Source organism: Winogradskyella aurantiaca (genome assembly GCF_003362725.1).
GTDB classification, from domain to species: domain Bacteria; phylum Bacteroidota; class Bacteroidia; order Flavobacteriales; family Flavobacteriaceae; genus Winogradskyella_A; species Winogradskyella_A aurantiaca.
On record NZ_QKTV01000003.1, the window covers coordinates 115343 to 173013 of the forward strand.

Sequence of the window (57671 nt, forward strand, 5' to 3'; positions counted from 1 at the left end):
GAATGGGGCATAGAACATGCCCCAAATGTTGATCTAACATCGGCAAGCCAAATTACAGTGATTAAAGGTGCTGGAGCCTTGGCCTATGGTGGGGACGCCATTGGTGGTGTTGTTGTTGTAAATCCAAAAAGAGTGATTCCTACAGACACACTATTTGGCCAAACTACCGTAGGTGGTCAATCCAATGGCTGGGGTGGTTTCGTTAATTCATCACTAAACAAAGGATTTGACTCCGGATGGTTCATTAATGCTCAAGGATCCTTCAGAAAGCACGGTGATTTAAGAGCACCCGATTATAATCTTTCAAACACAGGCCTTGAAGCTGGTGGTTTTACAATCAATACAGGGTTGAGCAAATTTGAGTATGGTTTTAAAGTTTATTACAGTTATTTAAGAAATGAAATAGGAATATTAAGGGCCTCACATACTGGAAATGTATCAGATCTAGTAAGAGCCATAAATTCAGATATTCCTCTAGTTATTGAACCGTTTACCTATGATATCAATCCTCCAAAACAAGATGTCACACATCAAATCTTTAAAGCTAATTTTTATAAGCGCCTTCAGAATTTTGGAAAGTTGGATTTAAATTATAATTACCAAAAGAATGATCGTCTGGAGTTTGATATTCGAAGAGGTGACAGATCTGATATCCCAGCTGTAGATTTAGAGTTACAAACACACACTTTAAATGTTGATGTGGATTATGACGCGGCAGATGCGTATGCATTAAAATTTGGAATTCTAGGGCGTTATCAGGAAAATTTTCCAAATCCTGACACAGGAGTTAAGCGGCTTATCCCGGATTACAATAAGTATGACTTTGGCGCCTATATCACCTCTGAGTTGGAATATGGCAGCGGCCACATCCTTGAAGCCGGGTTAAGATATGACCTGAATCATATTGATGCTCTTAAGTTCTATGATAAATCAAGATGGGTAGAACGAGGTTACGATGTTGATTTTCCTCAATTTGTTGTTGAAGATAGGGGCACACAAATCTTAACAAATCCAGTGTTTACCTATAATAACCTTTCGTTATCATTAGGTACCAGGTTAGATTTAGGTGAATACTTTGAGTTACTATTAAATTTTTCAAGGGCGATGAGAGCCCCGAACCCAGCGGAGTTGTTTAGCGACGGATTACACCACTCGGCAGCACGAATTGAACTAGGAGATCTTAGGATTGGTCAGGAAACCTCAAACCGTTTTGCCTCGACCTTATTTTTCAACAAATTAGGTTTTGATGTGCAATTAGATCTCTATGTAAATGCCATCAGTGATTTTATATACATAGAGCCGTCAGGGCAAGAGACGACTAATCGTGGGCCATTTCCTGTATGGGAGTATCAAAGTAACGATGCCGTCTTAGCTGGTTTCGATTTTAACTTTTCATATCAATTCAATTCATCATGGGATTTTAGAAATCAAACCTCCTATGTGTATGGCCAGAATACAGACTTAATGCTTCCATTAATTAGCATGCCGCCGTTTCAAACCAGAAATATAGTAGGATATACTAAAACCGATTGGTTTGGATTTAACCTTCAAGTAGAGCATCAGTTTGTAGCTGAACAAAAACGTTTTCCTGATAATAATTTTGAAGCGTTTATTCCGGAACTTGGAGAAACCGTTTTGGTGGATATTAGTACCCCACCACCAGCCTTTAATTTATTTAATGCTAACGTTAACTGGAACTTTAAAGTAAATACTACAAGTAATTTAAAACTAGCTGTTATTGTCAATAATATATTTGACACGACCTATAGAAATTACTTAAATCAATTGAGATACTTTGCTGATGAAATGGGACGCAATGTATTAGTACAATTACAACTCAATTATTAAATTTTTTAAACAAAAAAACATGAAAACAATTAAATTATTATTTCTAACACTTTTAACATCAACCTTTATAGTAAGCTGTTCAGATGATGACACTCCGCAACAGATTAACGAAGAAGAGGTGATTACTACCATGACAGTAACTCTTATACCTCAAGGTGGAGGAACAACAGTGACACTTCAAACTAGAGATTTGGATGGCGACGGACCAACACAACCAGTGATTACCGTTTCTGGACCATTTGCCGCAGGCGTAATTTACAATGGATCAATTGAATTATTAAATGAATTAGAAAATCCAGCTGAGGACATTACGGAAGAAGTTGCTGAAGAAGACGACGAACACCAATTCTTCTTTACTGTTGGAGCTGGACTTGGAACAGTGGCTTACTCTGATATGGATGATGATGGTAACCCAATTGGCTTAGCATTTGAGTTTACCGCAGGAGGTGCGGCAGCACAAGGCTTATTTGCGGTTACTCTAAGACACGAACCAGACAAGTTTGCACCTGGAGTAAGCGATGGTGTTATCAATAATGCTGGTGGTGAAACTGATATTGAAACTGCATTCCAGGTATCAGTACAATAACATACAAAACAGCATAATTTATTTTAAAAAAGCGCCTTTAAAGGCGCTTTTTTATACTTCTTTTTTAAGGTAATAGGTATAAATCCACATTAATGTAAATGATGGAATTATATCTACTGCTGGTAAGGCTTCTTCAATAAAGGAAACTACTGCAGCCACTTTTCCTTCCTTTCCAGGAAACATACGCGTCATGATATAGGCGGACAACGGTGCCCAGACAAAATCAAATGGTGGAAACACCATAGAAACCATCCCCAATAGGTCACAGAGCAACCCGAATATGAGACGTTTTGTTTTTATATTCATACCTTATCTGTAGTTAATTTGATAAAATTGTAACGTTGCATTCGTTAAATTTTCACCTTTTTACAACACTTTTTAACGTTTAATTAGTAATGCTTACTGAAGACTAGCAGTAGTTTTGGGCAACCAAAAAAGCCTGACTAACATTTACCTAACTGGCCGCAATACTGAGGAGTTCTTAAGAGTCTGTGTAACACTACTATTAGTATGTTTTTGTGTTAGTCTAAATGGTCAGTCTCAAGATAAGAAGGTTCTTAATATTCAAAGGATTTCTTCACCTCCCAAGATAGACGGAAAATTTGATGAAGAGATTTGGCAGAATGCAGAAATAGCTACAGATTTCGTACAGTTTAGACCTGAAATTGGCAACATAAGAGAAGAATCCCAACGCACCGAAGTAAAGGTGGCCTTCGATGACAAAGCGATTTATGTGGCAGCTTATTTGTATGATGATCCCGAATTGATTATGAAACAATTGACTGCAAGAGACAACTTTGGGCAAACTGACTTCTTTATGGTAGTCTTAAATCCTAACAACGATTCTCAAAACGATACTAATTTTATTGTTTTCAGTTCAGGACAGCAGGCAGATGCTATTGCTAATCCTTCCATTGGAGAAGATTTTAGTTGGTCTGATGTCTGGGATTCTGCCGTACAAATCAATGAAGATGGTTGGACAGTAGAAATGAAAATACCGTATCGCACTTTACGCTTTGCGAATCAAGAAAATCCAACCTGGGGGTTACAATTTCATCGGCAGTTCAGAAGAGAGCGTGCACAATATACCTGGAATCCCATTGACCCGACAAAGGGCAATGTAGGACTTTATCATGGACAAATGACTGGTCTGGACAATATAGAACCACCTGTAAGACTCAACCTCTACCCCTTTGCAACTGGTGTTATAGACACTTTTGATGGAGAATCTGATAATTCATTAAATTTTGGAATGGATCTAAAATATGGGATTACGGATAACTTCACTTTAGACTTGACACTAATTCCAGATTTTAGTCAGGTTGGATTTGATAGAATCGTTTTAAACCTGGGCCCCTTTGAACAAACCTTTGCGGAACAGCGACAATTTTTTACCGAAGGGGTCGACCTTTTTAATAAAGGCAATCTATTTTTCTCCAGACGTGTTGGCGGACCACCCAGCGGGAGTGTGGATCTTGACGAAAATGAAGTTGCGGATGTTCCCGATGAAGTAAAAGTTTTGAACGCCCTTAAAGTGTCGGGAAGAACGAGAAAGGGTCTTGGTCTAGGGTTCTTTAATGGCATTACAGACAAGACCTATACTACGGTAACTAACACAGAGACTGGAGAATCACGACGCGAATTAGTTGAACCACTGGCGAATTATAATATTATGGTTATTGACCAACAATTCAACGGTAACTCATCTGTAAGTCTTATTAACACCAATGTGACCAGAGAAGGTGACTTTAGAAATGCAAACGCCACAGCATTAGTAGCAAATTTGGTGGATCGAAAAAACATTTGGGGTTTTGATTCTGAGATTCGCATGAGTTATGTTGATTATCAGGATGCAGCCTCAGAAACAGGCTGGAGTACATTTTTGAGAGCTGGAAAAGTTGGAGGTAATTGGCGCTATAGTATTGACCACCGTTATATGGATACCAAGTTTAATATTAACGACTTGGGGTTGAACTTTAGAAACAATCGAAACGATTTTGGAGCTGATGCTTCCTACGAAACGTTTGAGCCATCGGGAAATTTAAATAGTTATAGAATAAATGTATTTGTCAACTACCGTCGTCTTGTTGACCCAAATACCTATTCAAGATCCAATTTTGGCGGAGGCTACCGAGCGACTACAAGAAAACTGGATGCCTATGGTTTCAGGTTTAATATGGATCCAGGAAAGCAATATGATTACTTTGAATCGAGAGATGGGCGTCCATTTATCTTTGAAAATCGCGTGAGTACTGGTGGTTGGATCTCTACCAACTACAATAGAATCTTCGCAATTGATGTTCGTGCCAACATAGCAACACTCTTTGAAGAGGGTCGGGATTTTTTAGGTTATAATTTTAATATAGGACCGAGAGTTCGTGTTAATGACAAATTACTTCTTGTTTATCGATTTAATTATGATAAAAGAAATGGAGATCGAGGTTATGCCCTCGAGGAAGATAATCAGCCCATTTTTGGTCAACGAGACCGACAAATAATCACCAATACTCTATCCGCTAATTATACGTTTAACCCTTTCCACATTATCGGTATTAACTTGAGACATTATTGGGATACGGTGCTCTATGATTATGAGCTTTATACCTTGCTTGATAATGGTCGACTTACCACAGAGTCAGGTTATAACCTAGATAACGTAAGTTCTGATCCCAATATTAATTTTAGCACCTGGAATTTTGATCTTAACTACTCCTGGCAGTTTGCACCAGGTAGCTTTTTAACGGCACTTTACAGGAATCAAATCTTCAATGTTGATGATTTCTCGGACGATGAATTTGGAGAAAGTTTCCAACGTCTGTTCGATCAACCCATTAACCATGTCTTTTCATTACGGGTTCAATACTTCATAGATTGGAATGGTTTGAAGTCTGTTTTCAAAAAAAATAATGACAATTCCTAATTGTAGAATTAGCTATTTAAGCTTATTTTCACATTCATGGAACCGATTATTAGTGCAAGCGCTATTTACAAATCCTTTGGTGACCTTCAGGTTTTAAAGGGTGTTGATATAAATATTTCTAAAGGTGAAATCGTCTCAATTGTTGGACCGTCTGGTGCCGGCAAGACAACTTTACTTCACATATTAAGCACTCTGGATAATCCTGATGTTCGTGAGGCAACTAAAATATTAATGGATAGTGAGAACATCACAGAGCTTTCAGATAAACAATTAGCCAAGTTTAGGAATCTTAATATTGGTTTCATATTTCAGTTTCACCAGTTACTACCGGAGTTCACAGCTCTTGAGAATGTTTGTATTCCTGCATTTATAAATAATCAATCAAAATCTAAAGCTGAAGCTAAGGCCAAAGAATTACTCGATTATTTAGGCCTATCTAATCGCTACCATCACAAGCCAAATGAGTTATCGGGTGGTGAACAACAACGTGTAGCTGTTGCCAGAGCTTTAATTAATGAACCTAAGATTATTTTTGCCGATGAACCATCCGGTAATCTGGATAGTGAATCCGCTGATCAACTTCATCAATTATTTTTAGATTTAAGAGATAAATTTGATCAAACCTTTGTTATTGTTACCCACAACAAAGAATTGGCTGATCTTGCAGATAAAAAACTCACCATGATTGATGGGCAAATAAAATAACAGCGAAATTGGGAAGGTCAGGGTTAAATAGGATTAATAAGAATTTCTTTTTTTCAGGATTAATAATGTTTGTGGTGTTATGGTCCTACAGCCAGGAAATGCGCCCTTATGATCTTGAAATGCAGGCCAAGCATGCTGAAAAGAAAGGTTATGATCCCACCTACCGCGTCAATTACTTTGAGAACATCATCATTAGAGCTACATATACTAACAATCTAAATAATCTTCAGTTTTTGGATACTGCAAATGGAAATGCCGTTGATCTTAGACCTGCCGCTGAGAATCTCCTTGGAGTATCAGTAGATTATAAATGGATTGCAATCGGTGTATCTTATGCACCGCAATTTCTAATAACTACCGCAGACCAGGAATTACAGAATTCAAGTGAAAGCTTAAAGTTAAATCTTAACTTTTTCTATTCAGATCAATGGCGTCAAGAATTAAATTACACCTACAACAGAGGATTTAAAGTATCATCAAATTTTGACCTAAGAGAACAAGATATAATTAGATTACAAAATATTGAACTTCAAGTAATACAAGGAAGTACTTATTTTATAGCTAATAAAAACTACTCTTTTAGAGCACATTATGCTCAGACAGAACGACAGTTACGCTCCGCTGGCAGCTTAATACCAAAAATTTACTACGGCTATAGTATTTTTAGGCCTACCATAGGTAATTTTTCAGAAACTGATCAAACAACTGAAGTTGAGAGTTTTGATTTTATTGGTAGTGTTGGATATTTATATACGTTTGTGCACAATCAAAAGTGGATTGCTACTGGGGGGCTTCACCCGGGGATTGGTTATAATAACTCCAGCTATGAGTACAATAATGACAAAGAAGATATTTTTAATAGTGTCTCCTTTACATTTAAAGGAGAAGTTACACTAGGCTATAACAGTTATCGATGGTTCTGGGGGGTCAATGGTTTCTGGCAAAACTTTAACAACAGTAATAATCAGAACATCCAACTCAATCGTGACACCTTATTTGTAATGGCCTATATGGGTTATCGATTTAATGATAATAAGCCAATGCGTAAGTTCTTTGGATGGTTTGAAGATACTTTTGGATTCTAATTGGAAACAACCATAGTGTAGATACTTGCAATATTAAATTGAATAAGGCATGCAAAAAGCATCCCTCTTATGTACTATAATAATTTCATTTTTTGCATCTTCTCAGGAGGTGCCGGAATATTATCAAGAGATGCAAGCCAGACATGCCAAAGCCTTTGGCTATGATCCTGAGTACCGCGTCAACTATATTGAAAATATTGCTGTTAGAGGTATTCTCTATACAGATATCGCCAATTATCAATTTAGAAATTTTGATACTGGTGAAACTTACAATTTAAGTCCAGTATCGGAGAGTCTCATAGGTTTTTCCATGGATTATAAATGGTTTGCCATCGGATTTTCGTTTGGCCCACGCTTTTTAATGACTTCTGGCGATAAAGAATTAGAGCAGGATAGTGAGTCCTTGAAACTAGATTTGAACTTATTTTATTCGGATCAATGGGGTCAAAATTTGTTTTTCTTATACAATAGAGGTTTTAATGTAAAAACCAACAATGAACTCGTTAATGAAGATCTCGAGGCATTAAAAGATACTAGAATACAGCTAATTGGCGGAAGTACTTATTACATTCTTAATCCTGATTTTTCATATCGGGCCTATTTAAATCAAACTGAACGGCAATTAAAATCCGCAGGAAGTTTAGTACCCAAAATCAGCTATTCATTTAGTTCTACTGATCCCAACTTACCATCTGATGATTCAGAAATTGAAGTTGATAAAATAAAGAGTTTCGACGTTATTGCAGATGTTGGTTATTATTACACTTTTGTACTAAATACTAAATGGTATGCGACACTCGGGGCTCAACCTGGGGTTGGCTACAACAACTCTAATTATAGAATTCAAAATGCATCATCCATCAACTTCAACAGTATCATATTTACATTTAACGGAGAAGTTGCTCTAGGTTACAATAGTTATAGGTGGTTTTTTGGTGCCGTTGGTTATTGGAGAAATTACAACAATACCAACAATGAAAACGATCAGGTTAACAGAGATTCTTCCTATATAAAAGTGCACTTTGGCTATCGTTTTAATGATAATAGGCCTATGCGAAAGTTTTTTGGTTGGTTTGAAAAAATCTTAGGTCTGGATTATTAGAAATTCCACCCTGTTCATGATAAAAATCATCTTGAAGCCTTCCATTTTCCTTAAATTTGTGCTTCAAAATAAAATTGATAAATCATGTCCTATAGAATAGAAAAAGACACCATGGGGGAAGTTAAGGTACCAGCAGATAAACTGTGGGGTGCACAAACCGAACGTTCACGTAATAATTTTAAAATTGGACCAGCGGCCTCAATGCCACTAGAAATAGTTTATGGATTCGCTTATTTAAAGAAAGCGGCTGCCTATGCTAATGAAGAATTAGGTGTTTTAACTACCGATAAGAGAGATTTTATAGCTAAGGTCTGTGATGAGATTCTTGAAGGAAAACATGACGATCAGTTTCCATTAGTTATTTGGCAAACCGGATCTGGTACTCAAAGCAATATGAATGTTAATGAGGTTATTGCTAATAGAGCCCACCAAATAGCAGGAAAGACTATTGGGGAAGGTGAAAAAACGATTCAGCCAAATGATGATGTTAATAAGTCGCAGTCTTCTAATGACACATTTCCCACTGGAATGCACATCGCAGCATATAAAAAAATAGTTGAGACTACCATTCCTGGTGTCATCCAATTACGCAATACACTGCACAAAAAATCCATTGCCTTTAAAGATGTAGTTAAGATTGGACGCACCCACCTTATGGATGCGACTCCTCTTACTTTAGGACAAGAATTTTCTGGCTATGTTTCACAATTAGATCATGGTCTTAAAGCTTTAGAAAATACTTTAGCACATTTAAGCGAGTTAGCCTTAGGTGGAACAGCAGTTGGAACTGGTCTAAATACTCCTCAGGGCTATGATATCCTCGTGGCTAAGTACATTGCTGAATTCACAGGACATCCATTTGTTACCGCAGAAAATAAGTTTGAAGCGCTTGCGGCTCACGACGCAATTGTTGAAACACATGGTGCCTTAAAACAGCTTGCAGTGTCGCTTAATAAAATTGCCAATGACATTAGAATGATGGCTTCTGGACCGAGATCAGGGATTGGAGAGATTATTATTCCAGCCAATGAACCTGGAAGTTCCATTATGCCAGGAAAAGTAAATCCAACACAATGTGAGGCCCTAACCATGGTCTGCGTTCAGGTGATGGGTAACGATGTGGCAATCACTGTAGGTGGTACTCAAGGGCATTACGAATTAAATGTGTTTAAACCTGTTATGGCTTATAATCTCTTACAATCGGCACAACTTATTGGGGATGCTTGTGTGAGTTTTGAAGAGCATTGCGCTGCAGGAATTGAACCTAACACAAAAGTTATCAAGAACTTATTAAATAATTCACTCATGTTGGTAACGGCTCTTAACACTAAAATAGGTTATTACAAAGCCGCTGAAATCGCCAATACAGCTCATAAAAATGGCACTACCCTAAAAGAAGAAGCAATCAATTTAGGATATGTTAATGAAGAAGATTATGATAATTGGGTTAAACCAGAGGAGATGATAGGTAGTCTCAAGTAATTTTATGTCTAGAAATTCAATATTTTAGTGATAACTAATATTGAATTACATGAAAAAAATTACCTTACTGCTGCTCTGTTTCACAACCACTTATCTTACATCACAAACAGAATTTGGGGCCAAATCTTTAATTTCTGGGACAGGAACTCAACCTTATCGAATTGATTCAGGTTTTATAGATGAAGATGAATACCCAGATTTTGTCGTCGGTACCTTTGGAAGTAGCACTATCGAAGTTTTTCTAAATGATGGTATAGGTGGTTTTGAACCCAAGACTCTAGTAACTAATTCCTTGGCTGGTATTGCAGATATGAAGCTAGTGGATTTAAATGATGATATTTTTCTAGATATCCTCGTCTGTGGTGGTACCAAGTTAGTTTGGTTTGCCAATAACGGAGATGGTACTTTTTCTTCTGAAAACACCATTTCAAGTTCTTTAAATGACGCCTTCTACGTATCACCAGGGCAAATAGATGGTAATACAACAATTGATGTAATGGTTTGCTCTACAGGGGCGAATGAGGTGCTGTGGTTTTCTAATGATGGTACTGGTACTTTTACGCAAGCATCTGAAGTAGTAGATAACACGATATCAAGACCTTCAGTTATCAGTTTAAAAGATGTTGATAATGATGGTGACCTAGACGCTTTGGTTTCAAGCTCAATAGTACCTTCAGGTGGTAGTCCTACACCAAATGGTATTGAGTTATTTATAAATAATTTGGTTGGCTCTGGAACAGTTTCATTCACTAAAGAGACTGACCCTGTAAGTGAGAATAAGATTTATATGTTTGATACAATATTTGAAGACCCCAACGATTTTCAAAATACGGTAATTTTTGCTGCAGATTTTGGGTTTGGGAATCAAGGCTCTTTATATCGAATTGAAGAAGGGGGTTCAGGATATTCAGAAGAGGCTATTTCTACTTCACTATTAAATCCTGCCACGATTAAACTTGTAGACATGGATAATGATGATTTGAGTGATCTTGTGGTGTCTAGTGGAAGTGGTGGTAGTTCTGTAAAACTGGCTTGGTTAAAAAATAATGGAGATGGCTCCTACGCATCAGACGACACTATTGACACAGCACAAAATGTGGTTTATTCCTTTACCTCTCAGGATTTTGACCTAGATGGTGATATGGATATTGTATCTATTGCATTTAGCCAAAATGAAGTAAACTTCATAGAAAACTTACTGGAAAGTTTGAGTATACCCGAGTTGGAATCCAATTCATTTAGGCTCTACCCAAATCCAGTAGAACATCATTTAAATTTTTCTTCAACAGATCTCGTTTCTGCAGATGTTAGAATTGTAGATGTTACAGGTAAAATTGTTTTTCATAATGAGATTGAATTGTCTAACGGAATAAACACCTCACAATTGCAAAATGGTGTTTATATTTTGACAGTTAATAATTCGGCTAATTATAGATTCATCAAGAATTAATTAATAGCAATCTATCAAATTTAAAAGCGTCCATTTTAAGTGGACGTTTTTTTTTAGTTTAGAGTTTTCCTAATAAGTAGTCGCATGTCCATTTTAATAACCAATATCCATCAGCTGGTTCAAGTCCACCCTAATAATGTAATGCTCGTAAAAGGCAACGACATGAAAGTCCTTCCTATTATGGAAAATGCTTATGTATACATTGAACACGATACAATTATCGAATATGGTCCTATGACTGAGTGTGAAGGCTTTGACCCTGAAACTACAATCGATGCAACGAATAAGTTAGTCATACCTTCTTGGTGCGATTCTCACACACATCTGGTATTTGCAGGCAACAGGTCTAAAGAATTTGTAGATAAAATAAATGGTCTAAGCTATGAAGAAATTGCAGCAAGAGGTGGTGGAATTTTAAATTCGGCAGATCAAATTGCTAATACCAGTTTAGATGACCTTTATACCCAATCACTTATTCGTCTTAACCAGGTGATCGCTTTGGGTACTGGTGCTATTGAAATAAAAACAGGTTACGGCCTTGAAACTGAAGCGGAATTGAAAATGCTTAAAGTCATTGGAAAGCTAAAAAAAGATTCTCAAGCTTTTATTCTTCCTACCCTCTTAGCAGCTCATGCCATTCCAGACATGTATAAGTCGGATAAAACGTCTTATGTCAATCAAATCATTAATAATTTAATTCCAAAAGCTGCTGCATTAAAAATTGCAAAGTATATTGATGTATTTTGCGAGAAGGGATATTTTAGTGTTGAAGACATGGACAAGATACTCGCTGCCGGAAAGAACTACCAACTCCAACCAAAGGTTCATGTTAATCAATTTAATATTTTGGGAGGAGTACCTGCAGCTACGGGTCATAATGCGCTTTCTGTTGACCATCTGGAGTTGCTAGATGAAAACGACATCAATGCCTTAGCACAATCTAACACTATTCCAGTTGCCTTACCAGGCTGTTCATTTTATCTTGGAATTCCTTATACTCCGGCCCGTAGAATCATAGAAGCTGGATTACCACTGGCCCTTGCCAGTGATTATAATCCGGGGTCTGCACCAAGTGGAAATATGAACTTTGTTGTAAGTCTTGCTTGCGTGAAAATGAAATTAAGTCCGGAGGAAGCTATTAATGCAGCTACTATTAACGGGGCATATGCCATGGGTATCAGTAGCATGTATGGTAGTATTACCCGAGGAAAAAAGGCTAATTTAATAATTACAAAACCTATGGGTCACTATCGTGAAATTGCCTATAATTTTGGTGATAATCCGGTTGATCAAGTGATTATTAATGGCAAGTTATGGGCATAAAAAAACCGAAACATACGTTCCGGCTTTTTCTAGTCTAAGATTAGTTTGCTTACTTCATAGTAAATTCAGAAGATGAAACAAGCGTTTTATTATTAAAAACGTTAACGATGTAGCGTCCTTTAATAAACTTGTCATCTTCAGATTTATTGATGAATTCACAAACATTTAAATTTCTGTTTTCATAGTTAAATCTACTGATCAGACTGTAATTTAAAATCTGATCTTCAAATTGAATTTGATCATTTGACCCTAACACATTGTTTTCAGGATCAATAACCTGTACATATAATTCTTTATCGCCTGCTTCAGCAATAGTATTCTTAGCTACTGTAAAGCAAACTTTTATCTTGTCACTTCTTCTAGCACGTTCAGTTGGAATTTGTTTACCGCTATTTCTTTCAATAATACCCATTCCTTTTAAGCCAACAGTCTGGAGAGCAGAAGCATCTTCAACTGCAGTTGCTAATTCCGAATTTTGAACCAATAAGGAATCTGTAAACATAGCACGTTCTGCAAGTTGAACCTGTGTACTATCCAATGAAGTGGCCAATAACTCATTTTCTACGCGCAGACTATCATTCTGTGCTAAAAGTACATCCATTTCCTCTTGTAAGGCCATATACTTCTTCTTGTATCGCCATAAGCTGTTAACACTGTTTTGAGATACCTTTAAAGAATCCATTAGGCCTTGAATACGTTCTCTAGCCTCAACTAAGTTTTCATTGGCTACTTCGTTCTCCTGAATGGCCAAATCATATTGTTTTGCCATACTGTTAAGATCATTCATAACCTGCTCTTTCTCGCTTGTTAATAATGCCTCACTTTCTTTTTTGTCTGAATAAAGCTTAGAGGCAAAAAATGCGGTTCCTAAAAAAAGTACTACTAAGATCCCCAATCCGACTTTAAGTCCGGTATTCTTTCCGTTTGAACTTTCCATAATTTGATTGTTTTTAAGTTACTGATAAATTTGATTTGTGTTAATTTTGAAGCTAAGACTTAAACCTGTTATAACTGTTTACGGCCTAATTTATTGTAATGGAATACCTTCAATTATTTTCTCAGAAAGATCTGAAGTCCCTCTTAAAAACTCGCAAAGGTGAAACCAAATTTGGTGAACAAATTAAGCTGTTACCTAACCTCACCAACATATACGAAGACTTAAAGGATTTAGATGTTAGATACGTAATTTTTGGTATCGAAGAAGATATTGGTGTTCGTGCAAACCTCGGTAATCCAGGCACTTACAAATGTTGGAAGGCCGTAAAAAAAATCTTAATAAATATTCAAAGTAATACCTATACACATGCCAAAAAGGTATTAATATTAGGTTCATTAAACTACAAATCTGCCGATGATGACATAAATCAAAGTGTATCCAATATTAAAAATTTACGCTCAAATGTTGAAAAAATTGATGCAGATGTCACCTATCTGGTTTCTCAAATAATTAAAGCAGGTAAGATTCCAATTGCAGTTGGCGGTGGCCATAATAATAGTTATGGTATGATTAAGGGTTCTGCTTTTGGCTTAAACCAACCCATAGCGGTAATTAATATAGATGCACATAGTGATTTTAGACCAGAGGAAGGGCGGCATAGTGGTAATGGGTTTAGTTATGCCCTTGCAGAAGGCTTTCTAAAAAAGTACTTTATTATGGGACTTCATGAGAATTTTACATCCAGATCTATTTTATCCACAATGAAAAAAATGAAGGCCGTTGATTTTGTCTCTTATGAAGCTATGGAGGTGAGGAGTGAAATTGGTATGAAAACAGCTATTGAATCTTGTATCAAGCATGTAGACGGTTTAAAGGTTGGGTTGGAGATTGATTGTGATGCCATTATTAATGTTCCAAGTAGTGCTGCCACACCTGCCGGTTTTACTGTAAAGCAGGTTAGACGAATGCTACACTCCTTTGGTCAAACCAGAGACTTAACTTACTTACATATTTGCGAAGCCATTCCTTCAAAGAAGTCCAAAGACAAGATTGGTAAATTGATCAGCTACTTAATAACTGACTTTATTAGAGCGCATGAGTCCTAACATCATATCTTTCGATCATAAATATGCTAAGGATTTTCACGATCTTAACATCGAATGGTTGGAAACGTATTTTTATGTAGAGCCATATGATAAGGAAGTACTGAGTAAGCCCGATAAATACATTATAAATAAGGGTGGACAGATCTTCTTCCTACTTGAAAAAGATGCTGTTCTTGCCACAGCAGCCTTAATGCCAACTGAAGATCCAACGGTGTTAGAACTAACAAAAATGGCGGTAACCCCAAGGGCAAGGGGGGAAAAGTTTGGCCAGAGACTACTTCAGTACTGCATAGATTTTGCAAAATCTAAAGACTACGCTGCACTGATGCTATACTCCAATACCATATTGGAAAATGCCATTCATTTATATCGAAAATATGGCTTTAAGGAATTAGAGCTTGAAAAGGACAATCCCTACGAACGCGCCAATATTAAGATGCTTCGTAAGCTCTAATTAGAATTAGATTTCAAAGAATCAATTTTACGTTGTAAAGCTTCAATTTGCTCAGTATTATCTGTGACTGGTGGTACTATTTTTGTTGAATCGGTTTCCCTCTCAGCAATATCGTTATCACGCACATCATCCTGATAATAGAAACCTAAGTCCTTTTCACTAGAGCGCCAGGCCTCATTTAATTGGTCATACACCGCTTTATCCCATCCACTGGGGTGCTTAACATCTATCCAAACCACATCCCTGTATTCACTGTCAATAAGAACCAAGTCTGGAGTAGCTGAACCATCAAACTGTTCAGCATTAGTGTCACTAATTGATGAAACCGTTCCAAGAAAGAACATCCGCTTTCTTCCAGCAATTTCCTTAATATAAGGTCGAAACTCAACGGGTGTGTTAGCTGACCAATCGTACTCTTTACGAGATTCTTGAACCTTCAAAGGCATGGCAGAAACGCCAGCATAGCCTTGTTTCTTACTAGCGTGATTATAGTAATAGAGTTTATCTGTACCATCTGCTGGCACCATCACACTAAAACTCAAACTTGTGCGCTCCTCTCCTATTGGCTCCAAACCAAACCAATGGTATAAACCACTGTAGGCATTGGTATTGGAATTAGCAAAATCAAAATCAGTCACATAAGGTTGTTGGTTTTGATCCTTGGGCATCATAGGTATTTTAACCACAGTTTTCATATTCCATGGAAGTGGATCTGCAAAACCTCCTAGAAATTTAAGAGATTCGGCCTGTAATCTGGATACCTTCTCTGCAAGAATGTTTTGCTTGCTCAAATAGTCATAGGAATCCAATTGATCTGGTGGAATAAACGTTCCTTTTCCAATGGATATGCGCTCGAGGTAATCCTTAAAATCGTGTTCCCCATTTTCAATTACCATGACACCTCCAAATGTAGGATATGGAAAAAAGAAGCCTTCCCACTTAATTAGACTCACTACTTCAACCCACTCTCCTTTATCATTTTTCATGTAGTAGGTATCACTGGGCTCATAATTAAATAGCATCCAGGGATTGAATCGCTGCACAACGGCATTATAGGTGTTTCTGCTAAACATTAAGGACTCTCCTATTGCAAAGACAACCTCAATACGATTTTCGTTTGAAAATCTGGGAAATGGCGTGGTACTACTAACTGAAAACACTTCTTCAGTGTTATTCATGATGCGTTGCATGGAGTACTTCTCACTTGGCTGAATAGCCATAGTCCACCGGTTTTCACGATCAACTCTAACTAAATGCGGTAAGGATACATCTTTAGTCTCCCCCACACTCTCGTTGGCCATAGACAAGATATTTCTTAGTGGCTGAATGCGCTCGTTTTGAGTTAAGGGTAATTCATGAATTTCAACCTTGTTTAAATTCTTGTAGACATTGTAAGTCTTCATATAATCATAAAGCTGATAATGCCACCCAAACAAATACATCAATCCATAGAACAATACCAATATCCCCAAAATTCCCAGGCGACGTCCAGTACTTGGAGTATTTCTGAATCTTGAGAGTCCAAAGACAAGAATAATGGTGGCAACAAGAATGACAAAAAAGTACTTTCTAATAAATAATAAGGCCGGTTGGTAATCATCTCTTAAAACAAATAGGGCTATTAATACAATTATGGCTCCAATAATGACATTGCGCTTTTGTTTAGATCCTTTATTCCAATACGATTTTATCATTCTGTCTAAATTATCTTAAAGTAACCCTTTATCTTTTAAACGCTCACGAGCGCTTTTTCCATCGTCTTTAGCCCTAGCTTCTTGTTTATCAATGACTTCTTCTTTAGGAGTTTCAGGTCTTAAATTCTCAATATAATCCTTACCCTTATCAATGGCTTCATCCATAACATTGCCTATGGTGTCTCCATGCTCTTCAATTACTTTGGAGGACTTAAGAACAAAATTCGCAAGATAGGTACCCACAATAGTCCCTACCACGATAGATGAAAATGCCGAAACACCATTGTAGGAACCAAAGACTGAAATTGGCGTTACAAACTCCAGTACCAAAGCCACAATTAGACACATGGTAACTATAAAGATTAATCTTGGGATAAAAGACTGTTTATAAACGAATCCTTTTGGATTGTCCTTAGACATCTGAAGCGCTTTGCTGTTTACGATTTTGTTTAGAGTTCTATAAGCTTTATTACTATTGGATTCTCTCCAATAAATAAAAATTCCTAACAATATGGCAGCAATAAAAATTACAAGTTCAAGTCCCATGGCCTTCGTATTTAGTTCTATAAAATTAGTATCTATTTACTCAATATTGTTACGGATGATACCAATAACCCAATCTCGTAGAGTATCGTCCCAATCTTGATAGCTCAAATAAAATTGTTCCTTATCATACCAGTACAAAAACAACACATCCAATGGCGAAATATTAATCAGTAATTGGTGAATGAGGTCACGATCATGAGGATTTAGTGATGAGTGTGGGTCTAAAAGCCCAAAAAACAAGGACTGATCAATTAGATCTTCCTTTTTGAAGGCATTACTTTTAGCTATTTTCTCAAGATATAACTCAACTCCCATCACCTTTTTACGGTCTTCTATAGTCAGTTTGTTTAAATAACTCCTAAATAAAGATTTACTTTCTAATATCTCTTCATACGAATGTTCTGGTTTGTTTACAAATTGAGAGAAATAGTATTTTTTAATACGATCATACCTTTTGGTACCTACTACTGCTTCTAGATCGTAAGAAATTATTTGATAATCCTCCAGTTTACGTATCAATTCAGGCTGATTTATATGATAGACTAGAACATCATGAAGCGAATCGTTAATAGAGCTCTCGTAGGCCGTTTTATCTTCAAATACGACTATGGTCTTCACAAAATCTTTTAAGACATAGACCCCACCAAAGGCCCTGGAATAAAAGGAGGATACTGTATAATGTAAAGAATGCAGATTTAAATCCCTATTCCTAAGATCACCATAGGTCTTGGCAGAATCCAATAATTGTTTCTGTAAATCCTCATCGATAAAATTATGACCTGTCGTAAACTGATCGACCAGCTGAAGTTGTTCTGCTTGAACTTTATTAAGATCGTCGATTAGTCTAAAGGTGATGCTTACATCATCGTATTTGAGAATATCCAATGGCTCGTAATAAGCATCAATATCCTGGTCAAAGTCAATGCAAATAGCGGAATCTCTTGTGATATCACTAATCTTTTGACCGTGAGTTCTAAATACATGACGCATCATTTCACGATCAAAAGAATGAAATGGCAAATAAACGGGCTTCCCTTTTTGTAAAGGAGAAATAATAATCCCATGCGGATTAGCATCTCCATGATTTAAATACTGAACATCAGCTTTCTCCTCAGCTATTTCAGGACTCCATCCAACACCATCTATAGAAAAACTACTGAGGTTGGTTTCCTTAAAACCTAGAGTCTTTAAACACTTATTGTAGCGGTCTACTAGCTTACCACTAACAGGAATTAACTCACTCTGATATAAATTTGCAGCTTTAAGTTTGTCCATAGTTTTTATTCCGATTTACCAAATCGCTCCCTTGCCTCCAATTCTATTTGCATCTGACTAACTCTAGACTCAACCTTTCTATTAAAGTCTGTATCTGCTATTGTTGCTACATTATCCAGATAACGGATGACTTCTTGTCTACGAATATCTGAGAAGTTGAGCCCTTTCATATTAGATTTCATTAACTCCTGAAGCATTCCAAACTTGGTGTCATAATTCTTATTGAAATACACTTCTGGATTCTCAAACCAATCCTTTTCCAAATCAAAATCTGTTAATCGCAATGAGATGGCCGATTGAATATTTCTTACATCTCTTGAGGAAAAAAATGGAAACACTTCTTGAATGGATTTGTACAATGCGGCATAAAACATGTGATCATCTTCTTCATGAAGCTCATCAATCTTATTGAACACCTGTCGCACACGGTCCTCATTTGGGTCGTCGATCTGATCTAAAATATCACCCAAATTTTTAGCTAAACCTTGATCTTGCAAATATTTATAACCTTCGGGGTTATCCATATTTATAAATCCAGGCATGGTTTTCTGTAGCTTTTGCCACCATAAATAATCCTGATCAAGAAAATCATGTTCAGAACGCGCACCATCTATCTTAAACCTTCCCTGAACTCTTGAAATAACGGCCTTATCTAACATTTCGGGTAAGTTTGTAAACAGTCCTATAGAACTATTACCATAGTTGACCGCATAAGCCCCTTCAGTATATCTTAAAAATACACCAATCACTTCTTTAACACCAGCGGACACCCCTTGTGCTGTGCGTTCCTGAAGATTATTCTCTGCATCATCAATAGGTGCAAAAATGATTTTTGACGGATCTTGAAGAGGTTTCATCCATTCCACCATTTTTTCCGCAGATCCTCCTTGAAATGTACTTATTAGGGTATCAGGCATTGGGTGAAACAGAAATGGTATATCCAGGTTGTCACAATGCTCTTTCAACCTAGTGGCAATAGCCGCAATCAGCATACTCTTACCTGTTCCTGGAATACCATATCCCATAAAGACTGGCATAAATCCACCGAGTTCTTGAAATGGATTCTTCTTTTCTATAAAATCATAACTCAACAAACGTTCGGTTAATCGTCTGGCAAAATGTTTTGCATCTCTATTTCCAACGATTTGCTCAAACTGGATCTTATTGAACTCAACACTTTTGGCGGCTCCATCAAACACATTGCTCCAACCAGAAATTGCAAAATCTGAATGCTCTAATTTATAAGTACGGTCTTCTATTGTTTCGGTGTATTCCAAAGTGGATTTCCTAAGTTGTATTTCAGCTATTAAGGCCTCAAAATAGACCACCGTAAAATCAACAACATCCTGATCGCTTTTAATAAGATCGGGGTGACTTAAGTATTTATCATAATAGAACAAACTGCATGACAATCCCTTTAATGGACTTAAGAGAGACACTTCAGGAATTCCAGCAAACTTTTGTTTCATAACGCTAAGATCATCGGTTTCATGAGGTTTCAAGTCTGTTAAGATCTTGTAGGCAGAAGCATAAAGCATAAAAGCTGTAGCTGTATGCATTTTACTTTCGAACTCCCTTCTACCTTTTTGACCTAGAGTGGATCTCCTTTCTTGTAAACTGCTTAATCCTGACGCATCATAATAGCTATCACGTATCCATAAACCTAAAGTAATCCCCTCCTGAACTGCGTATAAAGTTTGATTTAATAATACTGGTAAAGCAACGGATTCGGGCAACAAACGTTTTTTTAACCCCAAAACCGTTTTGGACACCGAGGCTAATTGGGCTGCATTATTCCCATTATTAGCTCGGGATAAATACAACAAAATTGATTCGTCCTTGGTATCACCGTCCCGATTTTTGGCACGCTGACTTTGTTCCCATTCTATACTTTTTAAATAGGAGGTCGCCTCGTCACGCAACATGTCGAGTTCAGATTGTTTTATAGGAAATGTTGAATTATGTTCCATAGTTAATTCTTAATTGGAAACTGGCAGATCGGCCAGTTGAATTGGTGGTTTTGCAAGTTTGTTAATGCTGTTGGGGCTTTTATTATATAGCATTTGAATTATTCGATGAGGTGCCATTAAATATTGCTGCTTAATAATGTCACTCCATCTTTGCAAGACCTGTTTATTGAAAAAACTGCCTTCTTTAAACTCGCTTCCCGAAAACACCTCGTCAATCTTCAATGAAAACGCATAAGATTCTAAAGGAATGTCCTTACGCCCAATACCATCAAGAATGGCATGAGTAATATCATTTTCGTCTTTGGCAAATACATTGTGTAATGGACCTAAATCAATGCGTTTCATGTGTTTGGGATAGACGTCCATTAGTTTTCTGTCGATAGCGTAGGCCATACTATCTAAAGGCATTTTTCTATCCGCCGTCTGCCTAATAGCCTCGTAAATCTGTTGCCGTTCTTTCTGTGGATCCTTGCCATTATAATCGAAATACATAAAGCATATGAAAGGTCTGTTGAGCGCCACATCATAAAAACTCCAGCTAGTCATGTACTGAGCCCTCACGTCCTCAGGAGATGGTAAAATTTTACCTTGAATAAATCGATTAAAGATATATTCCTGCTTAACGTTAGAATAATAAACAATAGATGCGGCCTGAAATAACCTGGATTTCCTAATTGGCTCCTTTTTTCGCATCAAGGTGTCCAAAAATTCATGCTTAATCACTTCAATATCTGTAAGCTTATTAAGATACTCTTCTCTTAAAGCCAAGTCGTTAAACAGGTACCGAAACTCTAAATAATTGGGGAATCCAGAATCAGTAAGATCAATCTTCATATTATCCTCATCATCATACATATACTTAACGCGCATTGCCTCAATGGAATATAACAGCAAATCACAGTATTGCTTAAAAAAGCCCAATTCTTTATTAGAACAGAGCTGTTGCTGTTGCATTTTAACAATGAGTTCCTTAATTGTAAAGTCTACCATTTGATGATAGAACACATACTGACTTTTAGAGTCTAATTGTGCAGAATCTAAGGGAGTAACAATCATTAAGATTAATTTGAATCTATTTGGTTTAAAGTCGTAACCCAAATAAAGAGCTACGACTTATAAGTTGAATTTATTAGGACAAAAGATCTTCCTCTACATCAGGTGAAGGGCTCGTTTTATCAGGGGTCTCACCCCCATCGGGAGCCGAACTATCTGACTTATAGTACTCTTCAAATATTTCTTTCATATCAATGCCGTAACGTTCAGAAAAGTTTTTCTGGATATCGACATCCTTTTCACGTATTTCCTGAAGGGCCTCTGCATAACTACTATAAACACCCTGCATAACTTTCTCGTGAACGGGAATGTTGTCCATCATTTGTTGACGTGCCTTAGCACTTGCCGTATGCATGGCAGCAAGGGTCTCACCAATATGTTCATCAGTTTTTACTCCTAAGTGTTCCAGAATTGCGGCAAACTCCTGATCAGTTCTGGCCTTGAGCGCTACTACATAGCCATCGTAATACTTCAAACGCTCTTCTGTATCACTCTTGAGCTTGGCTCTATGCGTTTGTAAATTACTTCTAAGGGATGTCAATACCTTTATAGTTAAGTTATGTTTGTGAACGAAACTATCCTTTGAAGCTGCCAACGTCGTATATGCATTCTTAAGACCTTCCAACTCCTCAACACTTTGTTCTAGTGTTGTCACCTTACCAACAGCTTCTGCATATTCAGCTGACTGCTTATCTACAATATCTTCAAGTGCTTGTCTGGCTTGTTTTAACTTGGCGTACTCTGTCTCTAACTTATCTTCTACTTCTTTCTTCTTCTCAAGAGCACGAGTATGGTTTTTTGTTGCTTCTACTATAGCGTCCTGAAGGCGATCCTCTACTTCTTTAATTTCAACCTCACGATCTTTTAAGCGCTTAACAGCGGCTTGACTTTTAAATGATAATTCATTTAACAAGGTTTGTACATCAGCAGATTCTATACGCTGTTGGAAAAGCGCTTTCGCCTTATTATCGGCAGCATCGCGATCTTTCTGTGCATTCTTTAATTCCTCCTCTGCCTTCGCAATCTTGCTCTTACGTCCCCACAAATTATTCCACCAGGTATCCGGTTTGTTTTCAGCATCCTCAAGCTCTACTTTAGCACGTTCTAAGCGTTTGATGGCATTATCAATGATCTTCTGCTCATCAGCATTTAGAGACGAGAAATTCTCAAAAATAATTCCCACTTCGTCCTGATAGTCCGTTAAATCTTTGATGGCGTCTAGCAAGGTTGTTCTATCCTTTTCTGCCATATGAACAACATCATCCAGGGTAGCATTTAAAATCTTTTGGCGCATCTCAGGATCATCCTCCTGGGCCAGTTTAGATTTCATAGTATCAATAGCCTTTCCCCAATTGACATCTACTTTCTCAGTTTTTTCATTGGAATTAGTTTCTAATAAATCGAACTCGTCGGACATGGAATATAGTTTTAAATTGTACTGTTTACGAACCTGTAATTTCGTTAATTTTTGGGATTATTAAAATTAAATAAGGCTCAAAATATAGGTGTCTAATTCCATAAAATTGTTACACCTATTTTTTACAAGAGTTTATTAGATATCTTTACAAAAAAAAACCATGACTTTTCGACTCTTAAGTATTTTTCTCACTATTATTTGTTTGTCCTGCAAACAGTCTAACTCTAATAGTAATTCAGAATCAGCGTCACTCGTTAAGGTTCCACAAGACCCAATAAGTATAATTCCTATATCACATGCTAGTCTAATATTAGAAGCTGGAGATAATGTTATCTATGTGGATCCAACCGGTGGTGCTAATGCTTACGTAGGCCATAAGCGACCAACAGCTGTATTTATAACGGATATTCATGGCGATCATATGAATAAAAAAACTCTTGAAGAATTACAACTTAATAATATTCCCATAATAGCTCCTCCTGCAGTAATAGAAAAATTACCCTCAACAATTGCAAAGAATACCTTTGAGGCCAAGAATAACTTTGATTATATTTTAAAAGACGGATTGTCTTTTAGCACTATACCAATGTATAACCTAAGAGAAGAAGCTTTAAAATTTCATCCCAAGGGTCGTGGTAATGGCTATATCCTAAACTTAAAAGGGCAACGTATTTATATATCTGGTGATACTGAAGACATCCCTGAGATGCGTACCTTAAAAGACATTGACAAGGCGTTTATTTGTATGAATCTACCGTATACGATGACAGTTGAGAAAGCAGCAGACGCAGTTATCGATTTTAAACCTAAACAAGTTTATCCCTACCATTATCGAGGGCAAGGAGGATTGAGTGATATTGGTAAGTTTAGGGCGATAGTAAATGAAGGAAATTCAGATATTGAGGTTGTTCAATTAGAATGGTACAACTGATTTATAATCATAAAAATTGTTCACAACTTTATGTAAATAAATTAGATACAGGAATTTAGAACCTAGACTAATTTGTATATTTGATGCATAACCCAATCAGACAAACAAGAAAATGCCTACATTTTTAAGTACACTTTCTCTTCTGGTCTCAACTCAAGAATTGACCATTATCCTAATTGCAGTCTCGTGCATTTTTGTGGTTTTTATAGCCATTGCCATTCTAAAAATGTATAAGCTGAGATCTGAGGAAAAAAAGCTCATGGAAACCAATGCCTTTAAAGAGGCCGAGGAAGAAACCAAAGACTACTCTGGCGGGCATTTGTATGGGGATAACTAGACCCTAGCGAATCAACTTTTTGTACTTAATGCGTTTCGGCATTAAATCTCCACCCAGACGTTTCTTTTTATTCTCTTCGTATTCGGTAAAACTACCCTCAAAAAAGTAAACTTGAGAGTCGCCTTCAAAAGCTAGGATATGTGTACAAATACGATCTAGGAACCAACGGTCGTGAGAGATAACCACAGCACAACCAGCAAAGTTCTCCAACCCTTCCTCTAATGCTCGTAATGTATTGACATCAAGATCATTAGTTGGCTCATCTAAAAGTAATACATTACCTTCTTCTTTCAGGGTCATAGCCAAATGTAAACGATTTCGTTCACCACCAGATAAAAGTTTGACTTTTTTATTTTGCTCACTTCCACTAAAATTAAAGCGGCTTAAATAGGCTCTGGAATTAACCTGATGGTTACCCATCATTATAAGCTCTTGTTCATCACTAAAATTCTGCCAAATAGTCTTTTCTGGATCTATATTAGCATGTGACTGATCGACATAGGCTATTTTAGCCGTTTCACCAACGTTAAATTGACCCTTATCGGCGCTTTCTTCAGCCATGATCATCCTGAATATGGTGGTCTTACCTGCCCCATTAGGCCCGATAACACCAACAATCCCGGCCTGAGGTAAATTGAAATTCAAATCTTCATATAACAATTTATCTCCATAGGCCTTACTGACACCTGACGCTTCAATAACATTGGTTCCCAGTCTTGGGCCATTTGGAATATAAATTTCCAATTTATCATCCAGTTGTTTTTGATCCTGATTAAGTAACTTATCGTAATTTTTTAATCGTGCCTTTTGCTTGGTTTGTCGCCCTTTAGCTCCTTGACGCACCCATTCTAATTCACGCTCTAAAGTTTTCTGGCGCTTTGAGGCAGCCTTGCTTTCTTGAGCGAGTCTTTTAGATTTTTGATCTAACCATGACGAGTAATTACCTTTCCATGGTATGCCCTCTCCACGGTCCAATTCAAGAATCCAACCCGCAACATTATCAAGAAAATAGCGATCGTGTGTCACCGCAATAACGGTTCCTTTATACTGAGCCAAATGGTGCTCTAACCAATGAACAGATTCTGCGTCTAAATGGTTGGTTGGCTCATCCAATAACAAAACATCAGGTTCCTGTAATAGCAAGCGACATAATGCAACACGACGACGTTCACCACCCGACAAAACACCTATTTTTTGATCTCCATCTGGTGTTCTCAAAGCATCCATGGCTATTTCTAACTTGGTGTCCAGTTCCCACGCATTAGCGGCATCAATTTGGTCTTGAAGTTCGGCTTGACGATTCATCAACTTTTCCATTTTATCTGGATCTGAATACACTTCTTCCAAACCAAACATATCGTTGATCTTATTGTACTCATCCAATATGGCCACTGTTTCTGCTGCGCCTTCCCGCACCACTTCCATCACTGTTTTTTCATCATCTAATTGAGGTTCTTGTTCCAAATAACCAACAGAATAACCAGGTGCAAAAACGACATCGCCCTGGTAGTTGGAGTCGACCCCTGCAATAATCTTTAATAAAGTGGATTTACCAGAACCATTGAGTCCAAGTATACCAATCTTAGCACCGTAGAAAAAACTTAGGTAAATGTTTTTTAAAACTGGAGTATTCGCTCCTTGAAATGTCTTGGTAACACCAGACATTGAAAAGATTACCTTCTTATCATCACTCATTAGACACGTCCTTTTAAAGCATTAAATACCCAGGCTATAGCAAAAAAACCAACCCCTACTGACGCAAAACCCCAACCAGCCACATCATCATACTTAAAAGCACCAAGAGATATGAGTCCACATCCAACAAAAATCATAATAAAGGTGGCCCAAGCCAAAACGGTATTTTTATTCATTGCCATAGTCGCAAATTTTAGTTAGTCAGATAACAAATATCGTGTTTTAATGCAAAAAAGCATCCTGTTTTAGGATGCTTTTAAGCACTTACAACATTCAAATTTTAATTCATTGGTACTTCAATGATTATCAGACTTGAATCTGATTTAGCGGTAACCGCTACATTATCAGTTTCGTACACACCAATAGCATCTCTTTGGCCTAAGTCTTCATCAGCAACCTGAACATCGCCATCTACAACAAAAACATAGAACCCATGATTACTGGATTTAGATTTAAGATCCAAACTAGAATTTGCATCAAGATCCGATCTGTAGATGTAGGCTTGCTGACTAATTGGCAAGGCCTGACCTTCAATTTTATCTTTAGGGGCCACCACTGTCTGAAGCCGATTCTTTTGTTCAGAAGCATCAAATTCACGTTGCTGGTAATTTGGTTTCACATTCATTTCTTCTGGGGTGATCCATAACTGTAAAAAGTTAACCTCGTCCGTTTTACTATCATTAAACTCTGAATGGGTTAAACCAGTACCAGCACTCATTACTTGCACTTCCCCTACTTCAATAGCACGTTTATTACCCATACTATCTTTATGAGATAGCGCTCCCTTTAAAGGGATGGATATAATTTCCATATTTTGATGTGGGTGCGTTCCAAATCCCATTTTAGGCTGAACAACGTCGTCATTTAGAACGCGCAACATTCCAAAATTCATACGAGCAGGATTTTGATACCCTGCAAAACTAAAAGTGTGGTGCGATTTTAACCATCCATGATCAGCATAACCGCGTGTATTTGCTTTATCTATTACTTTTCTCATAACATGTAATTTTATTTATTGTTAGCGAGGTAAAAACCCCATTTTACCCATTTGATAATCTCGCATGGCTTCCATAATCTCGGTTTGTGTATTCATAACGTAAGGGCCCCAGGAGGTCACTTTTTCATTAAAGGGTTCACCTGATAAATACAATAGTTGACTTGCCATACCAGACCTAATATTAATACCGTCACCATCAGGCTCAAACTCCAGCATTTGATTACTATTAAGTTTAAGTTCCTCTTGACTATTTACCTTAACCTCACCTTTAATCAGATATAAAAGGCTTTGATGCGTATTTTGGGTAGACAGATTAAGCTCAGAACCAGCCTCCATCTCAATTATAAATGCGTTCACCGCAGTTTGCGTGGTTATTTGTCCTTTTTTTCCATTGAGCTCACCAGCCACAACTTTAACTATGGACTTCCCATCATCTGATTTGACCACTTCAAACTCTTCATTATGAGCATGCTGATAATTAGCAGGAATCATCTTTTTGTCAGCAGGTAGGTTTAACCATAACTGAATACCTTCAATGGTGCCGCCATTCTCAACAAGACTGTCCGTTGGCCCTTCTGCATGTATAATCCCTCTGCCAGCTGTTGTCCATTGTACGTCTCCTGCTTTAACAACACTTTCATGCCCTAAGGAATCACGGTGTAATTGCTCCCCTTGCAGAAGAAATGTCACAGGTTCAAACCCCCTGTGTGGATGTGGTCCAAGATCAAACGGATTGTCTGTTGGTGTTATATCATAAGGACCATAGTGATGAAGTAAAATAAAGGGATCAATCATATCAACCTTTTGAGTTGGTAGTGGTTGACGCAACCTTATAGGCCCCATATTTACAAAATCACTTCGTTCTACTGTTTTTATACTATTAAGTTTCATTTTTTATCCTTTCTTTTTTTGTTGTCGAAACTAGTTTACCGCTAGCGCATTTTATCAAGTAGATTGCTTAGTTGTTCGGCATCCGCTTCTGAAAGGTTCTTAAAAACAGGTGCATTAAAATCCCTAGGAATAGATGCCATTAAATCAAGTCCCGCCTGCGTAATGATAATTCTAACAACCCGTCGGTCTTCTTCTGAGGGTAAGCGTTTAATTAGGTTCTTGGCACACAGCTTATCCATTAACCTAGTGACATTAGGCGATCTGTCAATCATGCGTTCTTTAATAGTTTGAACCTTTAGTGGACCGCCAGCACCTCTGAGGATTCGTAAAATATTATACTGTTGCGGAGACAAACCAAAAGACTTAAAAAACTCGTTTTGATGTGCTGTAATCCAATTGGCTGTATACAGTATATTGATAAGTGCCTTAACCCAATTGTTTTCAAACTTTGATTGAATTTCTTTAGACAGATCTCCCATATTTTCAATTTTAAAATAAAACGTCTTTGTAAGCCCTCTTTTTAAATACAGCTGCTGCAAATGGACATAAAGGCATAATTTTAATAGTGTTTTCTCGTGCATATTCAAAAGCGGCTTCAACAAGTTTATAACCGACTCCCTGACCCTTCAGTGATTCATCGACTTCCGTATGATCAATGATAATCTTTCCTAGACCGGCTTTACTGTAAGTCATTAAAGCAAGCTTCTTTCCTTCTATTTCAACAAAAAAGCGTCCTAGCTTTTCGTTTTCTCTTTGTTTGATTTCCATAACTATAAACTCTTGCTAAATGTTTGTATATGATTTTTTAATATCTCGTTCAATTCTTCATTGATTATAGCGCCCTCTTTAAAATTGTTGTAAAAAGATGGCATAGAAAAAACACCAGTCAATTGCGCATCATGACGTGGGAAACGATCCTCAGCCATAGCCAATACAGAAGCACCACCACGACCACCAGGTGACGCTGCCATGAGCAGCATTGGTTTTCCTAAAAAGGTCTTTTGTTCAACTCTAGATATCCAATCAAAAATATTTTTGAAAGCACCAGAATAAGCCCCATTGTATTCTGCTAATGATATTAAAATACCATCTGAATTTTTTATGAGTTCAATCAGATCTTTTGCCAATTGAGGTTGACCATTGGTGTTTTCTCTATCTGAGCTATAAATCGGCATTTCAAAATCATTAAGATCCAAAAGGTCCACCTCCACATTCTCTAATAAAGATCCAGCATAAGCAACTAGTTGCTTATTAATTGAAGTACTGCTATTACTTCCAGCCAGTGCTATTACACGTTTCATATGTTTAGTTTAAAGATTGTTGTACTAATTGGTTAATTTGCTCGGTTGCTTCTTGAGTCTTTTGATCCGCACCCATCATTAACTGATCCAGTTTAATGATTTCAACATCTGAAATTCCCAAAAACCCTAAGAAGTGTTGAACATAACGCCCAGCAAAATCAATATCGCTACCTATTGCTGTTCCACCGCTACTTATAACCACGTAGGCCTTTTTATTTTTAAGCAAACCTTCAGGACCCGTTTGAGCGTATTTAAAGGTCTTACCTGCTCTGGCAATCAAATCAAAATAAGCCTTCAGAGATGCGGGAATCGAAAAATTGTAAATCGGTGCTGTGATGACCAGCACATCCGAATCTAGCAACTCAGCAACTAAGGCTTCAGAAATTGCAATAGCCTGCTCTTGTTCTGTTGTTAGAGTATCTTTTGAAAAGAAGGCACCCAACATAGCTTCATCCACAAATGGCAAATCGCTGTAGGTTGTATGTCTTTCAATTAATTCAAGGTCTGAATTTGTCTCTTGCAATAAGGCAATTAGTTGTTTCCCATATTGAGCAGAAACAGATCCCGTTCTATTACTGCTGGAATTAATATTTAATAATTTCATTGTTCTATGTTTTAATTACAGTTCAAAATTAGAAATAATTATTTTAGTTTCCTAGGAAACTATTTCCATGTAACATGTTTTTAACATATCATTGTGAAAAGCCACTAATACAAATCTCTATTCTTTTGTAAATTCGTGCCAAATTCATCGCAAATGGACCTTAACTTCAATAAAAACGAAGATCACAACAAACTTTTACTTTCAGCTTTAAAGAAAAAACTCAATCAAGTTAAACTTGGAGGAGGACAAAAAAGCATTGATAAACATCATGCCAAAGGCAAACTAACAGCTCGAGAACGTATCGATTATCTGTTGGACTCTAAAAAGCCTAGTCTTGAAATTGGAGCATTTGCTGGTGATGGAATGTATGAAGATTATGGAGGCTGTCCTTCCGGTGGTGTGGTTATTAAAATGGGTTATGTACAAGGTCAGCAATGCATTGTCGTTGCTAATGATGCTACTGTCAAAGCGGGTGCCTGGTTTCCGATTACTGGGAAAAAGAATTTAAGAGCACAGGAAATTGCCATCGAGAACCGTTTGCCCATTATCTATCTTGTCGACAGCGCTGGTGTATTTCTGCCTATGCAAGATGAAATTTTTCCAGACAAAGAGCATTTTGGGCGCATTTTTAGAAACAATGCCGTTATGAGTAGTCTGGGCATCACACAAATTGCTGCAGTAATGGGAAGTTGTGTAGCTGGTGGGGCCTATTTACCTATTATGAGCGATGAAGCGCTTATCGTAGATAAAACCGGAAGCATTTTCCTTGCCGGAAGTTATCTCGTTAAAGCAGCTATTGGAGAAGACATCGACAATGAAACACTTGGCGGAGCTACTACCCACTGCGAAATATCTGGTGTTACTGATTATAAGGCTAAAGATGATAAAGATGCATTGGACAGAATAAAAAACATTGTCAATAAAATTGGCGATTATACTCCAGCTGGCTTTAACCGTATTGCCGCATCTAAACCTTCTTTAGACCCTAAAGAGATTTATGGCATATTACCAAAAAGTCGGGCAGACCAATACGACATGAAGGAGATTATCAAACGCCTGGTCGACAAGTCTGAATTTGACGAATACAAAGAAGGTTATGGAAAAACCATTATTACAGCTTATGCACGAATCGATGGCTGGGCAGTAGGGATTGTTGCTAATCAACGTCAGCTTGTTAAAACCACTGGCGTTAAGACCAAACCAAGTGAAATGCAGTTTGGCGGAGTCATCTACAACGACTCAGCAGACAAGGCTACGCGCTTTATAGCTAACTGTAATCAAAAAAAGATTCCGTTAGTGTTTCTTCAGGATGTAACTGGATTTATGGTCGGCAGTAAAAGTGAACATTCTGGCATTATTAAAGATGGGGCCAAAATGGTGAACGCTGTTAGTAATTCAGTAGTACCTAAATTCACAATTGTTGTTGGGAATAGTTATGGTGCTGGCAATTATGCCATGTGTGGTAAAGCTTATGATCCTAGACTTATTGCAGCTTGGCCGAGTGCTGAATTGGCTGTGATGAGTGGTAAATCAGCTGCCAAAGTACTTCTGCAGATTGAAACCGCTTCTTTGAAGAAAAAAGGGGAAACCATAACCAAAGAAAAAGAAGAGGAGCTTTTTGAAAAAATAAAATCCCGATACGACAATCAGGTGTCACCTTATTACGCTGCTGCTAGACTATGGACTGACGGAGTTATAGATCCTTTAGATACGCGAACCTGGATTAGTTTGGGAATTGAAGCTGCTAATCATGCTCCTATAGAAAAACCGTTTAACTTAGGGGTCTTACAAGTGTAAATTGACGAGATCGGTATCCTTTAAATCTGTCATCTATATTATTCTGTTGATTTTTGCAGCAGAAGCAATTTTCATACTTCCATTTGTTTTACAACGGGTGTTCAGACCTACCGTATTAGAAACCTTTGCCATTTCCAATGAAGAAATTGGTTATTGCTTCTCGGTTTATGGAATTGTTGCCCTGTTCTCATATTTTTTTGGCGGACCCTTGGCCGATAGATTTCCACCCAAAAATCTGATGGCCCTAGCGCTGATTCTCACCGCACTTGGCGGCTTGTATTATGCCAATTACCCCGATTACCAAAGTCTCAAATGGCTCTATGGTTACTGGGGTTTTACAACGATATTTTTGTTTTGGGCACCAATGATTAAAGCTACCCGATTATGGGGAGGACGCGATCAACAAGGCTTAGCTTTTGGTTTTCTTGACGGAGGACGCGGACTTGTTGCGGCTGCATTTGGATCGCTTGGAGTCTTAATATTTGCTTCTGTAATGGGGGACAACAATCAGTTTCTCGATTTATCGACAAAGAAGGCGGCTTTTGAACAGGTGATCCTCACTTCTGCGCTACTGGTTGGTTGTATTGGAGTCTTGGTATTTCTGTTTCTTAGAACTCCAAAATCGGCAACGCAAAGTGCTGCTGTATCACGCATGAACAGCTTAAACTGGAATAACATCAAAACAGTTCTCAAATTTCCAGCCATTTGGTTATTAATGCTCATTATATTATGCGCCTATACAGCCTATAAAGCTACAGATCTTTTTGCGCTCTATGCCAGTACCGTAATGCAATACGATGCTATTGATTCCGCAAAAGTTGGCACGTCCCTACTCTACATACGACCCATCATAGGTGTAGTCATTGGCCTCCTGGCAGATAGAACCAAACCATCACTTTGGTTGATGGTAGGATTCTTACTTACTATTATGTCTAGTTTGATATTTACAACTGGGATTGTTAATTACCAGACCGAGGCCCTCTTTGCCATCAACATACTACTTATGGCTATTGGGGTGTACTCCTGCCGTGTTTTATATTTCGCCACTCTGGAAGAAGTCAAAATCCCATTGGAACTCACAGGTACTGCAGTTGGCTTAGCCTCCATTATTGGCTTTACCCCAGATATATTCTCTGGGCCTATGTTTGGGATTTTGGTAGACAATCCAGATGGGGTACTTGGACTTGAAAATGCCTTTAAGGTATTGGCCGTTTTTGGAATGGTAGGCTTTATTGCAGCTTATCTAATGAAACGGCTTTCCGCTAAACACACTTAATTACCCTGATGGTTCTTAACCCTTGGAATCAACAATAATTCTGTTTGTCTACCATTGACATAACGGAAGCCATCTGGCCCCCAAAATCCAGCTTCCTCAAGCATAACTCTTATATCTCTATTCCATTCTGGAATATTGACGGTCGTATTTAATTCAATGGCATACACAGTATTTTCGTGCAAAGGATAGTCGCCAGTAACAGGAACTCCGTCTTGCGCATCCCACATTCCTATTGTTGTACCAGAGGAGTGACCATAGGACCCTAAAGGATGTGTGTAAATAGCTGGTCGCATACCTTCTTCCCTACCTTGATCTAAAGACATTTTTAGGATGTCGTTACCTGTTCGGCCTGTTTTAAAATTATCTGTAAAAATATCCTGAATATGATTCCCGTCACGCAAAGCATCTACCAAATAATCAGGCGGAGAAGTTTCTCCAGGTTTTAATACATAGGCTAATTCCTGACAATCTGTATTCAGTCGAAGATAACTAATACCAATATCGCAATGCACCAAATCCCCTGGAAGTATCACCATATCCTCTGGCCCACTTGAGAACGAGTATAATTCAGCATCTGTGCTATTGGCACTGCGCTGCACGTCTACCGTTGGATGAAACCAGGTCTCCAAACCAAGAGCTGTGATCTTATCGCGCATCCACCACTTAACATCTGAGGTTTTTGTAACGCCTGGTGTAATAACTTTCTCAGAAAAGGCTTCTGCGATAATATCATGGGTAATATCCACCAATTGATTGTAAATAACCATTTCTGCTTCAGTACGGGTTTCTATCCAGGAAATCGCCAGATCTTCAGCAGATCGAACCCTGGACTTGTAGCGTTTGGGAAGATTGGCCATAAATTCCTCATAATCCGTTTTTACCAATCCATCACAAATATTAAAATAGGTGGAATAGTTTAAGCCAATAGACTCAGGTTTCTTTTCTTCAATTATCTGTATTAGTCGTTTCCATTGTTCGGGTTCTTTTTCCTTATCCCAGGCGGAAATTATGTTCTCACCAAAATTATAGCGGGCCACAGCCAGCTTTTCAATAGTATTCTTTTGTTTATTTCTATAAAATACCAGAATTGTTCGTCTTCGGGCGTTCAACCAAGTAGCCGGTAACATGGTTTTTAATACCGGATCTTCGTTGTATTCTCTGGAAATAAGAATCCACATATCAAACCCTGTCCTGTCCATTAATTCTGGGAGAAGATTATCAAAACGGTCTTTTAAAATGGCATCCACTACTTCTGCCCGCTGACGTTCTGGAAGGGTTTGCTGGGCATTAATTATAGAACCAATTAAAAATAAAAGAAAGTACAGAGGTCTCATATGTTAAGTTTTATATAAAAATATCAAAAAAAAAGAGCGCAAATTGCGCTCTTTCAATGAGTATATAATATTGTTATAAAGAAGCTGCTTCTCGCTTTGCTTTTTTTTCTGCTCTAAGTTCTTTTAAGCGCTCAATAGACGCACCGAATACCCAGTAAGGAATTACAAATGTTAATAAGAAGATCATTAACCAAAATCCTATAGTAAGTATAGTTAAAAATGCTAAAAATCCTAAATATTGATCAAATTCGAACATAATATTCCTGCGTTAGTTTAATTCTCTGCAAAGATATAATCTATGATTAAGTTCTCCAACAGGAATTAGAAAATTATAAACCGGTTATTAACCGCATTTTGCTTTTATTAATAATTCTGCCGTTGCTGGGTTAGTGGCCAAAGGTACATTGTGAACATCGCATAAACGCATTAGCATTAAAATATCAGGTTCATGAGGATGTTTATCTAGAGGATCTCTAAAAAATAAGACCATATCGCAAAAGCCCTCTGCTACCCTCGCCGCTATCTGAGCGTCTCCACCTAAAGGGCCTGACAACATGGGATTAACTGTATAGCCAGCTGACGTTATCTTTTCACCTGTTGTTCCAGTTGAAATAAGATGGATACTTGGTTTACTTAAAATTTCTCTATGCGCATTGAGAAATTGCACCATATCAGCCTTTTTCCCATCATGAGCAATTAGTGCGATTTCCATTAAATATTGTTTATATGGTAGTCTACCAAACCATCAATTGGTCGGCGCACAAAATTCCCTACGTTAATGCCGTATTCCTGAGCCACCTCCATAATCTCCTCTTGAGAAAAATAGGCGATTGATCCAGCAAAGTGGACTGGACAGGTGGTTAGCTCCTCTTTGTACTGAAGAATCATATGTTCCGTAAACATTCTAAACCCACGCTTAATTAAATCTCTTATGTACTCTGAATCCTTATTTAAAAACATGAATTCTGCGAAATTAGCGAGATAGGCATTGGGGTTTGGTTGTTTATACAAATTGTACTTTATGAAGTCAGCATCCAAGTTGTATTTATGTTCAAATGCCAGTTTTATGGTTGCTGGCATGAGATTAAAATAATAATCCCTGATCAGTTCCTTCCCGTAGAAATTACCACTAGCTTCGTCCATTAATGTATATCCTAAACTTTTAACGCGTTGATGCAACTTCTTCCCGTCGAAATAGCTACAGTTTGAACCCGTTCCCATGATACACACGACTGCAGCTTCATCATTATGATTTAAAGAAGCTCTTACGGCGGCCATGGTATCTTCCTGAACATCAATCTTCGCAACAGGAAATAAGAACTGAAGAACGTGCGTTAACATGGTTCTTGGCTTCTCAGTACCACAACCTGCCCCATAAAAGAAAATATGAGTTACTTCAGACTTATAACGCATTAGCTCATCACTTCCACCAATAATCGTTTTTAACTCATCTTCAGTTAGGATGGCGGGATTTAAGCCCTTAGTTCGGATTTTTTCCGCTAAGCGTTTACCAGTATGGTCAATGGCAATCCAATCGCATTTGGTAGAACCACTATCAGTAATTAAAATCATACTAAATGAAATTAAATGAAAATTCCGTAGAAAACCTTAGAAACGCCTTTCTACGGAATTTTAGTAATTATTAGAATCGCTTAAAGGTTATGCACCTTTTGCGCTAAATCAACCAATTTATTGGAATATCCAAATTCATTATCATACCATGAAACGACTTTAAAGAACTTAGAATTAAGTTCAATTGCAGCCTCAGAATCAAAGATACTTGTGCGAGCATCACTCATAAAATCTTGTGACACAACAAGCTCATCTGTATAACCTAAGATTCCTTTCATAGCCCCTTCAGAAGCTGATTTAAAGGCAGCTTTTATCTCATTTAAAGAGGTTTCTTTTTTGGTTTTAAAGGTTAAATCAACTACAGAAACGTTAGCCGTAGGAACACGGAATGCCATACCAGTTAATTTACCATTTAGTTCAGGGATAACTTTACCAACAGCTTTAGCAGCGCCAGTAGATGCAGGGATAATATTAAGTAAGGCACTTCTGCCTCCACGGTAATCCTTTCTTGAAGGACCATCAACGGTTAACTGTGTAGCGGTTGTTGCGTGAACAGTAGTCATAAGCCCTTCTTCTATTCCAAAATTGTCATCCAATACTTTGGCTACAGGTGCCAAACAGTTAGTAGTACAAGACGCATTTGATACAATGTTCTGGTCTGCTTTTAATTCACTGTCATTGACTCCCATCACAAACATTGGAGCATCTTTACTTGGTGCAGAAATCACCACTTTTTTAGCACCAGCATCAATGTGGTATTGTGCCGTTTCCAAGGTTGTAAAAATACCTGTACATTCTGCCACCACGTCAACACCAACCTCATCCCATTTCAAGTTTTTAGGATCTCTTTCTGCTGTAATTCTTACAGTTTTTCCATCTACTACAAGGTGACCATCTTTAACCTCAACAGTTCCATCAAATTTCCCATGAACTGAGTCATATTTCAATAGGTATGCTAGATGTTCTACATCCAACAAATCATTAATTGCAACCACGTCCACATCTGGGCGTTTAATTGTTGCTCTAAAAACAATTCTACCTATTCTTCCAAATCCGTTAATTCCTAATTTTAAATTTGACATATTCTTTTGCTTAAATTTTTATTCAGTTTTATATAGACATTATATCTGAAACTCTAAGGAGTTCCATATTTAATTTCGATTTTCCTTTTATGGCATTCTCAAAGGGAGTCAATTCAATGATATCATTCTTTAATCCTACCATATAATTACTTTTTCCTGTAATTAAACTTTCAACAGCTTTAACACCCATTCTACTGGCCAGTACCCGGTCAAAACAAGATGGTGATCCACCGCGTTGCATATGCCCTACAACAGATACTCGAACTTCATACTCAGACATGTTTTCTTCAACATAATCTGCCAGTTCAAACACGTTCTTTCCAATTTTATCACCTTCTGCCACCACTACAATACTTGATGATTTACCAGACTGTTTACTTCGTCGTAAAGATTCCAATAATCTATCCAATCCTAAATCCTCTTCAGGAATTAAGATTTCCTCAGCACCGGCTCCAACACCAACATTTAAGGCAATATGCCCAACATCTCTCCCCATAACCTCTATAAAAAAGAGTCTGTTATGAGAACTCGCGGTGTCACGAATTTTATCAATTGCATCAACTGCTGTATTAAGGGCTGTGTCATACCCCAGCGTATGGGTTGTACCAAAAATATCATTATCAATGGTTCCAGGTATCCCCATCACAGGAAAACCAAATTCTTGATTAAATATCATGGCACCAGTGAAACTCCCATCACCACCAATAACTACAAAAGCATCAATTCCTGCTTTAAGTAACGCGTCGTATGCTTTCTGACGTCCTTCTTTAGTTCTAAACTCTTTGGACCTGGCCGATTTAAGCATGGTTCCACCTTTGTTGACGATACCTTTAACACTACGAGCATCCATCTTTTCAAAGTCCCCTTCTATCATTCCTTGGTAACCTCTGTAAATACCATAACATTCAATGTCATGAAAGGCACAAGCTCTTACAACAGAACGGATTGCGGCATTCATTCCTGGAGCATCTCCACCGGAAGTCATAACACCAATTTTCTTAATTGTATGCAACATTTTTTAATTGTTTCGAGTAAAATTACGTAAATCAATAGACAAAAAAGTGACTTCTGTCATAAAAAAAGAAGGGTCGAAAAACTCAAACGTTTTCGTTAATAACTAATGTGAACAATCAGTAAATCAGGGAGTTTATTGTTCCTTATTTCCTCCTTTTTTCTTCATTGTAATGAATTCTGGAAGCGTGGAGTCTTCAGTGGTTTTTTCGGTCTCAATAACCTCAATGGAATCTTCTTTGTCTTTTTTACCCTTAAATATGAGTTGCATGAGTTCTTTAAAGGTATCAAACTCCACATTATAGGATAAACCAACTCCCTGTGTAAAACCAATTTCTTCCCCAAAATTGCGTATTCTGTTTTCGCGATTAAATACGGTGGCTCTAAGAGAACCGTCAGCATTTAAGACCCAATCGATTCTAACGTCACCAGTGATGGTGGTCTGGCTAGCAGTTCCAAATGGTACACCAACCTTTCCATTTACTATAACTTTCTCTGATATATTGGTCTGGAAATTGACCCCTATTCTATTCTGAACATCAAAATCGACATTAGGGTTGTTTTGTGCTAATTCCAAGTCAAGACCCATTTGGAAATTACCGTCATCATCCCCAATAAAACTATTGATGATACCCGTTAACCTTTCAGATATAGTACCTGAAACATCAAAATTATCAGGACTTGCAAACCCTCCTGATATAATAAGCATTAAGCCTTGATTGTCTCGATCTTCCTTTGTGGAAAGTCTATATTCAAGCTCAGATTTTATAGTCGAATTTACAGATGGAAAATCGAAAACAAAGTTATAATCAGGTTTTGCAAGTGCGCCTGTAAGATCAATACCTAATTCAACCGGAATACTTCTGGCAATTGGACTCTCCAGAAGTACAGACGGATTCGCTTGAGTTTTATAAATAGCCCTAATATTTACTTCGGCATCAAGTGGATCTCCTTCCCAAACAATACTACTACCTCTGTCCACCACAAAGCGTTTTTCTACAACGGGTGGATATCTAAATAAGTACTCACCTTCAAAAACCGAAAAATCACCCCACATATTAAAGGTTCCATTTGTATTTATTGCTATAAGCAATCCTCCGGCTCCTTTACCCTTAATATAACTGCCCGTTTTTTCGTCCATAACCATGTCTATGAGCGCATTTTCATTGACATTTAAATTAAAATTTAACTGCAGTCCACCTACTTTTTGAATAGAACGTTTTACACCTCTTAATCGAGCCTTTTTTTCTTCGGGGCTCAAAAAGTTGACATATGAATTGTCACCAATACTTTCGGTATCCTTTAATGGAATGGTGAATACAGTACCTGGGGATGTAGTAGCCTCGACATCAATCACTAACCGCTCTGTAGGGCCATTTATTTCTGCTGTACCACTTACGAAAGCCGTCCCATAATACAGTTCATCGGATTCTTGAGTATCCAGAACCAATAAACGATCTGTTGAAAGATCAAGACCTAATCGCCAATCTCTGAAGTTGTTGTGAGAAATGAATCCATTTAAAAATCCTCTGGAAAAATACTTTGAATCGGTTAGGGCCACATTGTTAAAAATGAATCGTTGCTCTTCCAACGTAACTCTTGAGTCAAAATCGAAACTAAAGTCAACATTCAAATATGGAATCTTCAATCCAGCCCTATCCAATAATAATTCACCAGTAATATCTGGTCGTTCTAATGATCCAGATACTTTAGCATCACCTGACACCAAGCCTCTTATATTACTAATTACCCCTTCACCTAAGGGGCTTAAAGGATCCAGCATAAAATCCCTAAATGCTACATCTACATTTATTTTTGGATTTCTTACTCCTACTTCAAGAAAGCCCTCAGCATCTAATGTGTTTTGACCATTGTTGTTCAACTTAATATCAACATTGTACTTCGTCAACGAACTGTCCCCAACAACAAAGGCGTTCAAGTCTCCTAAGTTGTAATTGTTAAGATTCAACTCACTGATCTTTAAAGTAGATTTAGGTGCGTATATTCCATTTTCCTGAACCAGGTTAAGCACCCCGTCGACATCACCGTTTAGTTTCAGACTGTCCAATCTTGGGGTGATTTTCTCTAGCTCCACATTCTTAAAATCAACCGCCAAGTTTTTGGTGACCGAATCCTGAATTTTTCCTGAAAGAATAATTTCTTCCAGGCCCTGGTTAAAGCGAATCTCTGAAATTTCAAATTTGGAAAATGACTTGTCAAAAGTAATCTTGTTGTTTTGATCTCTATTGGAATTAATATACCAGTCAAATTCTTTGAATCTTACATCCGATTTCTTAAACCCAAAGACTGATTTTCCATCCTCTAGAATAGTGAAATATAAATTTAGATCGTAAATATCCTTGGCGTCATCACCTCCTTTGAAATCTGTTTTTACAAACAATGAATCACGTCTTGTAACATTTAATAAGTTGAACTCAGACAGTTTATAGCCAGCTACGTTGACAGAATCTGCTTCTACATAGGCATTATAAACAGGGTTAGCATTGTTTAATTCCAAACTCAAGTTATTGACATAATAGTCACCATAAGATAATTTTGGAGACGATAATTGCACTTGAAAACCTCTGTCATCAGTTTCTATCTGGCCCTTTATAAAGGTGTTAGCGGCGATTTTTAGATTCTTATCAATTACCTCAGCTATTTGATTGTAAATAGCAAATTCAAATTCTAAGTGTTGATTTGGAGTTACTTCATGTGGTCGGTAATTGGCATAGATTCTACCAAGGGCATTTTCTGTGAGTTTAAGAAGCTCTTTAATTTTAAACTGACCTCGCATCTCGCCTGAAATGATATCTGGAGAGTCCACGGTTATCCTTCGCTGATCATCTCTAAATTCTGATACGATTTCAAAATCATCAAATTCATAAATTTCAAAATCATTGATATAGGTAACATCTTTAACACTTATGTAACCGTCAAGATCTTCGTAACCTGATCCTAGGGCAGCCATATTAACCTTACCCTTAAACTCAGCAATACTATCCTTTGTTATAAAATTTAAAGCCTTTAAATCTGCATAAGTCACATCTGCTTTGAAATCGAATCGTCGAGTGGCCTCTGAAAAATCTGATAAGCCATTAAACTGCATTTTTAAATTAGGGTCATCGGCATTTAATTGACCGTTAAAAACATAGCTCCCAAGGTCCCCAAACAACACAAGATTAGTGTAGTTGTAATTATTATAACCCAGGGTATCAATCTTACCCTCTATATGGGTCTCAAGACTTTCAATTTTAAAGCCCTTCCCATCCAATTCGAGATTGGCTGTAATATTACCAACATTAGCATCATTGATCAGTTCACCTAAATTAAAAGAATTAAAAATTACATTACCTTCATAACTAGCTTCATCAATATTATTAACTTTCTCAATAATCAGTTGGGTCTCCATCACCCCAATGTCCGTAGAGATATCAAAATTAGCGTTGATATTCGGACCGTTGATTTTAGACTCACCTACCATTGTAAAATTCCCTAATTCAGCAAAGAAAGATGGAATAGAGCGTCCAAGTATATTAGGTAACAATCCTGTTAGATCTTTGTAATTAGACGTCAGATTCCTTAATTGCCCATCCATAGCAAACTTCCCATTTCTTGAATTGAACAAATTACGAAACTGGAGATCGCCATCAATTCTGGTATTACTCGAAGATGTGAGCTTCAGGTTTTTAGCCGTGAGATTATTCAGTGTTCCTTTCAAGTCAACTGAAAACTCAATACTTCTATTTGGGCCAAACTCATTGTAAAACTTATTAATATCGTTTAACTTGACCTTAGAATCCTTGAACTCTGCCTGCAGCTGTACCTTCTCTGTAAAGTCCTTAAGATCCTCACGCTTATACAGAAACTTTAAATCACCAGCAATTTCACTATCATCTGTTGATAGCTTCAAATTACCGAAGTTCATGTAGCTTAAGGTATATTCAAAATCTGCCATTAAATTTTTGAGTCTCACCCCTCTCCGGGTTAGTAAGGACAGTTTATTAATACGCGTGGTTACATTAGGGCCAGAGATAACAAAGTCGGTTACATTAGCATCAATTTCCCTGAGCACTAGCACATTGGTCCTTTCAAGATTTTCATCAATTATTAAAAAATCGCCACCCTCAATAGAAATGTCGCTCGAAGAAAATAAAAAGTCGCTCTTTTCCTTTCGCGGTTGATCATCGTCAAAACTATCTACAAAAAGGTCCAGGTTAGAATCTTCTTCCCCTTTGTAGGTTTTAAGATTAAATAAGAGGTTCTCAATATCAATATCACCAAAGTTGAGTTTGTTATTGAATATGTTATTCAAGCTAATAATAGATGTATTTAACTCTGATATCGCGATTAAGGTGTCCTGGTGATGATCTCTAATGAGTATTTCTTTAAGTTCAACATCACCATTAAACTGCATACCCACGCGTCCAATATTAATATCTGTATCAAAGTCTTTATTAATACGCTCAGTAGCATAACGTCCCAAACGGGTCTGTACCGCTGGTATGGAAAGAACAAGTACAAAGATGATGAACAGCAAGAGCAGCGTTGCAGCTATTTTACCTATTATTTTTACAATTTTTCTCCTGATGACGTAGGGCCTTAGAAAGTTCTATTTCTTATATCTTTGCACTGTTTATACGTGGTACAAGCTTTTTTGGACCATCGCAATCAAAAGTAACAATTATTGTGCCTTAATTCTTCATGGTTAACGAAAATATATACATACTCAGTATAGAGTCTTCATGTGACGACACTTCAGCTGCCGTACTTTGTAATGACCAGGTGTTGAGTAACATAGTTGCTAATCAGGAAATTCATCATGAATATGGTGGTGTCGTCCCAGAGTTGGCATCGCGCGCGCATCAACAAAATATTGTTCCAGTAGTGGAAATGGCGATTAAAAAATCAGGAGTTGCCAAAGAAGATCTAAATGCCATTGCTTTTACCCGTGGCCCTGGACTTATGGGTTCGCTATTGGTTGGCACCTCTTTTGCTAAATCCCTGGCGCTTGGTCTTAATATTCCATTAATTGATGTTAATCACATGCAAGCCCATGTTTTAGCACACTTTATAGATGAGGGTCAGAAAATGCCAGAATTCCCATTTCTAGCGATGACCATTTCTGGTGGGCATACGCAAATCATCAAAGTATCAGGCTACAATAAACTTGAAGTTCTTGGTGAAACTATTGATGATGCTGTTGGTGAAGCCTTTGATAAAAGCGGAAAGATATTGGGATTGGGTTACCCATCTGGACCCGAAATAGACAAGCGTGCGCATCTAGGAGATCCAAAGCGTTTTAAATTTAGTAAACCAAAAGTAGATGGTTTGAACTTTAGCTTTTCGGGATTAAAAACGGGTATTTTATATTTTGTACAAAAAGAAATGAAGGCCAACCCGAATTTTATTTCTGAAAACCTGAATGATATTTGTGCCTCTATTCAACATACTATTATTGAGATATTAATGGATAAGTTGAAAAAAGCGGTTAAAGAAACAGACATTAGTCAAGTAGCCATTGGTGGAGGTGTTTCAGCTAATTCCGGAATACGAGCAGCATTGGAACAGGCAGAACAAAATTGGGGCTGGAAAACCTTTATTCCGAAATTTGAGTACACCACAGATAATGCCGCCATGATTGGCATTGTAGGATACCTTAAATTTCTTGAGAAAGATTTTTCAAGTTCAGAAATAACGGCTGCTTCCAGACTCAAGATTTAATTATGCAGTTATTTTATAACGAAAATATAAGTAGTCATGACACCCTAATTTCTTTTGATAAAGAAGAAAGTCGTCATATTGTGAGAGTTCTACGTAAGAACATTGGTGACACATTGATAATTACAAATGGTAAAGGAAGTGTTTTTAGGTCTGAAATAATTTCAGTTGATCAAAGATCGGTTCAAGTGAAAATATTGGAAGAGCGTACTCAACCGCAACCAAGTTATCAGCTTCATATGGCTGTGGCGCCAACCAAAAACATTGATCGTTTTGAATGGTTTTTAGAGAAGGCAACTGAAATTGGAATAAGCCAAATCACCCCAATTATTTGTGAGAGAAGCGAACGAAAAGTTGTAAAATTAGAGCGACTTAGACGCATCATTCTAAATGCAGCCAAACAATCGTTAAAGTACCACTTGCCCAGACTTAATGAACCTGTAATGATTAATGATCTAATGACTGAAGCAAAAGAGACGTCTAAATACATTGCTCATTGCGAAGAGACAAGTAGACAATCGCTTTTTAAATCCGTAAGCGCAGGGGAAAATGCTATAGTTCTCATTGGCCCCGAGGGAGACTTCAGTGTTAAAGAAATTACAATGGCTTTGGAACAGGGCTTTATTCCGGTAACTTTGGGTGAATCGAGACTAAGAACAGAAACTGCAGCAGTTGCTGCGTGCCACACATTTGCTCTTTTAAATGAAAAATAAGATTTTCTTAATTATAATAGCCAGTGTGGTATTTGTTGGTCATGCTCAAGAGGTGGCCGTTATAAAATATAAAGGTGGTGGTGATTGGTACAGTAACCCAACAGCTTTACCCAATTTGGTTAAATATTGTAATGACAATATTGATACCAATATTAGCGAACAAATTGCTACCGTTGAGCCTGGTAGCACAGATATTTTCCAATATCCATTATTGCATATGACAGGACATGGCAATGTTTTTTTTAGTGAGGAAGAAGCAGAAAACCTGAGACTGTATTTACTTTCTGGAGGTTTTATTCATGTTGATGACAATTATGGGATGAAACCCTATATTACTTCTGAAATAAAAAAGGTATTCCCTAATAAAGAATTGGTCACCATACCTAAGGATCATCCAATTTTTTCAATGGCCTATAACTTTCCCAATGGTTTACCTAAAATTCACGAACATGATGGTAAAGCACCTGAAGCTCAAGGTATTTTTGATGAGGAACGATTGTTGGTACTTTTTACATTTGAGAGTGACTTAGGAGATGGCTGGGAAGACCAGGAAGTCCATAACGATCCTGAGGAGGTGAGACAAAAAGCGCTTCGCATGGGTGCCAATATTGTCAAATACGCCTTTGAGAACTAAGTGCATCTCATGCAACTGACACATTACAATTCAAAATTTCAACCTAGATCTTTTCCCATATGCCTTATTTGTGATGGTTTAACAAGCCCCTATAACATTGGTGGGATGTTTAGAATTGCAGATGCTTTTGGGATTGAGCAACTGTATTTTATTAATAGCAATCAGAATCTAGGGAATAAATATAAACGGACGTCGAGGTCTGCTGAAAAACATGTCTCATATGAATTGGCTAATAATTTTGAGTCCATCTACCATGATTTAAAATCAAAAGACTACCAATTTATAGTTCTTGAGATTACCGAACATAGTATGCCACTTAGTTCTAGTTACCTAGATTATAACAAACCCGTAGCTCTAATAATTGGTTCTGAGAATAGTGGCGTTTCTGATGGGATTCTAGAAAAAATCCCCAAGCATTTACATATTGAAATGTATGGTGTTAATTCTAGCATGAACGTAGTTCAATCCACAGCTATAGCCTTGTATGAACTAACCAATAGATTCAAATAAATAAAACAAGAATACTTTTAGGCTTTTGTTTATATTTAGCTCATGGATTCCAAAACCATTACTAAAGGCATACTTAATGCTGTCTATACGATTGCTGGAATTGTAGCCTTTGCTTATTTCTTATACCTTATTCAATCGGTCATTCTGTACATTTTAATGGCGGCAATTACCTCATTAACAGGAAGACCTATTGTTATTTTATTACGACGACATTTGAAATTTGGTAATGGCCTAGCGGTCATTACTACAATGATTTTGTTATTTGGTTTTTTATTGGGTGTCCTTGGTTTGTTTATCCCACTTATGATAGAACAAGGACAAAATTTGGCATTATTAGACATTACACGATTAGAGGGAAATGTTGAACGACTGTTTGATGAAGCCATTACTTACTTACAAATAGAAAATATTGATTTAGAGGGGTCTTTCAAAGATTTCCAGTTGTTTTCAAATGTTGATTTCTCGTATATCCCAGATTTCTTAAACACCTTATTTAGTGGTTTAGGTAGCTTTAGTGTTGGCTTGTTTTCTGTATTGTTTATTTCCTTTTTCTTTTTAATGGATGCCAATCTAGTTGAAAGTGTGATTGTTAGTATTGTGCCAATTGGTCAGGAGCGCAAAACAAGGCATTCCATAATGAAAATCAAGAATTTGCTTTCTCGCTATTTTGCCGGATTATTTATGCAAATTTCCATACTATTCGTTATTTACACAGTAACTCTGTTAATAGTGGGAATTCAGCATCCCATTGTTATTGCCTTTCTCTGTGCATTATTAAACCTTATCCCCTATGTAGGTCCCTTAATAAGTGCGGTATTAATGGCCATATTGACAATGTCTAGTAATATTGGGCAAAGTTTTAGTGAGGTGATTTTACCAAAAACATTGTATGTGATGGTTGGTTTTGGAATTGGTCAGTTTATTGATAATTTCTTCAGTCAACCTTTCATATTTTCAAGATCTGTGAACTCACACCCTCTCGAAATCTTTCTTGTTATTTTAATTGCAGGTATGTTAACTGGACCTATTGGAATGGTAGCCGCCATTCCATTCTACACAGCTGTAAAGGTGATTTTAAAAGAGTTTATGAGTGATAATAAATTTGTTCGAAAGCTCACAAAAAACCTATAATATCCTTGAAAACCGAAATTCTATCGGACGAAATTCAGAAGTTTATTGCAAAACATCTTAATGATGATCCCAATGACCTGGTTTTAAGGGGTATCCCTTTTGACAAGAGATTGCACCAATCCATCTTAGACCAAATTCGATCAAAACAAAAGGCCCAGTCTAAACTACCAGAATGGTTTACAACTGAAGGATTGTATTACCCACCATCACTGAATCTGGAACAAACCTCATCTGAAGTTACGGCCAGATATAAGGCCAGTTTAGTGTCGGGTGATACCTTAATTGACATTGCCGGGGGATTTGGAATCGACAGTCATTATTTCTCTAAACAAATTAAATCTGTTGCTCACTGTGAGTTGAATGAAGACCTCTTGGCCATGGCCAAACACAATGCTGAAGTCTTGGATTCTGATATTGAATTTTATGCTGGTGACAGCATTCAAATTCTTAAAGATCTAGACCAGCAATTTGACTGGATCTATTTGGACCCTTCCAGACGTTCCGATAATAAACGAAAGGTATTTCTACTGGCAGATTGCACCCCTAATGCCAAGACATTTAAAGGCTTGTTTTTAAAGTATGCCAGGAAGGTAATGATAAAAACCTCACCGCTATTAGACCTTAAAAAAACTCTTGAAGATCTCGAGTTCGTCAAAGCTATTCATATCGTGGCAGTCAATAATGAAGTGAAAGAATTGCTATGGATACTTGAACGAGATTACAATGGCTCAGTAGATGTTATCAGCCTTAACCTCACTAAAACCAAAGAGCAAGTATTTAAGTTTAATTTTGAAGAATTACAAGAGGCTTATCCTAAAACTGCCCAACCCCTAAGCTATTTATATGAACCTAATGCTGCAATTTTAAAATCAGGGGCCTTTAATTTATTATCAGATAAGTTCGAAGTCTCTAAGCTGCATGAGCATTCGCATATATACACCTCAGAATTCTTGTTAGAGTTTCCTGGACGGCGCTTTAAAATCGAGAATAACATTCCTTTCAACAAAAAGAAATTTTCAAAAGAAGGTATTAAAAAAGCGAATATTACCACACGAAATTTCCCCATGTCGGTCCATGATATTCGGAAGAAACTCAACATTAAGGACGGGGGAGATATTTACTTGTTTTTTACTACCCTAGAAGATGGTAAAAAGAGTATTCTTGTTTGTTCTAAAATATAAAAAACGCATTGTCTGTAAAGGCATAATGCACAGTATTTTTTTTACTATACCTTGAATTTAAACCAGTAAATCTGCTAAATGCTGGAAGTACCATTTCGTTGTTTGTTACAGCATAACAGGGTAGTTTAATTTTTTGCTTCCCCTTTCCCTTTACCAGCACACCTGGGTGGATATGACCTGATATTACAAAGGCATCCTTCTTATGATCCTGGGGATCATGTACAAATAGGAATGGGTCTAATTTTAAGTAATTAACTACCTCGAGATTAAACCTCGATATCCAACGATCCGAAAGACGATCGTGATTTCCTTTAATAAGTCTAAAGACTACGTCATTAAACTGATGGCGCCATTGGGCAAACTCAGCCATATTTTTATTCGCCTCTGCATGGAATAAATCACCAACGATCAAGACCTGCTCTACTTTAAAATGATGGATTAAACCTTGCAATTTTTGGAGATCCTCTTTAAAGATATCATCCGGAATGGGAATACCGTGTTTGCGAAAGTGTGCCGTTTTACCCACGTGTACATCGGAGAGTATAAGGGCTTTTAGTGCCGGCCAATATATAGCCCGTTGATTGGTAAGAACTAGTTCTTCCCCTTGCAGTTCTATAGTCTCTTTAACGATCTCCATCTGGTAATTTTAAGGCTTGTTCTTTAATACGACGGATGCGTTTATCCAGACTTTCGTTACTCATGGTACCACGCAGGCTATCTACTTTAAGTGGAAAGCTTAAGGGAGTAAAGGATTTGGCCTCCTTTAAAATGATCTTACTCTTGGCTATGCGTTCAAATGAAGCTCTTAAGCGCACCTCCTCCAATTGCTGATTAAAGACTTCAGTATAGGCTTGCTTTAAGAGCAAATTATCGGGCTCATAATCTTCAAGCACCCTAAAAATTAAACCTGATGACGACTGCAAGCTTTTACTGGTTTTTCGAGCACCTGGCTGAGATTGCACCACCAGACCAGCGATAACAGCGATATCACGAAATTTCCGCGATGCCATTTCAGAGGCATTAATACTGGCAATAACATCCTCCATTAAATGATCCTTACTCAATAAAGCTTGTATGTTAGACGTATCTACTGGTATGGGCTGATCACTTAGCAATTCAAAACCATAATCGTTCATGGCGATGGTAAACGTCAGGGGTTTAATTTTAGAAATGCGGTAGGCCATTAAAGCCGAAAATACCTCATGTACCAACCGACCCTCAAACGGATACATAAAGACATGGTAACCATCTTTAGTTTCTATTTTCTCAACCAAAAATTCATCGGCTTTTGGAATATGAGAAGTATTGTTTTGTCGGCTAACCAATGGGTTCAGGAATCGAAGCTCTTTTTCCAAACGACCCGGTTCAAGGGCATCTGACAGCTTCAGCCTTAGAAAATGACTCAGGTATGAGGTTAAGGGCAAACGTCCCCCTAACCAACTGGGAGAGACCGCTTTTTTAGCACGGCTTCGTCTAACCAAAACGGTCATGTCTTTTATAGTGACTAGCTCCAAAATTCTCCCGGCTAATACAAAGCTATCACCAGGTTTTAATTTGGAAATAAAGAACTCCTCAATCATTCCTATATAACCGCCTGAAAAGTATTTCACTTTTAAGTTAAGCTCACCAACTATGGCTCCAATATTCATTCGGTGCAACATACTTATACGCCGGCTCTTTACCTTGTATTTGCTATCCTCATCTTTTACCACCTTATGAAATTCATCATAAGAATTCAGGGTTTTGCCTCCAACCGTGATAAAATGTAAGCACCAATGCCACTCTTCTGCGGTCAGGTAACTAAAAGCATGGGTCTCTGTAACCTGTTGAAATACCCCCTTTTCTGTAAATCCTTCACCAGTGGCAAGTGTGACCATAAATTGCACCAGCACATCAAAGGTTAATACCATAGGGTCTCGGGATTCTACCACCTTATTCTTAATAGCCTCTTTAAGTGCTGCAACCTCCACTAATTCTAAAGAATGAGTTGGAATAAAATAGATCTTAGAACGCTCGAAAGGTGAATGACCTGAACGTCCTGCCCGCTGTATAAATCGGGCTACACCTTTTACGGATCCTATTTGTATGACACAATCTACAGGTTTAAAGTCTACACCTAAATCAAGGGACGAGGTGCAAACTACCGCCTTTAGATATCCATTGGCAATGTGATCCTCAATCCATTCGCGCAGAGATTTGTCAATTGATCCGTGATGAATAGCTAACAATCCCGCTAAATTTGGATCGGCATTCAAAAGCATTTGATACCATAATTCGGCCTGCCCTCTAGTATTAGTGAATATGAGGGTCGTTGTATTGCTTTCCAATATGGGCAGAATTTTATCCACCATTTTGGCACCTAAATGACCGGCCCAGGGCAAGACTTCGATCTCATTTGGTAAGACCGATACGATGTCTATCTTCTTTTTAAGATTGGCCTTTACCTGAGTTACTTTAAGATTAGGATATGGTAATAACACTTGTTTAGCTTCTTCCAGATTGCCTATGGTAGCCGTTATGCCCCAGATTTGTAGTTGTGGTGAATACCGTCGTAATTGACTCAAGGCCAATTCAGTTAACACCCCGCGTTTATTCCCTAAAAGCTCATGCCACTCGTCAATAGCCACACAGCGCAAGCCCTTAAAAAACCGAGAGTTCTTTTTCTGAGAAAAAAGCAAGTGCATGGTTTCTGGGGTGGTTAATAAAACGTCAGGCATTAAGCGTTCTTGTTGCCGCCTGATATTGGTCGGTGTATCACCATTACGCACCTGAACAGACCAATCTAATCCTATTTCGTCTGCAGCTTCTGCCATAGCCTTGGCTAAATCTTTAGCCAATGAACGTAATGGGCTTATCCACAAAAGCTTCATTCCTTTTGGATAATGCTCAGGATGGTTGAGGTAGTCTATGACAACGGCCAGGAATACTGAAAAGGTTTTTCCAAATCCCGTTGGTGCCACCACCATACCACTGTAGCCATTGGCATAGCGTTCCCAGGTGGTTGACTGAAACGGAAAGGGAGCATGTCCCTTAAGGGCCATCCATTCTTTAATCAATCGTAAACCATCGGATGCTTTAAAATTGCTCAAGGTGATGTAATTAGTTGCTTTACAGATTCTATAGTATCGATGTCTTCCACGGGTTTATCACGACGCCATCTAGCTATACGCGGAAAACGCAAGGCAACACCAGATTTATGACGCTTGCTAAAGGCAATACCCTCAAAGGCTATCTCAAACACTAATTCCGGTTTTACCGTACGTACTGGACCAAAACGTTCAATGGCATTTTTACCCACCCATTGCGAGATTTCAGTGATTTCCTTATCAGTTAATCCAGAATACGCTTTAGCCACGGTCACCAGACCATCGTCTTTTTTGACTGCAAAGGTATAGTCTGTGTATTTTGAACTTCGCCGTCCGCTACCCCGCTGAGCATAGATCATAACGGCATCAATAGTCATGGGGTCCACCTTCCATTTCCACCAATCGCCCTTCTTACGTCCCGAATGATAGCTCGAGTTTTTGTGCTTTAGCATCAGGCCTTCGCTATTAATCTGTCTTGAATTGGATCTTATTTCCGGAAGTTCATTCCAGGATTTAAAGGCAATTAGGTGCGATAATTTGATGTTATTAGGTAACGTATACCTGTTAAATAACGTCTCTAATTGATGGCGCCTTGATTGCATGGATTGCTCTCTTATATCGTCTCCGTCATCCTCAAGCATGTCATAGGCACAAAATCCAATGGGCACCTCTGCTAGCAACTTTTTAGTGACGTTTTTACGATTTAGTCGTTTTTGTAAATCATTGAATAATAACACATTATTATCTTTAATTGCAAGTATTTCTCCATCAATGACAAAATCATTTGAAAACCCAGAAAAGGCCTCCACCAATTCTGGAAACTGGCTGGTTACCAACTCTTCACCTCTGGACCAAATATGGATTTCGCCATTGCGTTTTACAATTTGCCCGCGGATACCGTCCCACTTCTGTTCGACGATCCAATCTTCAGGCTCACCTAATTCGTCCAATTCCTTATCCAGGGCATAAGCCAAACAAAATGGATAGAGTTTAGAGTTATCATAATTGATGTGCTGCCCTTTAATAAGAGCTTCAAAACTAAGATCATCAACAGACCATTTACCAATGATGCTGTGCATTAAACGGTTGGCATCAATTCCTGAATATTTGGCCAGGGCATTTACCAGAGTCTTCTTTGAGACCCCAATTCTAAAGCTACCTCCAATGAGCTTATTAAAAATGAGCCGTTCTTGTTGGTCCAGTCCTGCCCAAGCTTCTAATACAAAAGCCTTCTTGTCATCGTCTGATTTGGACTTTAAGGCTTTGAGTTCGGTCATCCATTCATGTAAACTAAGATCTAATTGCCCTGTTGGCTCAGGTAAGAGTAAAGCTAGTGTTTCTCCCAAATCCCCTACAGTACTGTAGCTCTCCAGAAAAAGCCATTCGGGTAAGCCCGTAATCTCCATGCACCATTCTTTCATCAGTGTAGTCTTTACAGGCCTGGGAGGGCGCTTACCAGTAAATATAGCTATGAGCCACAACTTGTCTTTATCGGGCGCCGTTTTAAAGTAATGCGCCAGCGCCTCAATTTTAGCGTTGGTCTTGTTAGTAATTTCAATGGCTGATATTAAGTTTGAAAAGGCTTTCATCGTTTAGGCATCAGCTGTTTTTGTTTCAGAATTAGCTAGTTCTTCTTCCCCGTATTCTGTTTTTAACTCATAGGCCTCGATGCTCATTTCATTGAGGTATCGTGAAAACGTGGCCTGCGAACCATGCGTAACGTAGACTTCTTCTGCTTCTGTGGCTTTAATGGCTGAGATTAAACCGTCCCAATCGGCATGATCGCTAACGGCAAAACCTGCATCTGCTGCCCGCCAGCGGCGATTACCACGAATTTGCATCCAACCCGAGCAAATGGCTGTTGCCGCATTAGGAATGCGCTTGAACATTCTTGAATCCAGCATAGCCGGTGGAACGATAATAAGTTTGCCTTCGACGTCTTTTTTATTGAAGTCGGCGGTGAGCAGTTGTGTCTTTGGGATCTTATAACCACTGGAAGCAATAGCCTCATTCAGATTATGAATAGAGCGGTGTACAAACACCTCATCAACTCCGTCAATTAAAGACATGATGCGCTGTGCCTTTCCCAAAGAGTAACCTACAAACACCGATGTGCGGTTTTGTGATTGGTTATAGCCGATCCAGTTGTGGAGTTCTTTCTGAATTGCGTCTTCAGATTTCCAACGGTAAATGGGTAATCCAAAGGTGCTTTCAGTAATAAAGCTATGGCATTTTACAGGTTCAAAAGGAGTTGTAATAAAATCGGGCTGTGTTTTATAGTCGCCAGAGAACACTTCAACCCTACCCTTGTATTCCAAGCGTATTTGAGCAGACCCTATGACATGGCCAGCTGGATGAAAGCTAACTGCTACCCCATTAATGGTTCTGGGCTTGTTATATGGCATGGTTTCAATGGAAAGGTCCTTACCCAAGCGCTGCTTTAGTATCGCCTTAGAATCGGTATGGCATAGGTAGTGCTTCATTCCCCATCGAGCATGATCGGCATGGCCATGTGATATAATGGCATGATCTACCTTAGACCAGGGGTCTAGATAAAATTTGCCTTGCTGGCAATACAATCCCTTTTTGGTTAGACGAAGAAGTTTCAAGTTGGAAAATAAAAAGTGAAGCTACAAAGAAGCTGTGAAAACTTCCCAAAGTTTTAGTTAAAACTCTATGGCCATAACTCATATAAAGCCCTGCTGAGAAATGACAACTTCATCCTGAAACAGGTCTAGCAATTGTACAATATCAATAGGAACAAAGGACGAAGAACGGTCCCGGTTAGCAATTACAGGACATTCAATAATACCGTCTTCTACAATGCGACTGTGCATTAAGTTCTGATCTGTAATTCTAATATCACCTTTATCAATCTTCTCATAAAATTGTTTTAGATCGATAACCGCGTATTTTAAAAAGCCAGAATTACTAGAAAGGTCATTTTTTTGGCCGTTGACAATACCATAAACAAAATATTGAGCCTTGAGTTTATAAAATTCCGATTGGTGATGGGTTTCTTCTTTGTGGTGATCACGCCGATAACGAATAGTAAAATCGGTATAGGTTTTATAGCGTGCTTCTCTAAAACGCTCCTGAACGGTAATGAGCTGATCCTCTTTTAAAAACACATAGTCAATACCATCGGATTTATCAATATGTAATCCGTATGAATCGTTAAAATTAACCTGCTTCCATCCCATAGGTTCATAAATTTTGGAACCAGCGATATGGGTATGCACATAATCGGTAAAAGCCTTGTCTGATTTAAATCTTGACATTGTTTAAAATTAAGGATTTAGAAGCAGATGGTATTTGATTCCAAACACTTAGGGGATTGGGGAGGCTAAAGAGTTAAAAAACAAAATAAAATAGTTGCGTTCTTAAATACTAAAAGCTACATTTGCATCCGCAAAATAAGCGACGTTCTTTTATAGAATTTAGGAGAGGTGCCAGAGTGGTAATGGAGCAGATTGCTAATCTGTCAGCGCGTAAGTGCTGCCCGGGTTCGAATCCCGGTCTCTCCGCATAATTTTCGGGGTGTAGCGTAGCCCGGTTATCGCGCCGCGTTTGGGACGCGGAGGTCGCAGGTTCGAATCCTGCCACCCCGACAAAATGAAGCTTAATAGATTTCGTAGAAAGTTTACTTTATAAAGAAATCTTGAAAGATTCATTAAATTGAAGTCTAGCTTCAATTTGCAGCAACACCTTATTCAGGATCAGCCCAGCTAATCCTTGAAACTTTGAGTAAAGAGAGGCTAGCCTTTCAACACTCGGTCCGGTCGCGTAGCTCAGCTGGATAGAGCATCTGCCTTCTAAGCAGACGGTCACAGGTTCGAATCCTGTCGCGATCACGAATAAATAGTTCGATAAGAAAAAACGCCAAGTTTACTTGAGCGTTTTTTTGTTTGGGCTATTTTCAAAGCGTAACGCTTTGGATCATGAAATAATCCTGTCGCGATCACAGATAAATAAGCCTAACAAGAAATTGTTAGGCTTTTCTGTTTTATAGGCGGAAATTGTAGTTTCATTCGTATGAAACAGAAAAGGTGTCATGCGAAAGGCATAGAGGATTATTTTCAAGATGGATTAGACAAGGAACTATAATCCTTCCCATCATAGGTAAATACGCATAATAATATCTTGTTAGGCATTAATTATTCTATCCACTTTTTAATTATCATTTATCGGTTATCTTTAAAAAATTCAACTCTTAATCCAAAAAGTGACCCAAGCTGTGGATAGTAATTCCTCCAACGACAACCAACCCCTGGTAAGCATTGTCATGGCAGTAAAGGACACAGCACCTTATTTACCGGATTGCCTGGACTCCATAATAGCTCAGACTTATACCAATTGGGAACTTATTGCCGTAAATGACCATTCTACCGATAAAACCCCAGAAATCTTAAATACTTATGCTGCAAAAGACGCTCGTATTCGTGTGTTTAATAGTGACCAGCCCAAGCTTATACCAACCCTTCAAGTAGGCTATCGTGAGGTAAAGGGTGCTTTGATCAACCGTATGGATTCAGACGATAAAATGCCGGAATACAAACTCGAGGTTATGGTAAACGAATGGCAGAAATATGGAAAAGGCCATGTTATCGCTGGGGGTACCCAACATTTTGTAGATGACGGTAATGTTGGTGATGGGTTTTTGAAATATGAAACTTGGTTGAATGAAGTGGCTAGAAGTAACACCCACTATCAGGAAATATACCGCGAATGTGTGATTCCTTCCCATTGTTGGTTACTGCATAAAGACGATTTTGACAAGGCCGGTGCCTTTGATCCCATCGTCTACCCCGAAGATTACGACCTCTGCTTTCGGTTTTACCAACTTGGGCTGAAAGTCATTGGCATTGATGTAATTCTACATTATTGGAGAGACCGCTCTAACCGCATATCGCGTACCTGGGACGAATACAAAGACAATCGTTATTTCGAACTTAAGCTTCAATACTTCTACAAACTGGATCGCGATAAAAAACGGCCTTTAGTTTTGTGGGGTGCAGGAAAAAACGGCAAGGATCTGGCCCAGGGCATCCTGAACTTTGAAAGGGATTTTTATTGGGTATGCGACAACCAACGGAAAATAGGCAAAGACATTTATGGCCTCCGTATGCATCATTTTGAGTTTGTAATGCAACTGAATCAACCTCAAATCATCATTGCTGTTTCGGCACCGGATGGTAAAAATGAGATCAAAAATCTACTGGATAGTTGGAATAAACAACCGGTAATGGATTATTGGTTTTTTTCTTGAGTTCTTATTTACAATGCCTAGACCTTTGAAACTTGAGTTTCATTTGATGCTTTTCATTCCAACACATTATTAAAGACATATTTTTTGTAATTTCCTGATCTAACAAAAAACCTATGACAAGAAAACTACTAACTGCACTGATAATCATTCTAGGCATAAACTCTTATGGACAATCCAGTTTAAATCTGGGTTCCGACGTCTGGCCTCCTTTCACCAATGAGGGTTCTGAACGAAGCATCGCCTTTGATATCGTAAAGGAAGGTCTGGCCAGAAACAGTGTTGGTATGCAAGCCCAGCTATTAGGATTTAAAGAGGTGCTCTCTGGTATTGAGGAAGGTAACTTTGACGGTTCAGCAGCACTTTGGAAAACAGAAGAGCGCGAGGAAATAATGATATTTTCTGAGCCGTATTTAGAGAACCGTTTGATTTTGGTTGGTCTTAAGGGAACTGAAGTCAATTACCAAAGTATTGAGGAGTTAAAGAATCAAAGATTAGGTGTGGTAGCCAATTATGCTTACGAAGCAGATCTTTTAAATGCAGATAATGTACAATTGGTGTATGGAAAAAGTGATCAGGACAATCTTGAGAAACTATTTGATAATAAGATCGATTTTATGTTGGTTGATGAGCTTCTTATTCAGTATTTGCTCAAGTACCAATACAATGATGTTCAGACTTATTTGAACATTGCAGAGCAAGCCTTCCAGACTCAGAAACTATACCTTGCGCTACGGAAAGATGTACCAAACGCCCAAAGCATTATAGATGGATTTAATACCTCAATTAAAGAAATGATGCTAGACGGAACCTATAACCGTATTTTGGACTTAGATATTTTACAGTTAGACGTTAACGGCGACGGTGTTGTGGAACTAATTTTTAATGGAAAAAACCTAAGTGAAGATGCCTCTGAAAAATCCTATAGCATTTTCTATTACGATCGGTCCGACAAGAAACGTACGCAATATTACATGAATGGAAAAAGCTATACGAGCATCAATCTTATGAAGAAAAATATTGGCGAGGTGGAATCCATTAGAGCAGACAATGCCAATTACGATTCAGGCTTGAAAATCAAGTTTTAAGAGTCTATTCCGGATACTCGATCCTGAGGTGGTAAATATTTGCCAGTTTACGTTTCAAAACCTTTTTAATAGATTGAATTTCTTTAAAGGTAATATTGGCATTTAAAAACTGACCCGTTTCCATTTGTTTGGAAATGATGTTTTCAACAAAGTCATTAATCTTACTCGTTGTTGGTTCTTTTAAGCTTTTGGAGGCAGCCTCTACACTATCGCACATCATTAAAATGGCAGTTTCTTTACTAAATGGTTTCGGTCCTGGGTATTGAAATAAATTTGAGTCTATATCTGTTTTCTTCTCTAGCTCTTTCTGGTAAAAGTAGTGGACCATAGAGGTTCCATGATGGGTACGTATAAAATCAATCACCCTGTCAGGCAGGTTGTTCTTTTTAGCAATTTCTATCCCTTTAATAACATGATCAATAATTATTCGAGCGCTTTCCTTAGGAGATAGTTCGTCATGGGGATTAATTCCAGTAGACTGATTTTCGGTAAAATAAGTAGGGTTATCCATCTTACCAATATCATGGTAAAGAGCCCCTACCCTTATAAGCATTGAATTG

At 37.9% G+C, this 57671-nt stretch carries 52 protein-coding genes and 3 tRNA genes (2 of these 55 running past the window's edge); 26 read left to right on the plus strand and 29 right to left on the minus strand.

Going from position 1 to position 57671, the window contains the following annotated elements; translation table 11 throughout:
• Positions 1-1848, plus strand: partial view of a TonB-dependent receptor gene (locus DN064_RS06615; RefSeq protein ID WP_115461852.1) — the 3' portion only. 552 nt of this gene lie to the left of the window's left edge; only the last 1848 of its 2400 coding nucleotides appear in the window; the start codon falls outside the window, past its left edge; its stop codon occupies positions 1846-1848.
• 19 nt (positions 1849-1867) lie between these two features.
• Complete coding sequence (locus tag DN064_RS06620; protein ID WP_115461853.1) at positions 1868-2434, plus strand: type 1 periplasmic binding fold superfamily protein; 567 nt, start codon at positions 1868-1870, stop codon at positions 2432-2434.
• Positions 2435-2485: 51 nt separating this feature from the next.
• On the opposite strand, the gene DN064_RS06625 is transcribed toward DN064_RS06620, so the two are convergent.
• Positions 2486-2740 carry a hypothetical protein gene (locus tag DN064_RS06625; protein WP_115461854.1) on the minus strand — a complete coding sequence of 85 codons (255 nt, stop codon included), beginning with the start codon at positions 2738-2740 and terminating at the stop codon, positions 2486-2488.
• A gap of 115 nt (positions 2741-2855) precedes the next feature.
• Here DN064_RS06625 and DN064_RS06630 point away from each other — a divergent pair, with 115 nt between their 5' ends.
• The 7 genes from DN064_RS06630 (at position 2856) to hutI (ending at position 12501) form a co-directional block, all read left to right on the plus strand.
• A complete protein-coding gene (locus DN064_RS06630; protein ID WP_232827416.1) occupies positions 2856-5354 on the plus strand; it encodes a DUF5916 domain-containing protein in 2499 nt (832 codons plus the stop codon).
• 45 nt (positions 5355-5399) lie between these two features.
• Complete coding sequence (locus DN064_RS06635; protein ID WP_115462065.1) at positions 5400-6059, plus strand: ABC transporter ATP-binding protein; 660 nt, start codon at positions 5400-5402, stop codon at positions 6057-6059.
• Between the two features lie 8 nt (positions 6060-6067).
• Positions 6068-7144: a DUF4421 family protein gene (locus DN064_RS06640; RefSeq protein ID WP_157962257.1), complete on the plus strand. Its 1077-nt coding sequence runs from the start codon at positions 6068-6070 to the stop codon at positions 7142-7144.
• Positions 7145-7193: 49 nt separating this feature from the next.
• A complete protein-coding gene (locus tag DN064_RS06645) occupies positions 7194-8246 on the plus strand; it encodes a DUF4421 family protein (RefSeq protein WP_115461856.1) in 1053 nt (350 codons plus the stop codon).
• 84 nt (positions 8247-8330) lie between these two features.
• A complete protein-coding gene (fumC, locus tag DN064_RS06650; RefSeq protein ID WP_115461857.1) occupies positions 8331-9728 on the plus strand; it encodes a class II fumarate hydratase in 1398 nt (465 codons plus the stop codon).
• A 49-nt stretch (positions 9729-9777) separates the two neighbouring features.
• Positions 9778-11178: an FG-GAP repeat domain-containing protein gene (locus DN064_RS06655; RefSeq protein ID WP_115461858.1), complete on the plus strand. Its 1401-nt coding sequence runs from the start codon at positions 9778-9780 to the stop codon at positions 11176-11178.
• Positions 11179-11262: 84 nt separating this feature from the next.
• Entirely contained in the window at positions 11263-12501 is a 1239-nt protein-coding gene (hutI, locus tag DN064_RS06660) for an imidazolonepropionase (protein ID WP_115461859.1), read from the plus strand.
• Between the two features lie 49 nt (positions 12502-12550).
• Here hutI and DN064_RS06665 read toward each other — a convergent pair whose 3' ends face one another.
• Complete coding sequence (locus DN064_RS06665) at positions 12551-13438, minus strand: chromosome partitioning protein ParA (protein WP_115461860.1); 888 nt, start codon at positions 13436-13438, stop codon at positions 12551-12553.
• Positions 13439-13536: 98 nt separating this feature from the next.
• On the opposite strand from DN064_RS06665, the gene DN064_RS06670 reads away from it, so the two are divergent.
• Both DN064_RS06670 and DN064_RS06675 read left to right on the plus strand, forming a co-directional pair.
• Complete coding sequence (locus tag DN064_RS06670) at positions 13537-14544, plus strand: formimidoylglutamase (protein WP_115461861.1); 1008 nt, start codon at positions 13537-13539, stop codon at positions 14542-14544.
• On the plus strand, positions 14534-14998 hold the full coding sequence (locus tag DN064_RS06675) for a GNAT family N-acetyltransferase (protein ID WP_115461862.1): 465 nt from the start codon (positions 14534-14536) through the stop codon (positions 14996-14998). Before DN064_RS06670 ends, DN064_RS06675 begins: the two co-directional genes overlap by 11 nt.
• Here DN064_RS06675 and DN064_RS06680 read toward each other — a convergent pair.
• The 6 genes from DN064_RS06680 to DN064_RS06705 form a co-directional block, all read right to left on the minus strand.
• Positions 14995-16692, minus strand: a complete 1698-nt coding sequence (locus DN064_RS06680) for a hypothetical protein (RefSeq protein ID WP_115461863.1) — start codon at positions 16690-16692, stop codon at positions 14995-14997. The two genes, DN064_RS06675 and DN064_RS06680, sit on opposite strands and share 4 nt — an antisense overlap.
• Positions 16693-16707: 15 nt before the next feature.
• Positions 16708-17238 carry a hypothetical protein gene (locus tag DN064_RS06685; RefSeq protein WP_115461864.1) on the minus strand — a complete coding sequence of 177 codons (531 nt, stop codon included), beginning with the start codon at positions 17236-17238 and terminating at the stop codon, positions 16708-16710.
• A gap of 36 nt (positions 17239-17274) precedes the next feature.
• Positions 17275-18513, minus strand: a complete 1239-nt coding sequence (locus DN064_RS06690; protein ID WP_115461865.1) for a DUF6638 family protein — start codon at positions 18511-18513, stop codon at positions 17275-17277.
• A 5-nt stretch (positions 18514-18518) separates the two neighbouring features.
• The gene (locus DN064_RS06695) at positions 18519-20483 is read right to left on the minus strand and encodes an AAA family ATPase (RefSeq protein ID WP_115461866.1); all 1965 of its coding nucleotides are present in this window, start codon (positions 20481-20483) and stop codon (positions 18519-18521) included.
• A gap of 9 nt (positions 20484-20492) precedes the next feature.
• Entirely contained in the window at positions 20493-21539 is a 1047-nt protein-coding gene (locus tag DN064_RS06700) for a hypothetical protein (RefSeq protein ID WP_115461867.1), read from the minus strand.
• Positions 21540-21612: 73 nt separating this feature from the next.
• On the minus strand, positions 21613-22953 hold the full coding sequence (locus tag DN064_RS06705) for a coiled-coil domain-containing protein (protein WP_115461868.1): 1341 nt from the start codon (positions 22951-22953) through the stop codon (positions 21613-21615).
• Between the two features lie 160 nt (positions 22954-23113).
• Between DN064_RS06705 and DN064_RS06710 the strand changes: the two genes are divergently transcribed.
• Both DN064_RS06710 and DN064_RS06715 read left to right on the plus strand, forming a co-directional pair.
• On the plus strand, positions 23114-23884 hold the full coding sequence (locus tag DN064_RS06710) for an MBL fold metallo-hydrolase (protein ID WP_115461869.1): 771 nt from the start codon (positions 23114-23116) through the stop codon (positions 23882-23884).
• Positions 23885-23996: 112 nt separating this feature from the next.
• The gene (locus DN064_RS06715) at positions 23997-24221 is read left to right on the plus strand and encodes a hypothetical protein (RefSeq protein WP_115461870.1); all 225 of its coding nucleotides are present in this window, start codon (positions 23997-23999) and stop codon (positions 24219-24221) included.
• 3 nt (positions 24222-24224) lie between these two features.
• Here the strand turns inward: DN064_RS06715 and ettA are convergent, their stop codons facing one another.
• The 8 genes from ettA to DN064_RS06755 all read right to left on the minus strand — a co-directional run bounded on the left by ettA (position 24225) and on the right by DN064_RS06755 (position 29709).
• On the minus strand, positions 24225-25916 hold the full coding sequence (ettA, locus tag DN064_RS06720; protein WP_115461871.1) for an energy-dependent translational throttle protein EttA: 1692 nt from the start codon (positions 25914-25916) through the stop codon (positions 24225-24227).
• A complete protein-coding gene (locus DN064_RS06725; RefSeq protein ID WP_115461872.1) occupies positions 25916-26098 on the minus strand; it encodes a CAL67264 family membrane protein in 183 nt (60 codons plus the stop codon). Before DN064_RS06725 ends, ettA begins: the two co-directional genes overlap by 1 nt.
• A gap of 98 nt (positions 26099-26196) precedes the next feature.
• Positions 26197-26913: a pirin family protein gene (locus DN064_RS06730; protein ID WP_115461873.1), complete on the minus strand. Its 717-nt coding sequence runs from the start codon at positions 26911-26913 to the stop codon at positions 26197-26199.
• A gap of 21 nt (positions 26914-26934) precedes the next feature.
• Entirely contained in the window at positions 26935-27804 is an 870-nt protein-coding gene (locus DN064_RS06735) for a pirin family protein (protein ID WP_115461874.1), read from the minus strand.
• Between the two features lie 41 nt (positions 27805-27845).
• Positions 27846-28283, minus strand: a complete 438-nt coding sequence (locus tag DN064_RS06740) for a MarR family winged helix-turn-helix transcriptional regulator (protein WP_115461875.1) — start codon at positions 28281-28283, stop codon at positions 27846-27848.
• Between the two features lie 10 nt (positions 28284-28293).
• The gene (locus DN064_RS06745; RefSeq protein ID WP_115461876.1) at positions 28294-28572 is read right to left on the minus strand and encodes a GNAT family N-acetyltransferase; all 279 of its coding nucleotides are present in this window, start codon (positions 28570-28572) and stop codon (positions 28294-28296) included.
• 2 nt (positions 28573-28574) lie between these two features.
• Complete coding sequence (locus DN064_RS06750) at positions 28575-29105, minus strand: NADPH-dependent FMN reductase (RefSeq protein WP_115461877.1); 531 nt, start codon at positions 29103-29105, stop codon at positions 28575-28577.
• Between the two features lie 4 nt (positions 29106-29109).
• Positions 29110-29709, minus strand: coding sequence for an FMN-dependent NADH-azoreductase (locus DN064_RS06755; protein WP_115461878.1), 600 nt, complete (start codon positions 29707-29709; stop codon positions 29110-29112).
• Positions 29710-29862: 153 nt separating this feature from the next.
• On the opposite strand from DN064_RS06755, the gene DN064_RS06760 reads away from it, so the two are divergent.
• Together DN064_RS06760 and DN064_RS06765 are read left to right on the plus strand one after the other, a co-directional pair.
• Entirely contained in the window at positions 29863-31506 is a 1644-nt protein-coding gene (locus DN064_RS06760) for an acyl-CoA carboxylase subunit beta (protein ID WP_115461879.1), read from the plus strand.
• A 1-nt stretch (position 31507) separates the two neighbouring features.
• On the plus strand, positions 31508-32782 hold the full coding sequence (locus DN064_RS06765) for an MFS transporter (protein ID WP_115461880.1): 1275 nt from the start codon (positions 31508-31510) through the stop codon (positions 32780-32782).
• Here DN064_RS06765 and DN064_RS06770 read toward each other — a convergent pair.
• The 7 genes from DN064_RS06770 to DN064_RS06800 all read right to left on the minus strand — a co-directional run bounded on the left by DN064_RS06770 (position 32779) and on the right by DN064_RS06800 (position 42321).
• Complete coding sequence (locus tag DN064_RS06770; RefSeq protein ID WP_115461881.1) at positions 32779-34116, minus strand: M24 family metallopeptidase; 1338 nt, start codon at positions 34114-34116, stop codon at positions 32779-32781. The genes DN064_RS06765 and DN064_RS06770 overlap by 4 nt on opposite strands.
• Before the next feature lie 73 nt (positions 34117-34189).
• Positions 34190-34372, minus strand: coding sequence for a hypothetical protein (locus DN064_RS06775; protein WP_115461882.1), 183 nt, complete (start codon positions 34370-34372; stop codon positions 34190-34192).
• Positions 34373-34459: 87 nt separating this feature from the next.
• Positions 34460-34828 (minus strand): methylglyoxal synthase, encoded by a 369-nt coding sequence (locus DN064_RS06780; RefSeq protein ID WP_115461883.1) that lies wholly within the window; start codon positions 34826-34828, stop codon positions 34460-34462.
• Positions 34828-35688, minus strand: a complete 861-nt coding sequence (locus DN064_RS06785; RefSeq protein WP_115461884.1) for an N-acetylglucosamine kinase — start codon at positions 35686-35688, stop codon at positions 34828-34830. The genes DN064_RS06780 and DN064_RS06785 overlap by 1 nt, the downstream gene beginning before the upstream one ends.
• Positions 35689-35768: 80 nt before the next feature.
• Complete coding sequence (gene gap / locus DN064_RS06790) at positions 35769-36770, minus strand: type I glyceraldehyde-3-phosphate dehydrogenase (RefSeq protein WP_115461885.1); 1002 nt, start codon at positions 36768-36770, stop codon at positions 35769-35771.
• Positions 36771-36798: 28 nt separating this feature from the next.
• Positions 36799-37785 carry a 6-phosphofructokinase gene (pfkA, locus tag DN064_RS06795; RefSeq protein ID WP_115461886.1) on the minus strand — a complete coding sequence of 329 codons (987 nt, stop codon included), beginning with the start codon at positions 37783-37785 and terminating at the stop codon, positions 36799-36801.
• Between the two features lie 132 nt (positions 37786-37917).
• Positions 37918-42321 (minus strand): translocation/assembly module TamB domain-containing protein, encoded by a 4404-nt coding sequence (locus tag DN064_RS06800; protein ID WP_232827419.1) that lies wholly within the window; start codon positions 42319-42321, stop codon positions 37918-37920.
• 164 nt (positions 42322-42485) lie between these two features.
• On the opposite strand from DN064_RS06800, the gene tsaD reads away from it, so the two are divergent.
• Genes tsaD through DN064_RS06830 form a run of 6 tightly spaced genes read left to right on the plus strand, consistent with a single transcriptional unit; the run spans position 42486 to position 47671 of the window.
• Positions 42486-43505, plus strand: a complete 1020-nt coding sequence (gene tsaD / locus DN064_RS06805; RefSeq protein ID WP_115461888.1) for a tRNA (adenosine(37)-N6)-threonylcarbamoyltransferase complex transferase subunit TsaD — start codon at positions 42486-42488, stop codon at positions 43503-43505.
• 2 nt (positions 43506-43507) lie between these two features.
• Positions 43508-44215, plus strand: a complete 708-nt coding sequence (locus tag DN064_RS06810; protein ID WP_115461889.1) for a 16S rRNA (uracil(1498)-N(3))-methyltransferase — start codon at positions 43508-43510, stop codon at positions 44213-44215.
• Positions 44205-44849, plus strand: a complete 645-nt coding sequence (locus DN064_RS06815) for a DUF4159 domain-containing protein (protein WP_115461890.1) — start codon at positions 44205-44207, stop codon at positions 44847-44849. The genes DN064_RS06810 and DN064_RS06815 overlap by 11 nt, the downstream gene beginning before the upstream one ends.
• A 9-nt stretch (positions 44850-44858) precedes the next feature.
• Positions 44859-45359, plus strand: coding sequence for a TrmH family RNA methyltransferase (locus DN064_RS06820; RefSeq protein ID WP_115461891.1), 501 nt, complete (start codon positions 44859-44861; stop codon positions 45357-45359).
• A gap of 42 nt (positions 45360-45401) precedes the next feature.
• Entirely contained in the window at positions 45402-46490 is a 1089-nt protein-coding gene (locus DN064_RS06825) for an AI-2E family transporter (protein WP_115461892.1), read from the plus strand.
• A 5-nt stretch (positions 46491-46495) separates the two neighbouring features.
• Entirely contained in the window at positions 46496-47671 is a 1176-nt protein-coding gene (locus DN064_RS06830) for a THUMP-like domain-containing protein (RefSeq protein ID WP_115461893.1), read from the plus strand.
• Here DN064_RS06830 and pdeM read toward each other — a convergent pair.
• The 5 genes from pdeM to DN064_RS06855 all read right to left on the minus strand — a co-directional run bounded on the left by pdeM (position 47661) and on the right by DN064_RS06855 (position 54038).
• Positions 47661-48308, minus strand: coding sequence for a ligase-associated DNA damage response endonuclease PdeM (gene pdeM, locus DN064_RS06835; RefSeq protein ID WP_115461894.1), 648 nt, complete (start codon positions 48306-48308; stop codon positions 47661-47663). The two genes, DN064_RS06830 and pdeM, sit on opposite strands and share 11 nt — an antisense overlap.
• Positions 48295-50712, minus strand: coding sequence for a ligase-associated DNA damage response DEXH box helicase (locus tag DN064_RS06840; protein WP_115462066.1), 2418 nt, complete (start codon positions 50710-50712; stop codon positions 48295-48297). The genes pdeM and DN064_RS06840 overlap by 14 nt, the downstream gene beginning before the upstream one ends.
• A gap of 44 nt (positions 50713-50756) precedes the next feature.
• On the minus strand, positions 50757-52346 hold the full coding sequence (locus DN064_RS06845; protein WP_115461895.1) for an ATP-dependent DNA ligase: 1590 nt from the start codon (positions 52344-52346) through the stop codon (positions 50757-50759).
• 3 nt (positions 52347-52349) lie between these two features.
• A complete protein-coding gene (locus tag DN064_RS06850) occupies positions 52350-53366 on the minus strand; it encodes a ligase-associated DNA damage response exonuclease (RefSeq protein ID WP_115461896.1) in 1017 nt (338 codons plus the stop codon).
• Positions 53367-53444: 78 nt separating this feature from the next.
• Positions 53445-54038: a hypothetical protein gene (locus DN064_RS06855; RefSeq protein ID WP_115461897.1), complete on the minus strand. Its 594-nt coding sequence runs from the start codon at positions 54036-54038 to the stop codon at positions 53445-53447.
• Positions 54039-54200: 162 nt separating this feature from the next.
• Between DN064_RS06855 and DN064_RS06860 the strand changes: the two genes are divergently transcribed.
• The 5 genes from DN064_RS06860 (at position 54201) to DN064_RS06880 (ending at position 57111) form a co-directional block, all read left to right on the plus strand.
• Positions 54201-54284: transfer RNA gene (locus tag DN064_RS06860), tRNA-Ser, on the plus strand.
• Between the two features lie 9 nt (positions 54285-54293).
• Positions 54294-54368: transfer RNA gene (locus DN064_RS06865), tRNA-Pro, on the plus strand.
• A 169-nt stretch (positions 54369-54537) separates the two neighbouring features.
• Positions 54538-54611, plus strand: a tRNA-Arg gene (locus DN064_RS06870).
• Between the two features lie 371 nt (positions 54612-54982).
• Positions 54983-56026: a glycosyltransferase family 2 protein gene (locus DN064_RS06875; protein WP_232827421.1), complete on the plus strand. Its 1044-nt coding sequence runs from the start codon at positions 54983-54985 to the stop codon at positions 56024-56026.
• Between the two features lie 113 nt (positions 56027-56139).
• The gene (locus tag DN064_RS06880) at positions 56140-57111 is read left to right on the plus strand and encodes a substrate-binding periplasmic protein (RefSeq protein ID WP_115461898.1); all 972 of its coding nucleotides are present in this window, start codon (positions 56140-56142) and stop codon (positions 57109-57111) included.
• A gap of 4 nt (positions 57112-57115) precedes the next feature.
• Here the strand turns inward: DN064_RS06880 and DN064_RS06885 are convergent, their stop codons facing one another.
• Positions 57116-57671: the 3' end of an HD family phosphohydrolase gene (locus tag DN064_RS06885; protein WP_115461899.1), read on the minus strand. It continues 1499 nt past the right edge of the window; only the last 556 of its 2055 coding nucleotides appear in the window; the start codon falls outside the window, past its right edge; it ends in the stop codon at positions 57116-57118.

Excerpts from the sequence above, each read along its gene's own strand:
- DN064_RS06620 (WP_115461853.1), top strand. The coding sequence starts at position 1,868 with ATGAAAACAATTAAATTATTATTTCTAACACTTTTAACATCAACCTTT.
- DN064_RS06625 (WP_115461854.1), bottom strand. The coding sequence starts at position 2,740 with ATGAATATAAAAACAAAACGTCTCATATTCGGGTTGCTCTGTGACCTA.
- DN064_RS06645 (WP_115461856.1), top strand. The coding sequence starts at position 7,194 with ATGCAAAAAGCATCCCTCTTATGTACTATAATAATTTCATTTTTTGCA.
- fumC (WP_115461857.1), top strand. The coding sequence starts at position 8,331 with ATGTCCTATAGAATAGAAAAAGACACCATGGGGGAAGTTAAGGTACCA.
- DN064_RS06655 (WP_115461858.1), top strand. The coding sequence starts at position 9,778 with ATGAAAAAAATTACCTTACTGCTGCTCTGTTTCACAACCACTTATCTT.
- hutI (WP_115461859.1), top strand. The coding sequence starts at position 11,263 with ATGTCCATTTTAATAACCAATATCCATCAGCTGGTTCAAGTCCACCCT.
- DN064_RS06665 (WP_115461860.1), bottom strand. The coding sequence starts at position 13,438 with ATGGAAAGTTCAAACGGAAAGAATACCGGACTTAAAGTCGGATTGGGG.
- DN064_RS06670 (WP_115461861.1), top strand. The coding sequence starts at position 13,537 with ATGGAATACCTTCAATTATTTTCTCAGAAAGATCTGAAGTCCCTCTTA.
- DN064_RS06675 (WP_115461862.1), top strand. The coding sequence starts at position 14,534 with ATGAGTCCTAACATCATATCTTTCGATCATAAATATGCTAAGGATTTT.
- DN064_RS06680 (WP_115461863.1), bottom strand. The coding sequence starts at position 16,692 with ATGATAAAATCGTATTGGAATAAAGGATCTAAACAAAAGCGCAATGTC.
- DN064_RS06685 (WP_115461864.1), bottom strand. The coding sequence starts at position 17,238 with ATGGGACTTGAACTTGTAATTTTTATTGCTGCCATATTGTTAGGAATT.
- DN064_RS06690 (WP_115461865.1), bottom strand. The coding sequence starts at position 18,513 with ATGGACAAACTTAAAGCTGCAAATTTATATCAGAGTGAGTTAATTCCT.
- DN064_RS06695 (WP_115461866.1), bottom strand. The coding sequence starts at position 20,483 with ATGGAACATAATTCAACATTTCCTATAAAACAATCTGAACTCGACATG.
- DN064_RS06700 (WP_115461867.1), bottom strand. The coding sequence starts at position 21,539 with ATGATTGTTACTCCCTTAGATTCTGCACAATTAGACTCTAAAAGTCAG.
- DN064_RS06705 (WP_115461868.1), bottom strand. The coding sequence starts at position 22,953 with ATGTCCGACGAGTTCGATTTATTAGAAACTAATTCCAATGAAAAAACT.
- DN064_RS06710 (WP_115461869.1), top strand. The coding sequence starts at position 23,114 with ATGACTTTTCGACTCTTAAGTATTTTTCTCACTATTATTTGTTTGTCC.
- DN064_RS06715 (WP_115461870.1), top strand. The coding sequence starts at position 23,997 with ATGCCTACATTTTTAAGTACACTTTCTCTTCTGGTCTCAACTCAAGAA.
- ettA (WP_115461871.1), bottom strand. The coding sequence starts at position 25,916 with ATGAGTGATGATAAGAAGGTAATCTTTTCAATGTCTGGTGTTACCAAG.
- DN064_RS06725 (WP_115461872.1), bottom strand. The coding sequence starts at position 26,098 with ATGGCAATGAATAAAAATACCGTTTTGGCTTGGGCCACCTTTATTATG.
- DN064_RS06730 (WP_115461873.1), bottom strand. The coding sequence starts at position 26,913 with ATGAGAAAAGTAATAGATAAAGCAAATACACGCGGTTATGCTGATCAT.
- DN064_RS06735 (WP_115461874.1), bottom strand. The coding sequence starts at position 27,804 with ATGAAACTTAATAGTATAAAAACAGTAGAACGAAGTGATTTTGTAAAT.
- DN064_RS06740 (WP_115461875.1), bottom strand. The coding sequence starts at position 28,283 with ATGGGAGATCTGTCTAAAGAAATTCAATCAAAGTTTGAAAACAATTGG.
- DN064_RS06745 (WP_115461876.1), bottom strand. The coding sequence starts at position 28,572 with ATGGAAATCAAACAAAGAGAAAACGAAAAGCTAGGACGCTTTTTTGTT.
- DN064_RS06750 (WP_115461877.1), bottom strand. The coding sequence starts at position 29,105 with ATGAAACGTGTAATAGCACTGGCTGGAAGTAATAGCAGTACTTCAATT.
- DN064_RS06755 (WP_115461878.1), bottom strand. The coding sequence starts at position 29,709 with ATGAAATTATTAAATATTAATTCCAGCAGTAATAGAACGGGATCTGTT.
- DN064_RS06760 (WP_115461879.1), top strand. The coding sequence starts at position 29,863 with ATGGACCTTAACTTCAATAAAAACGAAGATCACAACAAACTTTTACTT.
- DN064_RS06770 (WP_115461881.1), bottom strand. The coding sequence starts at position 34,116 with ATGAGACCTCTGTACTTTCTTTTATTTTTAATTGGTTCTATAATTAAT.
- DN064_RS06775 (WP_115461882.1), bottom strand. The coding sequence starts at position 34,372 with ATGTTCGAATTTGATCAATATTTAGGATTTTTAGCATTTTTAACTATA.
- DN064_RS06780 (WP_115461883.1), bottom strand. The coding sequence starts at position 34,828 with ATGGAAATCGCACTAATTGCTCATGATGGGAAAAAGGCTGATATGGTG.
- DN064_RS06785 (WP_115461884.1), bottom strand. The coding sequence starts at position 35,688 with ATGATTTTAATTACTGATAGTGGTTCTACCAAATGCGATTGGATTGCC.
- gap (WP_115461885.1), bottom strand. The coding sequence starts at position 36,770 with ATGTCAAATTTAAAATTAGGAATTAACGGATTTGGAAGAATAGGTAGA.
- pfkA (WP_115461886.1), bottom strand. The coding sequence starts at position 37,785 with ATGTTGCATACAATTAAGAAAATTGGTGTTATGACTTCCGGTGGAGAT.
- tsaD (WP_115461888.1), top strand. The coding sequence starts at position 42,486 with ATGGTTAACGAAAATATATACATACTCAGTATAGAGTCTTCATGTGAC.
- DN064_RS06810 (WP_115461889.1), top strand. The coding sequence starts at position 43,508 with ATGCAGTTATTTTATAACGAAAATATAAGTAGTCATGACACCCTAATT.
- DN064_RS06815 (WP_115461890.1), top strand. The coding sequence starts at position 44,205 with ATGAAAAATAAGATTTTCTTAATTATAATAGCCAGTGTGGTATTTGTT.
- DN064_RS06820 (WP_115461891.1), top strand. The coding sequence starts at position 44,859 with ATGCAACTGACACATTACAATTCAAAATTTCAACCTAGATCTTTTCCC.
- DN064_RS06825 (WP_115461892.1), top strand. The coding sequence starts at position 45,402 with ATGGATTCCAAAACCATTACTAAAGGCATACTTAATGCTGTCTATACG.
- pdeM (WP_115461894.1), bottom strand. The coding sequence starts at position 48,308 with ATGGAGATCGTTAAAGAGACTATAGAACTGCAAGGGGAAGAACTAGTT.
- DN064_RS06840 (WP_115462066.1), bottom strand. The coding sequence starts at position 50,712 with ATGGCCCTTAAGGGACATGCTCCCTTTCCGTTTCAGTCAACCACCTGG.
- DN064_RS06845 (WP_115461895.1), bottom strand. The coding sequence starts at position 52,346 with ATGAAAGCCTTTTCAAACTTAATATCAGCCATTGAAATTACTAACAAG.
- DN064_RS06855 (WP_115461897.1), bottom strand. The coding sequence starts at position 54,038 with ATGTCAAGATTTAAATCAGACAAGGCTTTTACCGATTATGTGCATACC.
- DN064_RS06880 (WP_115461898.1), top strand. The coding sequence starts at position 56,140 with ATGACAAGAAAACTACTAACTGCACTGATAATCATTCTAGGCATAAAC.